Annotated in this window: 57 protein-coding genes and 1 tRNA gene (1 of these 58 running past the window's edge); 32 read left to right on the forward strand and 26 right to left on the reverse strand. The window is 44.0% G+C overall.

Features of this window, described 5'->3' with window-relative positions; translation table 11 throughout:
• Positions 1 to 1,172: hypothetical protein (locus CVU62_01715; GenBank protein PKN38941.1), on the forward strand; the 1,172-nt coding region annotated here is incomplete at its 5' end.
• A gap of 27 nt (positions 1,173 to 1,199) precedes the next feature.
• On the opposite strand, the gene lexA is transcribed toward CVU62_01715, so the two are convergent.
• On the reverse strand, positions 1,200 to 1,796 hold the full coding sequence (gene lexA, locus CVU62_01720; protein PKN38942.1) for a repressor LexA: 597 nt from the start codon (positions 1,794 to 1,796) through the stop codon (positions 1,200 to 1,202).
• 174 nt (positions 1,797 to 1,970) lie between these two features.
• Here lexA and CVU62_01725 point away from each other — a divergent pair, with 174 nt between their 5' ends.
• The 11 genes from CVU62_01725 to CVU62_01775 all read left to right on the forward strand — a co-directional run bounded on the left by CVU62_01725 (position 1,971) and on the right by CVU62_01775 (position 12,895).
• On the forward strand, positions 1,971 to 2,426 hold the full coding sequence (locus CVU62_01725) for a phosphatidylglycerophosphatase A (GenBank protein ID PKN38943.1): 456 nt from the start codon (positions 1,971 to 1,973) through the stop codon (positions 2,424 to 2,426).
• 69 nt (positions 2,427 to 2,495) lie between these two features.
• Complete coding sequence (locus CVU62_01730) at positions 2,496 to 3,746, forward strand: competence/damage-inducible protein A (GenBank protein PKN38944.1); 1,251 nt, start codon at positions 2,496 to 2,498, stop codon at positions 3,744 to 3,746.
• 183 nt (positions 3,747 to 3,929) lie between these two features.
• A complete protein-coding gene (locus CVU62_01735) occupies positions 3,930 to 4,514 on the forward strand; it encodes an RNA 2',3'-cyclic phosphodiesterase (GenBank protein ID PKN38945.1) in 585 nt (194 codons plus the stop codon).
• 174 nt (positions 4,515 to 4,688) lie between these two features.
• Positions 4,689 to 5,702, forward strand: coding sequence for a recombinase RecA (gene recA, locus CVU62_01740; protein PKN38946.1), 1,014 nt, complete (start codon positions 4,689 to 4,691; stop codon positions 5,700 to 5,702).
• 1 nt (position 5,703) lies between these two features.
• Complete coding sequence (locus CVU62_01745; protein ID PKN38947.1) at positions 5,704 to 6,201, forward strand: hypothetical protein; 498 nt, start codon at positions 5,704 to 5,706, stop codon at positions 6,199 to 6,201.
• A complete protein-coding gene (locus tag CVU62_01750; GenBank protein PKN38948.1) occupies positions 6,182 to 8,824 on the forward strand; it encodes an alanine--tRNA ligase in 2,643 nt (880 codons plus the stop codon). Before CVU62_01745 ends, CVU62_01750 begins: the two co-directional genes overlap by 20 nt.
• 102 nt (positions 8,825 to 8,926) lie before the next feature.
• Positions 8,927 to 9,523, forward strand: coding sequence for an NAD(P)H dehydrogenase (locus CVU62_01755; protein PKN38949.1), 597 nt, complete (start codon positions 8,927 to 8,929; stop codon positions 9,521 to 9,523).
• Positions 9,524 to 9,567: 44 nt separating this feature from the next.
• Complete coding sequence (locus CVU62_01760) at positions 9,568 to 9,969, forward strand: osmotically inducible protein C (protein ID PKN38950.1); 402 nt, start codon at positions 9,568 to 9,570, stop codon at positions 9,967 to 9,969.
• A gap of 137 nt (positions 9,970 to 10,106) precedes the next feature.
• Positions 10,107 to 10,892, forward strand: coding sequence for a short-chain dehydrogenase (locus tag CVU62_01765; GenBank protein ID PKN38951.1), 786 nt, complete (start codon positions 10,107 to 10,109; stop codon positions 10,890 to 10,892).
• A gap of 307 nt (positions 10,893 to 11,199) precedes the next feature.
• Positions 11,200 to 11,907 (forward strand): DNA alkylation repair protein, encoded by a 708-nt coding sequence (locus tag CVU62_01770; GenBank protein ID PKN38952.1) that lies wholly within the window; start codon positions 11,200 to 11,202, stop codon positions 11,905 to 11,907.
• A 223-nt stretch (positions 11,908 to 12,130) separates the two neighbouring features.
• Complete coding sequence (locus CVU62_01775; protein ID PKN38953.1) at positions 12,131 to 12,895, forward strand: enoyl-CoA hydratase; 765 nt, start codon at positions 12,131 to 12,133, stop codon at positions 12,893 to 12,895.
• Between the two features lie 184 nt (positions 12,896 to 13,079).
• Here CVU62_01775 and CVU62_01780 read toward each other — a convergent pair whose 3' ends face one another.
• Positions 13,080 to 13,289, reverse strand: a complete 210-nt coding sequence (locus CVU62_01780; GenBank protein PKN38954.1) for a transporter — start codon at positions 13,287 to 13,289, stop codon at positions 13,080 to 13,082.
• A gap of 466 nt (positions 13,290 to 13,755) precedes the next feature.
• Here CVU62_01780 and CVU62_01785 point away from each other — a divergent pair, with 466 nt between their 5' ends.
• From CVU62_01785 to CVU62_01815, 7 genes are all read left to right on the forward strand, one after another.
• Positions 13,756 to 14,757 carry a hypothetical protein gene (locus tag CVU62_01785; GenBank protein PKN38955.1) on the forward strand — a complete coding sequence of 334 codons (1,002 nt, stop codon included), beginning with the start codon at positions 13,756 to 13,758 and terminating at the stop codon, positions 14,755 to 14,757.
• 36 nt (positions 14,758 to 14,793) lie between these two features.
• Positions 14,794 to 16,149: an NADP-specific glutamate dehydrogenase gene (locus CVU62_01790; protein ID PKN38956.1), complete on the forward strand. Its 1,356-nt coding sequence runs from the start codon at positions 14,794 to 14,796 to the stop codon at positions 16,147 to 16,149.
• A 573-nt stretch (positions 16,150 to 16,722) separates the two neighbouring features.
• The gene (locus tag CVU62_01795; GenBank protein ID PKN39443.1) at positions 16,723 to 18,006 is read left to right on the forward strand and encodes a hypothetical protein; all 1,284 of its coding nucleotides are present in this window, start codon (positions 16,723 to 16,725) and stop codon (positions 18,004 to 18,006) included.
• Complete coding sequence (locus CVU62_01800) at positions 17,999 to 18,454, forward strand: hypothetical protein (GenBank protein PKN38957.1); 456 nt, start codon at positions 17,999 to 18,001, stop codon at positions 18,452 to 18,454. Before CVU62_01795 ends, CVU62_01800 begins: the two co-directional genes overlap by 8 nt.
• Positions 18,455 to 18,513: 59 nt before the next feature.
• Complete coding sequence (locus tag CVU62_01805; GenBank protein PKN38958.1) at positions 18,514 to 20,787, forward strand: enoate reductase; 2,274 nt, start codon at positions 18,514 to 18,516, stop codon at positions 20,785 to 20,787.
• Between the two features lie 80 nt (positions 20,788 to 20,867).
• The gene (locus CVU62_01810; GenBank protein ID PKN38959.1) at positions 20,868 to 21,368 is read left to right on the forward strand and encodes a hypothetical protein; all 501 of its coding nucleotides are present in this window, start codon (positions 20,868 to 20,870) and stop codon (positions 21,366 to 21,368) included.
• Positions 21,369 to 21,823: 455 nt separating this feature from the next.
• On the forward strand, positions 21,824 to 22,333 hold the full coding sequence (locus CVU62_01815; GenBank protein PKN38960.1) for an SET domain-containing protein-lysine N-methyltransferase: 510 nt from the start codon (positions 21,824 to 21,826) through the stop codon (positions 22,331 to 22,333).
• 77 nt (positions 22,334 to 22,410) lie between these two features.
• Here CVU62_01815 and CVU62_01820 read toward each other — a convergent pair whose 3' ends face one another.
• From CVU62_01820 to CVU62_01840, 5 genes are all read right to left on the reverse strand, one after another.
• Positions 22,411 to 24,225, reverse strand: a complete 1,815-nt coding sequence (locus CVU62_01820) for a long-chain fatty acid--CoA ligase (GenBank protein PKN38961.1) — start codon at positions 24,223 to 24,225, stop codon at positions 22,411 to 22,413.
• A 316-nt stretch (positions 24,226 to 24,541) separates the two neighbouring features.
• Positions 24,542 to 24,997, reverse strand: a complete 456-nt coding sequence (locus CVU62_01825) for a flavodoxin (protein ID PKN38962.1) — start codon at positions 24,995 to 24,997, stop codon at positions 24,542 to 24,544.
• 17 nt (positions 24,998 to 25,014) lie between these two features.
• Positions 25,015 to 25,572 (reverse strand): MerR family transcriptional regulator, encoded by a 558-nt coding sequence (locus CVU62_01830; GenBank protein PKN38963.1) that lies wholly within the window; start codon positions 25,570 to 25,572, stop codon positions 25,015 to 25,017.
• A 54-nt stretch (positions 25,573 to 25,626) separates the two neighbouring features.
• Positions 25,627 to 25,803, reverse strand: a complete 177-nt coding sequence (locus CVU62_01835) for a hypothetical protein (GenBank protein PKN38964.1) — start codon at positions 25,801 to 25,803, stop codon at positions 25,627 to 25,629.
• A gap of 236 nt (positions 25,804 to 26,039) precedes the next feature.
• The gene (locus CVU62_01840; protein ID PKN38965.1) at positions 26,040 to 26,879 is read right to left on the reverse strand and encodes a hypothetical protein; all 840 of its coding nucleotides are present in this window, start codon (positions 26,877 to 26,879) and stop codon (positions 26,040 to 26,042) included.
• A gap of 175 nt (positions 26,880 to 27,054) precedes the next feature.
• On the opposite strand from CVU62_01840, the gene CVU62_01845 reads away from it, so the two are divergent.
• From CVU62_01845 to CVU62_01880, 8 genes are read left to right on the forward strand one after another with little or no spacing between them, the layout of a single operon-like run.
• Positions 27,055 to 27,384 (forward strand): transcriptional regulator, encoded by a 330-nt coding sequence (locus CVU62_01845; GenBank protein ID PKN38966.1) that lies wholly within the window; start codon positions 27,055 to 27,057, stop codon positions 27,382 to 27,384.
• A 15-nt stretch (positions 27,385 to 27,399) separates the two neighbouring features.
• Positions 27,400 to 27,636 carry a thioredoxin family protein gene (locus tag CVU62_01850; GenBank protein ID PKN38967.1) on the forward strand — a complete coding sequence of 79 codons (237 nt, stop codon included), beginning with the start codon at positions 27,400 to 27,402 and terminating at the stop codon, positions 27,634 to 27,636.
• Between the two features lies 1 nt (position 27,637).
• Positions 27,638 to 28,687 carry a hypothetical protein gene (locus CVU62_01855; protein ID PKN38968.1) on the forward strand — a complete coding sequence of 350 codons (1,050 nt, stop codon included), beginning with the start codon at positions 27,638 to 27,640 and terminating at the stop codon, positions 28,685 to 28,687.
• A gap of 32 nt (positions 28,688 to 28,719) precedes the next feature.
• Positions 28,720 to 29,157 carry a thioredoxin gene (locus CVU62_01860; protein PKN38969.1) on the forward strand — a complete coding sequence of 146 codons (438 nt, stop codon included), beginning with the start codon at positions 28,720 to 28,722 and terminating at the stop codon, positions 29,155 to 29,157.
• Positions 29,157 to 29,867, forward strand: a complete 711-nt coding sequence (locus CVU62_01865; GenBank protein ID PKN38970.1) for a cytochrome C biogenesis protein — start codon at positions 29,157 to 29,159, stop codon at positions 29,865 to 29,867. The genes CVU62_01860 and CVU62_01865 overlap by 1 nt, the downstream gene beginning before the upstream one ends.
• 16 nt (positions 29,868 to 29,883) lie before the next feature.
• The gene (gene arsB / locus CVU62_01870) at positions 29,884 to 30,930 is read left to right on the forward strand and encodes an arsenical-resistance protein (GenBank protein ID PKN38971.1); all 1,047 of its coding nucleotides are present in this window, start codon (positions 29,884 to 29,886) and stop codon (positions 30,928 to 30,930) included.
• Positions 30,931 to 30,956: 26 nt separating this feature from the next.
• Positions 30,957 to 31,997 carry a hypothetical protein gene (locus CVU62_01875; protein PKN38972.1) on the forward strand — a complete coding sequence of 347 codons (1,041 nt, stop codon included), beginning with the start codon at positions 30,957 to 30,959 and terminating at the stop codon, positions 31,995 to 31,997.
• Positions 31,998 to 32,046: 49 nt separating this feature from the next.
• Positions 32,047 to 33,231, forward strand: coding sequence for a radical SAM protein (locus CVU62_01880; protein ID PKN38973.1), 1,185 nt, complete (start codon positions 32,047 to 32,049; stop codon positions 33,229 to 33,231).
• 110 nt (positions 33,232 to 33,341) lie between these two features.
• Here CVU62_01880 and CVU62_01885 read toward each other — a convergent pair whose 3' ends face one another.
• Complete coding sequence (locus CVU62_01885; GenBank protein ID PKN38974.1) at positions 33,342 to 33,710, reverse strand: Rho termination protein; 369 nt, start codon at positions 33,708 to 33,710, stop codon at positions 33,342 to 33,344.
• Between the two features lie 283 nt (positions 33,711 to 33,993).
• Here CVU62_01885 and CVU62_01890 point away from each other — a divergent pair, with 283 nt between their 5' ends.
• The gene (locus tag CVU62_01890) at positions 33,994 to 34,581 is read left to right on the forward strand and encodes a MarC family protein (protein PKN38975.1); all 588 of its coding nucleotides are present in this window, start codon (positions 33,994 to 33,996) and stop codon (positions 34,579 to 34,581) included.
• A 183-nt stretch (positions 34,582 to 34,764) separates the two neighbouring features.
• A tRNA-Glu gene (locus CVU62_01895) sits at positions 34,765 to 34,840 on the forward strand.
• Positions 34,841 to 34,916: 76 nt separating this feature from the next.
• Here CVU62_01895 and CVU62_01900 read toward each other — a convergent pair.
• Positions 34,917 to 35,345, reverse strand: a complete 429-nt coding sequence (locus CVU62_01900) for a hypothetical protein (protein ID PKN38976.1) — start codon at positions 35,343 to 35,345, stop codon at positions 34,917 to 34,919.
• Positions 35,346 to 35,463: 118 nt separating this feature from the next.
• Complete coding sequence (locus CVU62_01905) at positions 35,464 to 36,642, reverse strand: hypothetical protein (GenBank protein PKN38977.1); 1,179 nt, start codon at positions 36,640 to 36,642, stop codon at positions 35,464 to 35,466.
• A gap of 125 nt (positions 36,643 to 36,767) precedes the next feature.
• Between CVU62_01905 and CVU62_01910 the strand changes: the two genes are divergently transcribed.
• Positions 36,768 to 37,604: a rhomboid family intramembrane serine protease gene (locus CVU62_01910; GenBank protein ID PKN38978.1), complete on the forward strand. Its 837-nt coding sequence runs from the start codon at positions 36,768 to 36,770 to the stop codon at positions 37,602 to 37,604.
• Complete coding sequence (locus CVU62_01915; GenBank protein ID PKN38979.1) at positions 37,499 to 40,621, forward strand: hypothetical protein; 3,123 nt, start codon at positions 37,499 to 37,501, stop codon at positions 40,619 to 40,621. The genes CVU62_01910 and CVU62_01915 overlap by 106 nt, the downstream gene beginning before the upstream one ends.
• A 79-nt stretch (positions 40,622 to 40,700) precedes the next feature.
• On the opposite strand, the gene CVU62_01920 is transcribed toward CVU62_01915, so the two are convergent.
• From CVU62_01920 to CVU62_01995, 16 genes are all read right to left on the reverse strand, one after another.
• Positions 40,701 to 42,266, reverse strand: coding sequence for a hypothetical protein (locus tag CVU62_01920; GenBank protein PKN38980.1), 1,566 nt, complete (start codon positions 42,264 to 42,266; stop codon positions 40,701 to 40,703).
• Between the two features lie 291 nt (positions 42,267 to 42,557).
• Positions 42,558 to 43,256: a hypothetical protein gene (locus CVU62_01925; protein PKN38981.1), complete on the reverse strand. Its 699-nt coding sequence runs from the start codon at positions 43,254 to 43,256 to the stop codon at positions 42,558 to 42,560.
• 255 nt (positions 43,257 to 43,511) lie between these two features.
• Positions 43,512 to 44,078 (reverse strand): hypothetical protein, encoded by a 567-nt coding sequence (locus CVU62_01930; GenBank protein PKN38982.1) that lies wholly within the window; start codon positions 44,076 to 44,078, stop codon positions 43,512 to 43,514.
• 385 nt (positions 44,079 to 44,463) lie between these two features.
• Complete coding sequence (gene atpC, locus CVU62_01935; protein PKN38983.1) at positions 44,464 to 44,871, reverse strand: ATP synthase F1 subunit epsilon; 408 nt, start codon at positions 44,869 to 44,871, stop codon at positions 44,464 to 44,466.
• 20 nt (positions 44,872 to 44,891) lie between these two features.
• Positions 44,892 to 46,301, reverse strand: coding sequence for a F0F1 ATP synthase subunit beta (atpD, locus tag CVU62_01940; protein PKN38984.1), 1,410 nt, complete (start codon positions 46,299 to 46,301; stop codon positions 44,892 to 44,894).
• 63 nt (positions 46,302 to 46,364) lie between these two features.
• A complete protein-coding gene (atpG, locus tag CVU62_01945; GenBank protein PKN38985.1) occupies positions 46,365 to 47,240 on the reverse strand; it encodes an ATP synthase F1 subunit gamma in 876 nt (291 codons plus the stop codon).
• 76 nt (positions 47,241 to 47,316) lie between these two features.
• Entirely contained in the window at positions 47,317 to 48,831 is a 1,515-nt protein-coding gene (locus CVU62_01950; protein ID PKN38986.1) for a F0F1 ATP synthase subunit alpha, read from the reverse strand.
• A 3-nt stretch (positions 48,832 to 48,834) separates the two neighbouring features.
• A complete protein-coding gene (locus tag CVU62_01955) occupies positions 48,835 to 49,404 on the reverse strand; it encodes a F0F1 ATP synthase subunit delta (GenBank protein PKN38987.1) in 570 nt (189 codons plus the stop codon).
• Positions 49,374 to 49,952, reverse strand: coding sequence for a hypothetical protein (locus tag CVU62_01960; GenBank protein PKN38988.1), 579 nt, complete (start codon positions 49,950 to 49,952; stop codon positions 49,374 to 49,376). Before CVU62_01960 ends, CVU62_01955 begins: the two co-directional genes overlap by 31 nt.
• Positions 49,949 to 50,383 carry a hypothetical protein gene (locus CVU62_01965; protein ID PKN38989.1) on the reverse strand — a complete coding sequence of 145 codons (435 nt, stop codon included), beginning with the start codon at positions 50,381 to 50,383 and terminating at the stop codon, positions 49,949 to 49,951. The genes CVU62_01960 and CVU62_01965 overlap by 4 nt, the downstream gene beginning before the upstream one ends.
• Positions 50,384 to 50,728: 345 nt before the next feature.
• Positions 50,729 to 51,169, reverse strand: a complete 441-nt coding sequence (locus CVU62_01970; protein ID PKN38990.1) for a hypothetical protein — start codon at positions 51,167 to 51,169, stop codon at positions 50,729 to 50,731.
• Positions 51,170 to 51,317: 148 nt separating this feature from the next.
• On the reverse strand, positions 51,318 to 52,430 hold the full coding sequence (locus CVU62_01975) for a rod shape-determining protein RodA (protein PKN38991.1): 1,113 nt from the start codon (positions 52,428 to 52,430) through the stop codon (positions 51,318 to 51,320).
• A 225-nt stretch (positions 52,431 to 52,655) separates the two neighbouring features.
• Positions 52,656 to 54,515 carry a penicillin-binding protein 2 gene (gene mrdA / locus CVU62_01980; protein PKN38992.1) on the reverse strand — a complete coding sequence of 620 codons (1,860 nt, stop codon included), beginning with the start codon at positions 54,513 to 54,515 and terminating at the stop codon, positions 52,656 to 52,658.
• Entirely contained in the window at positions 54,499 to 54,993 is a 495-nt protein-coding gene (gene mreD, locus CVU62_01985) for a rod shape-determining protein MreD (GenBank protein ID PKN38993.1), read from the reverse strand. Before mreD ends, mrdA begins: the two co-directional genes overlap by 17 nt.
• Positions 54,990 to 55,823, reverse strand: a complete 834-nt coding sequence (locus CVU62_01990; GenBank protein ID PKN38994.1) for a rod shape-determining protein MreC — start codon at positions 55,821 to 55,823, stop codon at positions 54,990 to 54,992. The genes mreD and CVU62_01990 overlap by 4 nt, the downstream gene beginning before the upstream one ends.
• Positions 55,824 to 55,905: 82 nt before the next feature.
• A complete protein-coding gene (locus CVU62_01995; protein ID PKN38995.1) occupies positions 55,906 to 56,943 on the reverse strand; it encodes a rod shape-determining protein in 1,038 nt (345 codons plus the stop codon).
• A gap of 185 nt (positions 56,944 to 57,128) precedes the next feature.
• Between CVU62_01995 and CVU62_02000 the strand changes: the two genes are divergently transcribed.
• Positions 57,129 to 57,671 carry the 5' portion of a hypothetical protein gene (locus CVU62_02000; GenBank protein ID PKN38996.1) on the forward strand. 1,053 nt of this gene lie beyond the right edge of the window, so only the first 543 of its 1,596 coding nucleotides appear in the window; its start codon is at positions 57,129 to 57,131; its stop codon lies off the right edge, out of view.

Genomic DNA, 57,671 nt, shown 5'->3' on the forward strand with positions numbered 1-57,671 from the left:
AAAAAGAGAATATAGTATTATGGCAACTCAAAGAAAAAATCCCTTTCTTTGTTTTGTCGGCGGTTTTCACCATCATCACGCTTTATGCTCAATATAGACCAAATGTAATTCACTTTCCTTTGGGTTCCCGGATTGCCAACGCGCTTGTTTCTTTTGTGGTTTATATGGGAAAGACATTCTGGCCTCATGACTTGGCCGTTTTTTATCCTTTTGTGGATTCACTTCCCGCATGGCAGGTCTTGGGGGCTGTCTTGCTGATTATCTTTATCAGTCTCGCCGTCATTTTAATGGTGAGACGATCACCATATCTCTTTGTGGGATGGCTGTGGTATGCAATAATTCTTCTGCCGGTTATCGGAGTCATTCAGGTCAACTCCCAAGCTATGGCAGATCGTTATACATATCTGCCGCTAATTGGCATCGGCATCATGCTGGCCTGGGGCATTCCGCTTTTATTCCAAAGCACAGATATACGTAAAATTATTTTATTTCCGGCAGGAATAGCCGTCATTGTAGTATTAGCAGTCGTATCATGGCATCAATGTGGTTACTGGGAAAACGATGTTAAACTTTTTAATCACATTTTGCATTCAACAAAAGATAATTTTCTGGCACACAACAATCTAGGCGCTGCCCTGTTTAAAAAAGGTAAATTCGAAGCGGCAATTAATCATTATAACAAAGCCATCAGAATAAAACCGGATATTGCTGTAATTTACCACAACAGAGCACGTGCTTATGCTAAACTCGGCCAGTATCAGCGCGCCGTTGAGGATTTCAGCGAAGCAATCCGCCAGAAACCGGATTACGCCGAAGCATACTACAATAGAGGAACTATTTACAGTATATTACATCAATATTCGTTAGCTATCATTGACTATAATCAGGCCGTCCGTATAAAACCGGATTACGCTGAGGTATACTATAACAGGGGTAATTCTTATGCTTACCTCGGTCAATATTCTCTGGCTATTGCAGATTATGGCAGCGCTATCGGCCTGAATCCCAATGACGCTCAGGCCCACTACAACAGAGGGACTATTTATGCTGCACTGGGCCAGTATCAGCCGGCTATTAAGGATTTTCAGAAAGCCATCTTCCTGAAACCTGATTATGAACAAGCCCACCAGTCATTGCGGTTGGCCCTGACAAAGCAACAGCAAAAACGTTAAATTATAGACTCTTTTTTTTCAGTATGCTTATTTGTAATATTTTCTGACAACGGCAGTAATCACACCGGCAATGCGTAGATCCGCGCGCGGGATGATTGTCGGATATTTGGAATTGGCTGCCTCAAGGGTTACAATTTTCCCGTTTTTGCAGAAATACTTCATCGTCCAGTTGCCGTCCACTTCGGCCAGAACTATATCGCCGTTTTTCGGATCTCTGTTGCTTTCCACAACAACCATATCTTTTTCTCTGATTCCCGCGTCAATCATGGAATCACCGGTAACAGAAAGTAAAAATGACGTTTCCGGATTTCTGACCAGATATTCATCAAAAGACACAATGCCCCGCAATTCTTCCTCCGCAGATGTGGGAATACCCGCGCAAACTTCTCCGGCAAGTTTTAACGCCCGCGGGTTGCGCGTCAAAGTTAAAAATCCTTTGGCATCTTTCTGCAAAATTCCGGCATCCACTAATTTAGCTACCCAGAAATGCACTACGCTCTTGGAACGCACCCCAATAATTTCAGCTATTTCCGAATACGTGGGCATTCTTCCGCGATCAAGGAAAAAAGCGGTGATTTTTTTCTCTACATCCTGTAAAGTTCTCTTGACTTTCATGAAATACATGATATAGAACGATCGTTCTATTGTCAAGCTTTAATTATTAATGAGACTCGCGGAAAACGAATCCCGACGAGTCGGGATGAAGCTTGAGGCGTTAGTCGAATTATCCCTGAGCGAAGCGAATGGGATTTGAAGCCAATCTTAATAAAAAGTTAACTTAATCGATTCGGAGAAATTTTGAACGAAAAGCTGATAACATTTTTGGCAACGGGATTTTACTCCGGACTTTCCCCTATCGCTCCCGGAACGGCGGGCACATTGGTAGGAGTTGTGATCTGCCTGCTTTGCCTGCCTATTCCCTGGATTCTGCGCTTAATTATTGTTTTTGCATTGTTTGCACTTTCCATTTACGTCGCAGGGCAGGCAGAAAATATTTATCAGAAAAAAGACGATCAGCGAATTGTCATTGACGAAATTATTGGTCTTCAAATAACGATGCTGCCGGTTGCGATAAACGGCCTTAATCTTTGCGCCGGTTTTGTGCTTTTCAGAATTTTTGATATTTTAAAACCCTTTCCCATCAGAAATTTGCAGGCATTACCAGGCGGATGGGGAGTTGTAATTGATGATGTCGCCGCCGGAATTTACGCCGCCGCAGCCTTGTGGCTATTGGGATATTTGTTCAAATTTTGATAATTTATTTTTCAGCATATGCGTAGACCGGCGGATGCCGGTGACATTATACAAAGCTGAAGGAGTGATATGAAAATCGGCATTCTCACAATCGGTAATGAACTTATGAACGGACGCATAAGCGATACAAACGCTTCCTTCATCGCTCGCGAAGCAAATCAGCAGGGCTGGAGTGTGGAAGCGATAATGTCCGTGGGTGATGATTTTGCTTTAATCAAAAACCGTCTGGTTTATTTGCTTTCCATGACCGACGCAGTAATCTGCTCCGGCGGTCTGGGACCAACTTCCGACGACATTACTACCGAGGCAATAGCCAAAGCTTTCGACCTTCCTTTATATACTGATGAAAATGTCCTGAATTTTATCAAAGAAATTTTCACCCAGTTCAATCTGCGCTGGGTAGATAACAACGCCAAGCAGGCCATGTTCCCGCAGGGAGCCGAAATTTTGCCCAACGCCAGAGGCACGGCGCCGGGTTTTTGCCTGCCCGTTAACGGAAAACTGATTTTTGTCATTCCCGGCGTTCCCGCCGAAGCGAAATTAATGGTGGTGAACGGTGTCATTCCGGCCCTGCGCAAACATTTTCCGCAGGATGAAAAATATATAGTCAAACAAACCATCAGGACCTTCGGGCTTTCCGAAGCCGCCGTGGATAACCAGGTTAAGGATATTGACTTCCAATCGCTGGGCGTGAACATCGGCTTTTATCCGGTGTTTCCCGAAAACCATATCGTCCTGATCGCGCAAAGTAAAAATCAGGACGAAGCTCGAAAAAATCTGCAAAAAGCACAGGACGAAGTATCGGCTCATGTGCAGGATTATATTTTCGCCTACGGCGAACAAATGCTTGAAGAAGTAATTGCCGGACTTTTAATTGACAAGAAACTGACCATCGCGGTGGCGGAATCCTGCACCGGCGGATTGATTACAAGCCGTCTCACCGATGTTTCCGGCAGTTCGGATTATCTGGAACGCGGGCTGGTGACTTACAGCAACGCCGCTAAAATCAGCATGTTGAGTGTTCCCGCCGAAGTCATCGAAAAGCACGGTGCGGTAAGCGAAGAAACCGCACGATTGATGGCCGAAGGCGTGCGCAAGCTTGCCGGAACGGACTTGGGGCTTTCCTCTACTGGCATTGCCGGACCGACTGGTGGCAGCAAGGAAAAACCTGTGGGTACTGTTTATATTGCGCTGGCTGATTCCCAAAAAACGATTTGCCGCCACTACTCATACCGCTGGGACCGGAAAAGGAATAAGGACATATTTTCCGAAACGGCGCTGTTTTTACTGAAAAATTATTTGCAGGGAAAACATTCATGACGATAAAAATGTAGTGTGTACCTCGCGTGACCTTCAGGTTATTAGGTACACTTATTCTTAAGTGTGGTGTTTTAGTAAAAGATTTACAATATGTCATTTCGAAGCGAAGCGAGAAATCTTAATGATTGTTAAAGTATAAAAGATATCTCCCGTTGGTCGATATGACAAAGGAAAGCTTAGTTTATGGCCGATAACGAAAAAAATATCCGCGCCTTTTTGGCCATTGAGCCGCCGGAAAATATTTTGCAGGAAATCTCCCGCATGCAGGATAAATTAAAACGCGAAATCAACGGCCGACTAAGCTGGACACGGCCGCAGGGTCAGCATCTGACTTTAAAATTTTTCGGCGACATTTCCAAAGAGGATATCAATAACGTTAGTGCCGCTGTGCAGAAGCGGATCGTTGCGGAGCAAAAACTGAATTTGAAAATTGAAAAGCTGGGTGTTTTTCCTGATGCCCGAAGACCAAGAGTTCTATGGTGCGGCGTTACAAGCGATGTGGAAAAGCTTATCATTCTTCAGAAAAAATTAGATGCTGATTTTGTGGCTCTTGGATTTCCCGCGGAAGATAGGTCTTTCAAGGCGCATCTGACTCTGGCGAGAATTAAAGACCCTCGCGACATCACAGGCATGAACGAAGCTCTAAAAAAACACGACAAGTTTACAGCCGGAGATTTTATTGTCGATAAATTGTTTTTGTTTCAGAGCAAGCTTTCTTCGCAGGGCGCTGTTTACACAAAACTAGCGGAATTTGCTTTGGGTGGATGATGGAGAAGAAACGGGTCAAGGGTCAAGTAGCAAGGGGAAAACTGTTCAGAGATCAGAGACAATAATTAGATTGCCACGTTTACTGTCGTGAACTCGCAATGACAAATGAAAATCGAAGTTGAAAATTGTAAATAATAAATTATAAAATAACAGGGTGAAGGAGGTTATTGTATTATGGCAGATATTGATAGATCAAAAGCCGTTGATTTGGCAATTACGCAGATAGAAAGACAGTTCGGCAAGGGTTCCATTATGAAGCTGGGCGGCGCGGAGGCGGTTGCCGATGTTCCGGCAATTTCCACAGGATCGCTTAGCCTCGATATAGCACTGGGAACGTTCGGCGTTCCGCGCGGCCGTGTCATCGAAATATACGGGCCGGAATCCGGCGGCAAAACAACGTTGGCTTTGCATATCGTCGCCGAGGCGCAAAAGAAAAACGGCATCGCCGCTTACATTGATGCTGAGCATGCTCTTGATGTCGGCTATGCCAAAAAAATAGGCGTAAATACCGATGACCTTCTTATTTCCCAGCCGGACACGGGCGAACAGGCGCTCGAAATCGCCGAAACTCTGGTTAGGAGCGGCGCGTTGGACGTTCTGGTGGTTGACTCAGTCGCCGCTCTGGTACCCAAGGCGGAACTCGAGGGCGAGATGGGCGACGCGCAGATGGGATTGCAGGCGCGTCTGATGTCGCAGGCTTTGCGCAAGCTCACCGGAAGCATCAGCAAATCCAAAACAACAGTAATTTTTATCAATCAATTGCGTATGAAAATAGGTGTATTCTTCGGCAATCCCGAAACAACCACCGGCGGTAACGCATTGAAATTCTATTCATCCCAGCGCTTGGACATCCGCAAGATGACTTCCATCAAAAACGGCCAGGAAGTGATCGGCTTTAGAACCAAAGTTAAAGTTGTAAAAAATAAGCTCGCCCCACCTTTCCGGGAAGCGGAATTTGATATAATCTTTGGCGAAGGAATTTCGCGCGAAGGCGATGTGCTGGATCTGGCGGCGGATAACGGCATCATCGAAAAAAGCGGTTCCTGGTATTCCTACAAAGGCGACCGCATAGGCCAGGGACGGGATAATTCTAGGATATTCTTAAAAGAAAATCCCGATTTGATGGCGCAGGTGGAAGCCGATGTCCGTGCCAAACTGGGTATAGTGCCGAAAGAACAGGAAGAATAATGTGAAAATTTTGGATTTGGCGGCAGCAAAGCAAAAGGCATATCGGCTTTTGTCCCTGCGGCCGCATTCAGAAAAAGAGCTGGAAAAGAAACTGCGGGAAAAAGGATTTCCCGCAGTTGTCATTAAAGAAACACTGGAAAAACTCCACGATTTGAAGTATCTCAATGACGCGTCTTTTGCCGCGGGATGGGCGCGCAATCTTGTTGTAAATAAACTTTGGGGAAACAAAAAGATCGTCCTGAGCCTGCGGGAAAAAGGCCTTGCGGCGGAATTGATAAATGTATCCATAGAGAAGGCGCGCGAGGAGTTGTCGGAAGAAGACGCGGTTGAAATTTTAATCAAAAAGAAAGCGGCGAAAAAGAAGCTTGCCACTTTTGATGTCAAAGAAAAACAAAGAATTTTTCAGAGCCTGATGGGACGGGGTTTTCCGCCGGGCCTGATTTTAAATAAACTGGGAAGGACAAAAAAGGAAGATATTGATGGCGAAGACTGGGAATGAAATCAGGGAAAGTTTTCTAAAATATTTCGAAAGCAAGGGGCATACAAAGGTAGCGAGTTCGTCGCTGATTCCCAAGGATGACCCCACACTGCTTTTCACCAACGCGGGAATGGTGCAGTTTAAAAATGCTTTCCTGGGACTGGAAAACAAAGGCTACACCAGAGCGGCATCCTGCCAGAAATGCGCGCGCGCGGGCGGCAAGCACAACGATCTGGAAAATGTCGGCGTTACCGCCCGCCATCATACCTTTTTCGAAATGCTCGGCAATTTTTCCTTCGGCGATTATTTCAAGGAAGAAGCTATCGCCTGGGCGTGGGAATATTTAATTGACGTGGTCAAGCTCCCCAAAGAAAAACTTTGGATAACAATTTATGAGGATGACAACGAGGCTTTTGAAATCTGGAATAAAAAAATGAAGGTGCCTGAAGACCGCATTGTCCGCATGGGAGAAAAAAGCAATTTCTGGATGATGGGAGAAACCGGCCCCTGCGGCCCCTGCTCCGAAATCCTTTACGATCAGGGGAAAGACACCGGCTGTGGCCGTCCCGAATGCGATGTCCATTGCGACTGCGACCGCCATCTGGAAATATGGAATCTTGTGTTCACCCAGTATGACCGCGATGAAGGTGGCAAATTAAATCCATTAGCCAAACCCAGCATCGATACCGGCATGGGACTGGAACGACTAACCGCTGTTATTCAAGGTTTCAAAAGCAATTACGACACAGACCTGTTCACCCCGATTATCCGCTTTATGGAGAAAATCTCCGGAAAGACTTACGGTAAGAACGCCGAAAATGATGTTTCCATCAGGGTTATTGCCGATCACAGCCGCGCGTTAACTTTCCTTATTGGCGACGGAATTACGCCCAGCAATGAAGGCCGCGGTTACGTGCTGAGGAGAATTCTGCGCCGCGCCGCTCGTCACGGGAAAATGCTCGGCATCAACAAACCATTTTTAAACGAAAGTGCTCAGGTCGTAATCGACATGATGAAGGGCGTTTATCCCGATCTGGTGGAGAAAGCCTCCTTCATTACCAAAATGATTTTAAATGAAGAACAGCGTTTTATGGAAACACTCGACGCGGGCCTGCGCATTCTCAACGACGAAACAGCCGCGTTGAAAAAAGAAGGTAAATCGGTCCTCCCCGGCACACTGGTTTTCAAACTTTACGATACTTACGGTTTCCCTACGGACTTGACCGCGGATATCGTCAAACGCGACGGTTTTACTCTGGACAATGATGGATTCGAAGCCGAAATGGAACAGCAGCGTGAACGCGCTCGCAGCGCCTGGAAAGGAAGCGGCGAAGAAGCAATCGCCGAATGCTATCTCAAAGCTTCGAGTTCGGGAATTGCCTCTGAATTCTGCGGCTATGAAACGACCAACAAAGAAAACGCCAAAGTACTGGCGATATTCGTCGACGGCAAACCGGCAGACTTAGCGCGCGAGGGCCAGAGAGCTGAAATCGTTTTGGATACTACCCCTTTTTATGGAGAATCGGGTGGACAGGCAGGTGACACAGGTTTTCTTGATGGTGCCGGATTTAACTTTAAGGTTAATGACACTAAGAAACCCGTGGAAAATTTTATCGTCCACAAAGGTATTGTACTAAAAGGTGAGATTAAAATCGGCGCAAAAGCAAAGTTGATCGTTGACGAAGAGAGACGAAAAGCCATTGCCGCCAATCATTCCGGCACGCACATTTTGCAGGCGGCGCTCAAAGCCGTGCTGGGCGATCACATCAAACAATCCGGTTCACAGGTTAACGCGGAAGGATTGAGGTTTGACTTCACCCATTTTTCCAAAATCAGCGATGAGGAAATGCTGAGGATTGAAGAAATCGCCAATGACATGATTCGCAAAAATGTAGAAGTGAATACGGAAGTCTGCGCGTTGGAAGACGCGCTCAAAACCGGCGCTACAGCCGTGTTTGATGAAAAATACGGCGCGACCGTGCGCATCGTGAAAATGGGCGAAATGAGCATGGAACTTTGCGGCGGCACACATGTAAAACGCACCGGTGACATCGGCTTTTTAAAAGTTGTCCATGAATCGGCAATTGCCGCGGGCGTGCGCAGAATCGAAGCCGTCACCGGCAGGGAAGCTCTCACGCGCATTCAAAAAGCGGAAGAAGAATTGAAACGCACGGCAGGATTGTTTAAATCCGGTCAACTGGAAGTCTATGACCGCACCGAAAAAATACTCAAGCATACAAAGGAACTGGAAAAAGAAATCGAGGCGCTGAAAGGAAAACTCGCCGCCAAGGACTCCGGCGACCTGATGAATCAGATAAAGGAAATCAATGGCGTCAAAGTGCTGGCGGTGGAAGTAAGCATTGCCGATACCAAAACATTGCGCGACTTCGGCGATAAATTGCGTGACAAGCTGGCATCCGGTGTTATTCTTCTGGGCAGCAAAGCCGGTGAAAAAGCAATGCTGTTATGTATGGTGACGAAGGATTTAGCCGGAAAATATCACGCCGGAAATATTATCAAGGAACTGGCTCCATTGGTCGGCGGCAGCGGTGGCGGACGTCCCGATATGGCTCAAGCCGGCGGAACCCAACCGGAAAATTTAGAAAAAGTATTTCCAGCGTTGGAGAAGCTGCTGGCTAAATAACCAAAATATTGTCATACCGGCGCAGGCCGGTATCCACTTTTATATTAATTCTGGATTCCCGCCTTCGCGGGAATGACAAGAAATACTTGTGATGAATATAATATGGTTGTCTCAGTAATACTTGCCCATCCTGACCCGAAAAGCTTCAACCACGCCATCGCTAAAACGGCGGTTGAGGCGCTGAAATCTAATGGGCACAAAGTTATTTTTCATGACCTCTATCAGGAAAAGTTCGATCCCCTGCTCCACGCCGCAGAAATAGCGATAGACGCCAAACTGCCTGCTAAAATAGAAAAGCATTGCGCAGAAATCGCGGCGGCAGATGGAATAGTTATTGTGCATCCGAACTGGTGGGGTCAGCCCCCGGCAATCCTCAAAGGCTGGGTTGATCGCGTAATTCGTCCCGGTGTGGCTTACGAGTTTCTGGAAGGCGACTCCGGCGAAGGCGTTCCCAAAGGATTGCTCAAAGCTAAAGCGGCACTGGTTTTTAACACCTCCAACACAAAAACCCACAGAGAAAAGAAAGCTTTCGGCGATCCGCTGGAGACTATATGGAAGAATTGCATCTTCGGCCTCTGCGGTGTCAACAATTTTCACCGCCGGATGTTCAATGTCATTGTCACCAGCACGGATAAACATCGCAAAAAATGGCTGGAATCAGTTACAAAGGATATTAATAAATTCTTTACCAAGATTTGATAAGCGGCTAAAGTTCTTTTGCAAATTTCAAGGAGGTATAAGTTATGGAATCAATATTCAACATCACCTTTGACGGCAATAAAAAAGTGTCGGCGCATTTTCGTGACTTTACGGTTTATACAGATCAGCCGGTGGCGGTCGGTGGAGAAAATACAGCGCCCTCGCCTCTTGAAATCTTTCTATCCACTATCGGAACTTGCGCCGGATTTTATGTCGCATCATTCTGCCAATCACGTTCTATCCCCATGGATAACATGAGTATCATGCAAACGGTTTTTCGCAATGACACCACGCACATGGTGGAAAAGATAACTTTGGATATAGTTCTACCGCCCGACTTTCCGGAAAAGTACAAGGCTGCCGTGATTAAAGCCGCTGATACCTGCTCGGTGAAAAAACATTTACTGAATCCGCCGGAAATACAGGTCAACACAAAAGTCCAGTAAACCCCGTTAGAAAGTCTTCGACTTTCCAACGGGTAGGCTCACACGGGGCATTAAATCCCGTGTTTACTAATAAAGGCAAAACTATCATCCCCGCTACAAACAGCGGGGCTTTCTAACGGGGTAAAAGGAGGCATGAAATGACAACAGGAAAAAAGAAGAAAGAAACTCTTAAACCTCTTTCCGGAAAAACAGCAATTGTCACCGGCGCCAGTTCCGGCATTGGATGTGCCACAGCGCTGACATTGGCAGAGGCGGGCGTGGCGGTAGTTATTCAGGCACGACGCAAAGACAGACTCGCTAAAGTTGTCTCGGATATTCAGGCAAAAGGCGGCAAAGCTCTGGCTTTGGCAGGTGATGCAAGCCTGACTTCCGATATAGACAGGTTGTTGGAACAGACGTTAGAATGGAAAGACGGAGGGCGCAAATGCGATATTGTTGTGGTCAACGCCGGACGCGGATTGGCGGGCGGCACACTGGCCAGCGATAACTACCAATGGGAAGAGGTTTATAATACCAATGTGCTTGGCGCTGCTTACCTGATGCGCTCCGCAGCCAAATATTTTATCGGACGTAAGAAAGGAGATATTGTTGCAATTGGTTCCGTGGTGGGACGAAACATTTCACCATTTAGCGCTTTTTATGGCTCCAGTAAATTCGCCGTCGGTGCTATCGCTGAAGGCCTGCGTCAGGAAGTTTGCGCACATGGCGTACGGGTGTCTCTGGTCATGCCTGGTATTGTTGTAAGCGAATTTCAGAAAGTGGCTGGTTACGATGAAAATAATTTTTATAAAGGAATCGCTCATATGGGCAAACTGCTCAAGCCGCAGGCAATAGCCGACGGCATCTGTTGGCTGCTGACCCAGCCCCCTAATGTGAATGTGAGCGAGATTATGATTAGACCGACAGGGCAGAACTATCCATGACGACTTTGAAAAAATGTCCCCGGCATACGCCGGGCTGCGCATATGTATCAAAGAATGTCATTGCATATCCGCCGCTGGCGGAGGTGTCACGCAGTGACGGAGGTGGATCAGACATTTAAAAAAGTCCACCCCCTACCCCCACCAGCGGGGGACACACAAAACGTATAATAACAGGAACGTTAATCGCAACAATTTCTTGCATTCAGGAATCGTCGCCTCGATATCATCTTTGATTTAAGTGGAACATATTAAGATTGCCACGTTCACTTGCGTGAACTCACAATGACAGATAAGGTAAGAAAACATAATGAATATCATGGCAAACGAAATCAGCAAACGCCTGCGGAAAATGGGAGATAAAGAAGACGCCAGATTCCTGCAGGGATTTTTCAAAACCGGCAAAGGTCAGTATGGCGAAGGAGATATTTTTCTAGGCATCCGCGTTCCAGCAGTGCGGAAGCTGGCCCAAGAATACAAAGACCTGCCGCACAAGGAAATATTATCGCTCATGCAATCTCCTTATCACGAAGTCAGACTCTTCGCGCTCATTTCGTTTGTCAATGCCTTCGCCAAAGGCGATGAAATAATTCAAAAGAAAGTCTACGACCTTTACCTGGCGAATACCAGATACATCAACAATTGGGATCTGGTGGATATTTCAGCACCCAAAATTGTGGGAGCTTATTTGTTCACGAAAAGCAGAAAGCCGCTCTATCAACTGGTAAAATCAAAAAGTCTTTGGGAACGACGCATCGCCGTGCTCTCAACTTTCTGCTTTATAAAAAACAACGAGTTCGCTGACGCGCTTAAGATTGCCGAAATCTTATTGAAAGATAAAGAAGATTTAATTCACAAGGCCACCGGCTGGATGTTGCGCGAAGTCGGCAAACGCGACACGCAATGCGCGGAAGAATTCTTAAAAAAACATTGCCGGACAATGCCTCGCACCATGCTGCGCTACGCGATAGAAAGATTTTCTCCATCAAAAAGATATAAATATTTAAATGGAGGATGAGGAATTCGAGCCACCGGTAATTCAACAAATCATTGACCGCAACCAACCTTTGATATAAACGCATTTAAAAGAAATCAGCAATCGATTTTAATAACATGTCGTATTCAAAGGATAACGCGGCGACGAGGAGGGGGCGACGAGGCGTATAAATAATACGTTGAGGAAGCCGACGACGCAGCCAACAAAGTTAGCCGAAGAAGACGACTTATTATAAGGAGATAACATGGACATTTTAACCAATAAAGCAAACGGCATTCTTACTATAACATTTAACAGGCCCGAAAAGAAAAATGCGATTACCGCGGCAATGTACCAGATCATTGCCGACGCGCTGAAGGACGCGGAAAGCAACGCAGAAGTGCGCGTGATTCTGATTACCGGCACGCAGGAAATATTCACGGCAGGCAATGACCTCGATGATTTTTTGCAAAACCCACCTCAAAGTACAGAAAGTCCCGTGTATCAATTTATTCAGAGTCTTATCCATACCACCAAACCGGTAATAGCAGCGGTTGCCGGTCCTGCAGTAGGTATCGGCACAACTCTATTGCTGCATTGCGATCTTGTCTATGCGGCGGAAAACGCCAGATTTTCAATGCCATTCGCCAAGCTGGGGCTTTGCCCGGAATTCGCTTCCAGTCTTGTGTTACCGCAAATCGCCGGTTACCAGCGTGCAGCAGAAAAGTTGATGCTGGGTGAGCCATTTTCAGCGCAGGAGGCATATGCGATGGGATTCGTAAACAAGGTGTTGCCGACTGCCGAATTGCTCGCGTTTGCACAGGCTCAGGCAGCTAAATTGGTGGCATTGCCGGCATCCTCACTAAGGGCAACTAAACATTTAATGAAGAGTAAGCATACAGCCGCCATCAATGCCCAAATAGAAGAAGAGAGCATCCTTTTCGGCGAAATGCTGGTAGCAAAGGAAGCGAAAGAAGCATTCATTGCATTCTTCGAGAAACGTAAGCCGGATTTTACCAAGTTTAAGTAATACCTTTTCGTTTTCACCGGTAAGCTTCGCCCAAGGGAAAGCGACTCGAAACGAATTAACGTATTTTATGATAATCAACAGAAGAGCATCTATCCCTAATAGTGACAGTACGATTACCGCCCCTATTAGGAGATAGATTAGGGCTGTAATGCTGTTTGAAAAAATCTGTGTACTTACAAATATTTTATTCAGGATTATATTTAAAAGATACTCTCAATTTTGCGCGATATTCGACAACCTTCCCTTTTTCGATTCTCATATCGAGCTCTTTAACTTCGGCAACTCTTATGTCCTTCAAACTTTTTGCCGTTACCTCAACAGCTTTTTTAGCAGCATCTTCCCACGATTTGTCGCTGCCTCCGATAATTTCGATTACCTTATAAACGCTACTCATAATTTTCCTCCTTTCTTTTTTGGTTTGGTTTGATAAAAAAAGACTACTTTAACATACCTTCTTCGAACCGAAACAAATAAGCATGGAAAACCCGAAGCAAGTTTTGGAAATAGATTCCGCGGCAGGATGCTTAGTATTATATCAGATTACCTGTAAAATGTTACAGAAGAAAAATTCCGGCAATTACGTTTACGCCATCAGCCAGAGGTAAATACGGCCATTGATTCCCCTGAATCCTGCCCGAAACTTGCGAACAAAGGTTATTATTGTTGTAATCCTGTCACTTAAGCCCCAAACAAATACATTACATAAGATATTAATAATATTATTTTTTATTCCAAGTCTCCTCCGGATATTTCCACTAAATAATACAAATTTGAACTAAAATTATTAAATTCGTACAATTTTTGTTTGACAATAATGTCATTTAAAAGTAGGAATACGGCAAACGATTGCCGATGGTCTTATGAAACAACTTTTTAAACCGGAAGACATAGAAAGAAAAGTTATCCTGATCTTAAAGATTCTGAACGAAAGTCCGGAGCCTATGGGCGCTCGTGTAATTGCCCGGCTGATGAAAGAACGCAATGTCCAGCTAAGCGAAAGGACTGTCCGCTACCATCTTGGACTTACGGATGAAAGAGGATTGACAAAACTTATCGGAAGGCGTGACGGAAGAATCATTACCAGCCTGGGGCAAGACGAAATCAACAACGCGCGTGTTCAGGACAAGATCGGACTCTCCATCTCCCGCATTGATGTCCTCTCTTTTAAAACAACTTTTGACCTCAAAAAGATGCACGGCCTGACGCCTGTTAATATTTCCTTCTTTCCGCAGGATCAATTCAAGAAAGCTATGGCAGCGATGAAACCTGTTTTCAAGAAGAATCTTGCGGTAAGTTCCCGCGTGGCAATTGCCCCGGCAGGAAAATCGCTGGGAGACATTATCGTTCCCGAAGGGAAAATAGGCCTGGCAACCGTTTGCAGTATTTTGATCAACGGTGTCCTTTTAAAACATGGAATTCCTATCGATTCCAAATTCGGCGGGATTCTCCAGGTAAAAAACAGTGAACCATTAAGATTTGTCGAACTGATTCATTATGCCGGTTCATCACTTGATCCGTCGGAAATATTTATCCGCGGCAAAATGACATCGGTGGGACAGGTAGTGGAAAAAGGCGAAGGAAAAATTCTGGCTAACTTCCGTGAAATACCGGCGCTGAGCCGCAATCTGGTTGAAGATATCAAAGGTCACCTGATCAGAGCCGGAATTAATGGTGTGCTTTCCATCGGCAGCACCGGAAATCCGATTGGACAAACGAATGTAGACTTAAACAAAGTGGGGATGATTCTTGTCGGCGGATTGAATCCGGTGGCCAAAGCTTACGAAGAAGGTTTTGACGTGGATAACAAGGCCATGTCCACCGTAATGGAATTTGAAGATCTGCAAAGTATTGAGGAAATTTAATTAATAATAAACAATTTTTTAAAGGAGGATTTAAACATGTCAGTAATTAAAGATGTTATTGCCAAAGTCAAACAAACCGATCCCAACCAGCCGGAGTTTCATCAGGCTGTTGAAGAAGTTATGGAGACATTGGAACCTACAGTAAAAAAACACCCGGAATACGTCAAGGCCAATATCTATGAACGACTTGTGGAACCGGAAAGAGCCATGCAATTCAGAGTTCCCTGGGTAGATGATAAAGGTAATGTTATCGTTAACAGAGGATTCCGCGTTCAGTTCAATAACGCCATAGGCCCTTTCAAAGGCGGTCTGCGCTTTCATCCTTCAGTCAATCTGGGAATCATCAAATTCCTGGGCTTTGAACAAATATTAAAAAATGCTCTGACCACACTGCCGATGGGCGGTGCAAAAGGCGGTTCCGATTTCGATCCCAAGGGAAAATCGGACGGAGAGGTAATGCGTTTCTGCCAGGCTTTCATGCGTGAATTATTCCGTCATATCGGCGCTGATGTTGACGTTCCCGCGGGCGATATTGGTGTCGGGGGCCGTGAAATCGGTTATCTGTATGGTTATTACAAAAAAATCCGCAATGAACACACCGGCGTTCTTACCGGCAAGGGAATGTCCTACGGCGGAAGTTTGATTCGTCCGGAAGCTACGGGATACGGCACAACCTATTTCGCCGCGGAAATGCTGGCCACCCGCAAGCTGAATTTTAAAGGTAAAACGGTCGCCATCAGCGGCGCCGGCAACGTTGCCCAGTATGCAGTGGAAAAAGTAACCCAACTGGGTGGAAAAGTCATTTCTCTTTGCGATTCATCAGCGACTATCATTGATGAATCCGGTATCGACAATAAGAAATGTAATTACGTGCTGGAATTGAAAAATGTCAGACGCGGCCGCATCAGTGAATACGCTGATAAGTATAAGGCCACTTGCTTCGAAGGCAAAAACGTTTGGGATGTCATCCGTGAACAGGGCATCAAAGTGGATATCGCTCTGCCCTGCGCGACACAAAATGAAATTAACGGAAAGAATGCCGCGGCTCTCGTGAAAAACGGATGTATCTGCGTAGCTGAAGGAGCCAATATGCCCTCCACTCCTGAAGCTATTAATATTTTCCAGGATAAGAAAATCCTTTATGGTCCCGGTAAGGCGGCCAACGCTGGCGGCGTGGCCACATCCGGCCTGGAAATGAGCCAGAACAGCATGAGATATTTATGGACGAGCGAAGAAGTTGACAACCGCCTGCTCCTGATCATGAAGAGCATTCACAAGAATTGCTATGACACGGCGGAAGCCTACGGAAAGAAAGGCGACTATGTAACCGGCGCTAACATTGCCGGATTCACAAAGGTTGCTGATGCGATGCTGGCCTACGGTATAGTGTAATACCATTCCGCCTGGAAGTTCCCGCCCAAAAGGCGGGAATTCCCGGCAAGGTTAGTTTTAATTTTATTATGCGCTCCCCTGCGGGATGCGCCCCCGGTCTTCGGCTAACTTTGTTGGCATCGTCGTCGGCTTCCTCAACGTATTATCATATACGCCTGCGGAGCCTCCTCCTTGCCGCCGCGTTAGCCTTTGAACGCGAAATGGCATAAAAAATTTAAGGCCGCAGCATGACAAGTGCTGCGGCCTTCTTTTATGTTTTCCATTTACTATTCACTCTTCACTATTCACTATTCACGTCTTTTACTAAACCTCCAATCATCTAATCTTCTAATCATCTGATTTTCTCCCCCTTTACATTTACTCCAAGGAAAAATGATTTGACCCACTTGTCTTCCTATGCCATAATACATCTAACATTAAGATTAGTTAGCCCAAACAAGTGATAACTGATTTTTTTGTATTCTGATTTTCCTGAACTCTCTTTAGCCTTTGATTTGCGACCAAGTATAATCTTTTAAGCAGCGAGGTGCCGTTAATCAAAAGGAGGATTCTTCCATGCGAAAAGAGTATTCCATGCAGTTAACCGACGAAGAGAAGGCAATTCTGGAAGGCAAACAGGGCAATACAATGCGCAAAGCACTCGAATCAGTAGTGCTTTATGGTCAGATTTTTGGCGCGCAAAAGCTTGCCCCCATTGAGGAAAGTGTTCACCTGGTGACATCTTTCGGCATACCGCTTCTCAAACCGGTATTTTCCCTTATGGATGAATTAATTGCCGCGGGATTAAAAACAGCCCAACCGTTCACCGTTGATCCCCGCCCCATGGATTTCAAAAATGTTCCTGCAAATATCCTCGAAAAATTCATATTCAAAAAAATAATGTACGAAAAACAGGCGCAATACGAAGAACAATTGCGCAAGGTGGGACTCAAAGACAACAAGTCTTTTACCTGCACCTGCTACATGGAAGAAGTCGGCAACATTCCTCGTAAAGGTAAGATTCTGGCATGGGCCGAATCTTCAGCTGTTGTATATGCCAATTCCGTTTTGGGCGCCCGCTCCAACCGCAACTCCGGAGTACTCGAACTGCTTTGCGGCATTACGGGACGCGCTCCCGTGTTCGGGTTACTGACCGATGAAGGCCGTCAGGCCGGCTGGTTGGTTGAAGTAAAAACAAAATCCCTGCCGGAGGCTCAGATACTGGGCAGCGCAATCGGCATGAAGGTAATGGAAGAAGTTCCTTTTATCAGCGGTTTAAATACTTTTCTGGGGAATGATCTCAATCAGCGCGTCAAAGATTATCTAAAGGATATGGGCGCTGCCTCGGCCAGCAATGGTGCGGTTGGCCTTTATCATGTTGAAGGGCTTACTCCCGAAGCCGTGTCTTTGTCACGCAGCTTATTGAAGCAGGAATACCGATCCTATGTGATAGATGATGCCGAATTAAAGAGAGTATATGATGGATACCCTTTAATGTGGAAAAATCCGTCGGCAAAGCCGAAGCTTTGTTTTATCGGCTGTCCTCATCTGAGCCTCAAGCAGATATACGAATGGCTGGAACGTTTCGAAGAGGAACTTAAATCAACAGGGGAAAAGAAGATCGTGGTTGCCACAATCATGACTGCCGCTCCCGCTGTTGTTGATGCCTTCAAAAAAGATGAAAAGGCTTATTCGCGATTAACAGGCATCGGCGCGCACCTTACGTCAATCTGTCCGCTCATGTACATGAACAATCCTCTGTGCAGTAAAAAAGCTGTGATTACCAATTCGAACAAATTACGGACATATACAACGGCGCGTTATTTTACCGATGCCGAAATTACGAACATCGCGACGAAAGGAGTAATCCATGACTGAGAAAAGCAGAGAATTCAAAGGCAGAGTTATCATGGCCGGCAGCTTATCCGGCGAGGCGGTTGTATCCAGAAAAGGATTCAACACACTGGCCTCTTTTCAGAAAGACGCGATGGCCAAGAAAAAAATCATGAAATGTTCCGATCAAAACAATACCGATATATTCGGCAAAATACTGACAGGTAAGATTCTGTGTCTGCCTAAAACAATCGGTTCCACCACCGGCGGTATGATCCTGCAAACCGTTGCTTCCATGGGCTCGGCTCCAGCGGCGATGCTCTTTTCCGAAGCAATAGATTCTCTGGCGGCGGCGGGAGTCGTCCTGGCCGATGTATGGAACGACAACCGTATTGTTACCATTGATAATCTTGGTACAGAATTTCTCGCCTGTGTTGAGCAGGGCCAGAAGGTAGATATCTTTGAAGACGGCAGAGTCATTGTTCATGAATGACAAAAAATATCCGGCAAATATCCCCCCCATCAGATTAATTAAACTATGTGAGGTTGATTATGGCAAATAAATACAGCGAACGCATGAAGGCAGTCATAGAAAAATTCGGCACATGGTATGAAGACAAAGCGCGTCTTAATGACGGCATAATAACCTCCAAACTTTATCCCTACACATCGATATTCAGTCCTTTGCAGGTCAACGGCGTGAAGATTAAAAACCGTCTGGTAATGGGGCCAATGGGCAACATCAGCATGGCGGAAGAAACAGGCCGTCCCAATACCAAAATGATACAGTACTTTACGGAAAGGGCAAAAGGCGGTGTCGGCCTGATTACTTCCGGGCTGATACCGATCAGCCACGGCATCGATCCCAGCGTCACGGAAATGGGTGGTCTTTCGTACTTTCCGCGCATTGACGCTTCACGCACGCGCTTTGCCGGCTGGCGGGACATTGCCGAGCGCTGTCACGGCTACGGTGCAAAGTTCTTCATTCAGCTTACCCCCGGCTTGGGACGTGTCGGGTCTCCGGAATGTCTGGTCAACAAATTTAAGCTGCCCGTGTCGGCATCGTGGAATCCCAATTTTTATCTGCCTTCGATACCGTGCCGTCCTCTTTCCGGACGGATGGCGTGGAAAATAATCAAGAATGCCGGGCAGGCATCGTCAGACGCCAAAGCTGCTTTGATTGACGGAGTTTACCTGCACGGACATGAAGGATACCTGCTGGAACAGATGACCAATTCCGCTTTCAACAGAAGGTCGTTCGGCGCTTTTGCCGACTGGCAGAGATTCGGAGTTGAGATAGTCAAAGAAATACGCAAACGCGTCGGCAAATCTTATCCCATCATGTACCGCATTGATCTTTCTCTGGCACTCAACGAAACTTACGGCGCAAGAATGAGCACAGTTAAGTCCCTGCGCAAATTCAAAAACGAGCGCACGGTTGAGCAGTCGCTGGAATATATGGCGGCGCTTGTGCGCGCAGGAGTGGACATGTTCGATGTTGATCTCGGCTGCTATGATAACTGGTGGCTGCCGCATCCTCCCGGATTCATGCCGCCCGGCTGTTTTCTGGAAATATCAAAAATCGTCAAAGATTATTTTGCCCAAAACAATGTACGCTCCAACGCGGGAATGGAAGTGCCGGTGGTGGCGGTGGGCAAGCTCGGTTATCCCGATCTTGCCGAACAGGCGCTACGCGACAAAAAATGCGACATGATTATGCTGGCGCGTCCGCTGCTGGCCGATCCACAGTGGCCGAACAAAGTCTATGCCGGAAAAGTCGATAAGATTTGTCCCTGCATCGGTGATCAGGAAGGCTGCATCAATGAATTTGTTGACGGCGGCCATCCCCAGTGCACAGTAAATCCCCGTACCGGACATGAAGATATCTATAACGGAAGCGAATTGCATCCGTCTAAAAGAATCAAAACCATCGCTGTCGTCGGCGGCGGCCCGGCAGGAGCAAACACTGCGATGATTGCCGCACTCCGCGGACATAAAGTGACGCTTTTTGAAAAAAGAGAGGAAATCGGCGGCATGCTGATTCCGGGCTCTCGTCCGGCAATCAAATTCGATATTCTCAATTATCGGGCATATTTAAAAACAATGCTTGCGGAAACAATGAAAAACCACGATCTCAAAACAGAATATGGACGGGAAGTAAATCTTGATTTTCTGCGCGCCGGCAACTACGACACCATAATCTGCGCTACAGGCACGGTACAGAAACGCCCTCCGGCTAAAAATATAGATGCGCCTCATGTCGTCCTGGCGGTTGATCTTCTTCGCGATCCTTCTATTGCTGAAAGTGCAAAAGATATCGTCATCGTCGGAGGAGGATCTGTCGGCTGTGAAACAGCTTATTTTCTTGTTCATGAAAAAAAGAAGAACGTTAAAATAATTGAAATGCTCCCCGAAATAATGAAAGGTGTTTGCACCTCTAATCGCGGTTTCCTCATTCATTATCTGGAAAAAATGGGAGTGGAATTATTGAACTGCTCGATGCTTAAGGAAGTCGGCAACAAAGAAGTTCTTGTAGAACAAAACGTATCGAAAACAGTGCCCGATCCTTACATCACATGGACACCGATCGTACCGGAAAATATCGAAAATCCCTTTGCCAAGAAGATTAAAGATGAACTTCAGTCGCGGACACTCAAAGCCGATCTTGTCGTCTTATCGGCCGGAGCGCGCCCCGGCGACGAACTGTATTACGCGTGTTTGGCGGCCAACATCACACCCGAGCTGTATAACATCGGCGATTCATTTGCCTGCGGAAGATTACTGGAAGCCGTAAGGGCGGCATATCAGCTTGCCATCGTTGTGTAGGAAAGGTTTTTTTCACTATTCACCTTTCACTTTTCACTTTTAACCTTGCACCATGACTATTGAAAAAAGTGAGGTGAGCTATGAAGAAGAAAGATTATCTCCGGCTGGTTTTGATTTTTGCCATCTTTTTTTTAGCCTTGGGTGGCTGGCTGCTTCATCTACGGATACATCCGATTGCCAAAGACGCAGAAAATTACATACCCCTTGTGGCCGGGTTTATCAGCGTTTTAGTCATTCCCTTCTTATTTATTTTTCGATCAACAATTTCTTTTGCTTATCTTCTCAATGGTATGACGGTAATTATCGGTACAATTACCATGACTCATTTTACTATCGAAAATCCCCCGCAAGAATGGACATTGCAGACAATCTTCTTGGGAACGCTTCTGGCCGATGTAATACTGCTTTGGGGGAAATTTGCCGTGGGTAAAGCCCTTTATGATCTTGACGCTGTAATAAACCGGCCCGACGCGGAGAGAAACCGCGGCAGATTTTTCCGCTTTCCGAATATGGGCTTTTGGTTTGTGCACCTTGTCACATTAACCATCGTTTATATGATCGGTAGTTATTTTTGGAAATAAAAGGAGGTTGTTATGAAATATTTTATGTTATTCCAGCCGGGCTGGTGGGTATTACATGTTCTGGCTATTTTGCTGCTGCTTTTGATAGGTCATCTATAAACCGTTAAGTCGCGTAACCTGTGAGAAGTGAAGATGAAGGGTAAATAGTAAGAAAAGTTACAAGTGAAGTTCGATATCCAGCCGCCCTTGTCATTCCCCGGCTCTCTTCCGGGCAGATGCCTGGTGACCTGGGAATCCAGAGCTTTCCTTTTCATGTCTAACCACAGGGAGACATTTTTTGTCCTTTCTCTCTTCACCATTCACTATTCACTATTCACCTTTCACCCTTCACTTTGTCCCTCCGAGTGTAATGATTACAGAAATAGTCTGAAGTTAATAATTTTCATCTTGACCATTAAGTTCATTTTTTGTATACACGCCCACCAAATCACCCATGAGGTAGGACTTATCGATTAATGCAAGAAGAAAATAAATTTAAGCAAGCCACCAGGACGGCCAATCCCAGGTCAAAGACATCTAACAGAGGTCGCCGCATCCAGATACGCAAATCAGGCATCCACGGCAAGGGCGTCTATGCCATACGTCCCATCAAGGCCGGCGACAAGGTCTTGGAGTATAAGGGAGAGATCATAACTTGGAAGAAAGCCCTGGACCGTCATCCCCACGACGAAAGCCAGCCCAATCACACTTTCTATTTCCACCTGGATGACGGCCACGTCATCGACGCCAAGCACACTGGCAACTCCGCCAAATGGATTAATCACTCCTGCGAACCAAATCTGGAAGCCGAACAGGATGGCTACCGCATCGTCCTTAAAGCCCTGCGCGACATCAATGCCGGCGAGGAACTATCTTACGATTACGGTCTGGTGATCGACGCTCGCCGGACATCCAAGCTAAAGAAAGAATACGCCTGCTTGTGCCGCGCCAACAATTGTCGCGGCACCATGCTGAACTGTAAATAATAATAAGTTTTAAGATTTAAGGGTTAAGGGTTAAGGGTTTAATCTTTAAACTTAATTATTTAAATCTTCACTATGAACTATTTATAAAGCGCTTCGATTTTATCCTTTAATTTTGTAAGAACAACATTACGTTTAAGTTTCATTGTCGGTGTCAGTGTGCCATTATCCAGACTGAATGGTTCCGGAATAAGCAGAAATTTTTTGGGTATTTCATAACCGCCGAACTTTCCTTTCAGATGATTCATAATATCCTCGCTGATCATATCGATAATATCCTGACGCGCAACCAGTGTTTGAATATCACCCGGCAATCCTTTTTCTTTGGCGTAATTCAGCAGAACTTCAGGATCAGGAACGACAATGCAAATGTTGAAAGGCCGGTTCAAGCCGTAAATGACTGCCTGCTGAACAAAATGAACTAGACAGATTTCTTCTTCTAAAGCAACGGGGAAGCAGAATTTTCCATTTTCCAGTTTGTACTGTTCTTTGATGCGGCCGGTGATATAGAGAAATCCATCCTTATCCAGTCGGCCGCGATCTCCGGTGCGAAAGCCACCGTCTGGTGTCATGGCAGCTTTCGTGTCTTCAGGTCTGTTGTGATAGCCCTTCATGACATTGGGGCCGTAAATAATAATTTCACCGTCCGTCGCGCCTTCTTCAACTACGGACTGGTCGATAACGATTTTGACTTTCTCAATAGCCTTGCCGACACTGCCTAATCGGTAATCAAGGGAGCCATTCATTGCGGCTGCCGGCGATGTTTCCGTCAGACCGTAGCAATCGTAGATGGGAATGCCTATATCGAAGAAGAACTGAGCAATTTCTGGGTTCATGGCCGCACTGCCGCTCATTGAACCCATTAGTCTGCCACCGAGACGCTCTCTTATTTTTTTGAAAACAATCTTATCCGACAGTTGGAATTTAAGGTTAGTCATGAGATCGGATTTCCCTTTTGCCGCCAGTTCCCGTTTTTTCCTCGCAGCTTCAACACCCATCACAAAGAGAGTTTTTGCCAATCCTCCTTCCTTGTTCATCTTAGTCCAAAGACCATCGTAAATCCTGTTGAAGACGCGAGGCACAGCAACCATAAATGTGGGTCTTACTTGAAGGATGTCATTGACAATTGTTGATGGACTTTCCGCCAAACCCATAGCTCCGCCAAGATACGTAAGCGCAAATAATTCAGCAGTTTGACCGAATGAATGGGCCCAGGGCAGAATAACCAGATTCACAACTTCATTCTCTTGAAGTTCAGGATACAACTTCATACCTGCCAATGCATTGCTGGTAAAATTGCCGTGGGATAGCAAAACGCCTTTGGGATTGCCGGTTGTGCCGGATGTGTAGATGAGCTCCGCAATGTCGTCAGATTGAGGACGTTGGGAAGGAACCGCTTTTGCCGCACCCATTTTTTCAACCGCGGCCATTGAGTGTTCTCCTTCGGCATCAATGACGAATATATGCTTAAGGGTAGCGATATCTTTAGGGAAATCCTTTATTTTTTCATAAATTTCCGGCTTTGAAACAAAGAGGACGTTTATCTGACTGTCGGTAATGATGTATTTCCATACCTGAAGCAGCTCCGCTTCATACATAGGAACAAAACGTGCAACTCGTCCCCATGTGGCAAAAGCGGCAACAGCCCATTCCACACGGTTGTTGGCGATTATTCCGACGGCGTCGCCGTTGCCAATTCCAAGTTGGGCAAGCCCTGCACGGAGATTGTTAATCCGTGTGTCGACCTCTTTAAATGTTACCCACTCGTAAACACCGTTTTTGTTTTTCGTCCCGAAAAGTCTTCGATCGGCAAATTTGGCAGCGCTCTCTTCCCACCAATCAATCAAATTGTCCGGCTTGTCTAATGTCCAGGTATGCATTTGAAATTCCTCCATTATTTTACTTACACGCGGGGAATTTCATCCCCTGCGGGTTTTTACGACAATACTCCACCCCCCACAGGTTTAATTACTATAAGGCATTTTTCTAAAAAATTCAATCAAAACGTGAAACATATTAAACAATTAATAAACCAGTCGGTAAACATGGTTCCTAATAAATTAAGGAAAAGAGGTGCAAGAAGAAAATAACTGCATTACTGGACATAAAATTGTGCTGTAATTATTATTCTTGTCATGGTGTCGAAAACACTAACTGATATAATAACAAAGACTTATATTTCAGATTTCGCTGTAGAATTAATAATATCTGTTAATAGATGCCCATCTGGCAACCACCGGCGATGGTTGCGCCCAGTTCAACACATTGAGCAAGAATTTCTTTTGTAATCTCACCCTTGGCTATAACCGGCTGAAAAACAGTTTTAAATTTATAGCCCAGCGCGATGCGATCGATAGCTCTTAGTGCTCCTGTGCCGTCGTTTCCCGCACTGATGAACACAACAAAAGGTTTACGAAAGACCTTTTCATGCGCGCTGTAATAAGTGCGGTCAAAAAAATCCTTCACCATCCCGGACATGTAACCAAAGTTCTCCGGCGTGCCGATAGCCAGACCGTCGGCTGTCAAAAGATCTTCCAGCGTGGCGTCTGCGGCCTTCTTCAAGATCACTTCCACGCCTTCGATAGACTTTGCACCTTCAGCAACAGCCTGCGCCATCTTTTGAGTTTTCCCTGTCTGCGAATGATAAACGATTAATATTTTAGCCATATTTTATCTGCCATCTCTCACTTTTTCCTTTGATGTATCTGTTTTATTTTTTGGCATCTTTTCCTGATCAGAAGAATTTCTTCGCCGAGGAGACCCAGGGATTCCAGAAAATCCTGATGTGCTTCAGGCGATGACGTTTCGAACTCCGTATGCCAGCGTTCCATACCGTTCTCATCCAAACCGGCCTTGCGCAAGTATTTGATCCATTTTTCTTTCGTTAAAACGCGTGTCGAACGGATCAGCGTTTTATCATCCAGCAGACTGAGAATAAATTTTTGCTGCTGGCGTAGACGGCTGATTTCATCATTAATGTCCTTGAGCCTCCGGTGTAATATTTCCGTGCGATGTGATGAGCCGCCGCTGACAAGTTTTCTAATCACTCTTAATGGAATGCCGGCATTCCGCAACCGGGAAATTTCTTCCATCAGCAGATAGTCCTGTTCGGAATAAATACGATAATCCGCCCCGCTTCTTTCCCGCGGCGACAGAAGTCCGATTTTGTCATAATAAAGAAGCGTGCTTCTCGACAATCCAAATTTTTTGGCAATCTCCGAAATAGTATAGGTCACAGACATCCCTGAAATATGCCCAGACCGACACCTCTGCAATACCGGAACGGGGCTCATTGTTTATAGACTTCTTACTTCTTTGATCCTCTTCGCATCCAGACCAAGCCATTCAAGAAAGTTCTGATGACCCTGAGGGTTTTTCTCTTCAAAAAGGCAATGCCACTTTTTCATGTCGGCATCTTTCAGTCCGATCTCACGAAATAATTCAACCCACTGTTCAACAGTTACTTTGCCCATTTTTCTCATCCTTTCACTTTTATTTTTTTCATGGCCAATGGTAACGCGAATCTTAAACTATGAAGTTATAGACGGGTCAAGAAGTATTTTAATGAAACTTAGTGGCACTCGCTGAGAGCGAACGAGATGAAGCGCGAAGCGTAAGAGGGACTATACCAAGCGCTTTGGGATAATAAGCATAAAAAGTAAAATCCCCTTTAATCCCCCTTTAAAAAAGGAAAATAAAAATAAATGGTTCAAAACGGATCGGGTACAAAATCGAAATCAAACGTAATTATCCCAACTTTAGTTCTGATTTTTATGGGAATCTTTTTTTCATCTGCCGTTACCCAAATTTTAAGCTGCGGATTGTCGCTCTTTTTTACCACTTTATCTTTTTCCAGTTTATCCAGCATATTCATATTAGGCGTGATTTCAATGGTGTCGTAAGTTTTTTCTCCGATTTCAACTTTACTTCTTTTGCCAACAATCGCTCGGACTTCAATGTTGAGATTGCCATCTGTCATCGGTATAATAATCTCTGAGTTTTCTTTAAGACTCTGATAGCGAAGAACGTAAAAAAGACCCAGCGGATCGACGGTTCCCGGCGAAATATTAATCGGCCGTCTTGTCTCGCCGAAATTAGTGTAAGTAGCTTTGAGATTTTCCCAGTCAAATTTTATGTTTTCATCACGCGGATGTTCACTTTCTGTTTTCTTTTTATAGAAAACGCTGTGAGTCATTCCGCTATCAACATAGGAATCCTGCCTTTCCCGTATTTTATAAACGAGATCTACTACTTTGCTGGTTTTTGTGGTCATAACAAAGTGGTAGGATTCAACGCCATTGAATATTTCTTTAGGAAGGACCTCCAGCGTGAGCTCTCCGGCGGGAATTATCCCCCATCTCCCATTATACTTCAGTTTTTCTCCTACATGAAAAGGGATTACCTTGTCCGGTTCTTTGGCGGCAGTGTTGATGATGGCAAAATTCAGAAATATTATGCATAATAAAACAAAAAGAATGTATTTGGCAAATCCTCTATGAACACTTTTCTTTATCAAAAGAATTACAGCATTTCTGTCCTGTAAAATCATTCTATTAACCTTTCTACCTTTATGATGCTTTTATATCATATATTAAGCCGGATTTCAGTTATTATTAGAATATGCCGAAATGGCCGGTTTACGATAACGATACGTACCGAATAGCTATTGACACGGCATGGCTATTTGGCTATATTGCCAAATACATATACGAGGGGGATCGAAAATGAAAAGTAATATAAAAACCCGGCATGAAGCGCGGGCGAAAATTATTAAGGCAATGGCGCACCCAAGCCGCCTGTTCATTATCGAGGAATTAAACAAGCGTAAATGTTGCGTCCATGAACTGACAGAAATGATCGAGGTCGACACATCCACAGTCTCCAAGCATTTGAGTGTTTTGAAAAATGCCGGGCTGGTTACCGATGAAAAACGGGGGAATTCCATCTTCTACAGTCTGCGTTGCCCCTGCATCATGGATTTTGTCAGTTGTGTAGAAGATGTACTTTCTTCCAACGCCAAAGAACACGTAAATATTCTGAAGTGCTGTAAATAGCGAAAGGATTAAATTATGAAAATAGCAATACTGGGTATGGGTTGCGCGACCTGCAACAAACTGGAAGATACGGTTCGTCTTGCTGTCAAAGAAACGGGTATTGACGCGCAGATAGATCATGTCAAAGACATTAAGCAAATTATGGCCTACGGTGTAATGACAACTCCCGCTTTGGTGATTGACGGAAAAGTTGTAACGGCAGGTAAACTTCCAACTCTGGCGGATATTAAAAAGATGATCGGCGGTAAATAAAATGGCTGAGTGCTGTAACACGGATAATGGCAACAAGAAAAAAATAAATTATTATATTCCGTTTGTGCTGATTCCTTTAGCGGTTGTGATTTATATTTTTCTGGAAAGAGGCGTTGATTATTTCGTCTATGAAATACTCAATCTGGACAAATCATCTCACTTGACCGAAGCAATCCGATTTTTTCTCTACGACACGCCCAAGGTTTTTATCCTGCTTACTGTCATTGTTTTTGTTGTGGGTATTATCCGCTCATACTTCTCGCCGGAAAAAACCAGAAAAGCGCTGGAAGGGAAACCCTTGTTCGCCGGTAATGTCATGGCCGCGGGGCTCGGCGTTTTAACGCCTTTTTGTACCTGTTCGGCCATACCGCTTTTTATCGGCTTTGTGGAAAGCGGTATTCCGCTGGGCGTTACCTTTTCTTTTCTTGTGGCCGCACCGATGATTAATGAAGTCGCGCTGGTTCTGCTCTTCGGCCTCTTCGGCTGGAAAACTGCTCTGCTCTATGCTACCACCGGATTGCTTATCGCTATCGTTTCCGGCTGGGTGATCGGCAAACTAAAAGTAGAGCGCTTTGTCGAAGAATGGGTTTATGAAATCAAAGCCGGTGATTTACAGATGGAAGAACAAAAGATTTCTTTCATCGATAGAATTCAGGCTGGCTATACCGCTGTTGTCGATATAGTTTCCAAGGTCTGGATTTACATTGTGGCGGGCATTGCCGTCGGCGCGGCCGTTCACGGCTATGTGCCGGAAAACTTTATGGCCTCGATTATGGGCAAGGACGCGTGGTGGTCGGTTCCTTTAGCAGTGCTAATCGGCGTTCCGCTTTATTCCAACGCGGCAGGCATCATCCCGATTCTGCAGGCACTGCTCGAAAAGGGCGCGTCCCTCGGCACTGCGCTGGCGTTTATGATGTCGGTAATCGGACTATCGCTTCCGGAAATGATCATTTTAAGAAAAATTATCAAATTGCCGCTGATTGTAATATTTATAAGTGTCGTTGCCACAGGCATTATGATTGTAGGCTTCCTGTTTAATATAATCTATTAAAATTGACTTCAACATTAAGGAGATTATGACACATGAAATTGCGTTCAAAATTATCTATTGTAACTGCGATACTACTGACTGTTTTTACCTTCTTCATGCTTTCAATGGATTACCGTGATGCATCCGCTCAAGTTACTTCCGATAAACCGGCGGCAACAAAAGCACCTGACAAAGCGAAATCCGATGGCATATTGGTCACATTTGTTGAAATCGGTGCGGCCAGGTGCATTCCCTGCAAGGCCATGCAGCCGATCATGAAAGCTGTGGCAGAAGAATATAAGGGGCAGGTCATGGTTGTCTTTCACGATGTCTGGACGCCACAAGGTAAAGTCGATGGGATGAAATACAATATCCGGGTAATCCCGACACAGGTATTTCTGGATAAAAACGGCAAGGAATATTACCGCCATGAAGGTTACTTTCCAAAAGATGAGCTTGTCAAAGTAATCAAGATGCAAGGTGTCAAATAATGATCGTTGAGTTGTTTACCTGGCTTACGAATGCCCTGACCCAATCGCCGGATATTGCCATTGGCGCCGCGTTTATCTGGGGGGTGCTTTCAGTCATTCTGTCGCCTTGTCATATCGCGTGTATTCCCCTGATAGTTGGTTTCATTGACGGGCAGGGAAACATCTCCACAGGGCGGGCATTCGGCCTTTCGCTGCTTTTCGGATTAGGTATTCTGATTACCATTGGCATTATTGGACTCATCACGGGACTTGCGGGAAGAATGATCGGCGATATAGGCGGCTATGGCAGCTACTTTGTGGCTGTTGTTTTCTTTGCTGTCGGTCTTAATTTGCTGGGAATATTGCCGCTTCCTTTTATGGAAGGCGGAGCCGCGAATCCTAATTATAAAAGAAAAGGGTTCCTCGCAGCTTTCATTTTGGGACTTTTGTTCGGCATTGCTTTAGGACCCTGCACCTTTGCATATATGGCCACAATGTTGGGAGTTGTTTTCAGCATAGCTTCCACTAAAATCGTTTTTGCGCTTTCCCTGCTTCTGGCTTATGGTATCGGACACTGCACGGTTCTTGTTTTAGCGGGCACATTCACAGAAGTCGTTGAGCACTATCTCCATTGGAGCGAAAAATCAAAAGGCGCGGTTATTCTCAAGAAGGCTTGCGGCATTCTTGTGATTATAGGCGGCGTCTATTTAATACTTTTAAACATATTATAATCGGGAGGATATAATTATGTCGGAACACGTTGCCAGTCGATTATCTTTTTTGGATCGCTTCCTCACTTTGTGGATTTTCGCCGCCATGCTTTTAGGAGTAGGCCTTGGCTATTTTATTCCCGGAGTGGAAAGTTTTATTAATAAATTTCAGGTGGGCACAACGAATATTCCCATCGCCGCCGGACTTATTCTGATGATGTATCCTCCTTTTGCCAAAGTGAAATACGAAGACTTACCGGAAGTTTTCCATAACGGAAAAGTTCTTGGATTATCACTTGTGCAAAACTGGTTTATCGGACCGGTCTTAATGTTTATCCTGGCGATTGTGTTTCTGCCGGACAAGCCTGAATACATGGTGGGTTTAATCATGATTGGGCTCGCACGCTGTATCGCGATGGTTATTGTCTGGAATGAACTGGCCAAAGGTAACACGGAGTACGCAGCCGGTCTCGTTGCTTTCAATAGTATTTTTCAGGTTCTTTTTTACAGCGCTTTTGCCTGGTTTTTTATTACCGTCCTGCCGCCCTATTTCGGATTTTCCGGCAGTATTGTAGAGGTAAGTATCGGACAGATTGCCAAAAGCGTTTTCATCTACCTGGGCATTCCCTGCATTGCCGGTGCTCTGACCAGACTAATCGGTGTGAAGCTCGTGGGGAAAGAAAAATATCATGCGCGATTTGTTCCGCTGATCTCTCCGCTGACACTTATTGCTTTGCTTTTCACCATTGTGGTGATGTTCAGTCTGAAAGGCAACCTGATTATTACACTCCCACTGGACGTTGTAAGAATTGCTATTCCACTGCTTATTTATTTTGTGGTTATGTTTTTAGTATCGTTCTATCTGGGAAAAAAAATGGGAGCAGACTATTCCAAAACAACTACGCTGGCCTTTACGGCGGCAAGCAACAATTTTGAATTAGCGATTGCCGTGGCCATTGCCGTCTTCGGTATAAATTCCGGAGCGGCTTTCGCGGCTGTCATCGGCCCACTGGTGGAGGTTCCGGTGATGATCGCTTTAGTAAATGTTGCCTTGACGTTTCAGCAGAAATATTTCCGGCAATAGACACATTTTGAAGGAGACCCGATATTGTGAAGATAACGGAAGGCGTTAAAAAATATCGCAACATTATCACAATCGTTTTGGCGCTGATCGGCATCGGGATCATGGCGTATTACGACTACTGCGATACGACTTGCAGTTATTTGAAAGGTGATATTTTTGGAATTGACCTCAAATTTGTCGGCATCGCTTATATGGCAGTGATTATCGCTTTTACCGCCTTCAAGCAAATGAATTATGTCAGGGCGCTGCTGGCGGCTGGTCTGGGTGTGGAAGTTCATCTTTATGCTTTTCAGGTGCAAAATGACGTGTATTGTCCTTTTTGTCTGGCTTTTTCAATCATGTTGATTTTATCGTTCATCATTAACTATGAGATTCCCTCCGCCTGGCGCGGAAACCACAGCAGGATGTGGCTATATTTTCTTGGAGAGGTTGATTTTCCTATGTTTAAAATAAATAAACTGCCGTTGTTGATCTTCAGTTTGTTAGGATATTTAACTGTTTTATTGACTTTTTCCGGTTCCGTCACACCCGTCTATGGACAAACAACTGGCGGAGTGGTCCCTACTCTGGGCAAAGGGGAATATGAAATTGTAATATTTGCCGACTATTTCTGTCCGCCCTGCCGGCGCATTGATACAAAGGCAGAACCACTATTGAAGGAATTGCTGAATTCCGGCAAGGTAAAAATAGAATTTGTTGATGTTCCCTTTCATAGCGCCACGCCTATTTACGCCAAATATTACCTCTATGCGGTAAATGCCAATGCTGACGCGAGCAACGTTATGAATGTCCGAAAAATACTTTTTGACGCGGCACAGGACAGACACATCCAGACAGAAGAAGCTCTGATCGCTTATCTGAAAGAACAAAATATTTCATGGAAAACAATGGATGAAAAATCCACTTTTCCGATCTTGAGCACCATAATTAAAAAAAATAAAATTGATCGGACTCCCTCCTGTGTCATTCGATATTCTGTAAAGGATGTCAAAAAATTCATCGGTGATGATGAAATTTGGAATGGACTGGTTAAATTGAAAGAGCATATATCAGTCGGGAAAAAGTAATCTCTGGAACTGCACCGGTTGTGTAGATCGAAAAAATATTAATTGAGAAATGAACGTCAAACGAAAAGCAAACAACAAGGGCCAGCCGTTAAAAGATCCTCTCAGAAGGTTTTCTCTTTTTTCAACAAAGCCTCCTCTTTCGAAGCTCTACATTGAACCCACCACTCAGTGTAATCTTCAGTGCCGTACCTGTATCCGAAACTCATGGGATGAGCCTATCGGCTCCATGGATATGACCATCTACCGAAAGCTGCTCTCTGATCTTAAGGATTTTAAAACGCTGAATACCATAGCCTTCTGGGGCTACGGTGAACCGCTTGCACATCCGGAAATTGTTAATATGGTCGCTGAGTCTCATGAAATTGGTCTGAAAACAGAGGTCATCACCAACGGCCATCTTATTGATAAGGATACGGCAAAGGGCTTTATTCAGGCTGGTCTGGATACACTTGTTGTCTCTGTTGACGGAACCAACCAGGCATCATACGAAGATGTTCGCATTGGTGGAGACCTATCCAGAGTGGAAGAAAATATCAGAGGACTGAACTTGCTGCGCGCAAAGATGTCCGGGAAGAAGCTCGATCTCGGCCTGGAGTTTGTCATTATGAAGAGCAATATTCACCAACTTCCTGATCTTGCGCATAAGGCACACTCCATGAAAGCAGACTTTATCATGTTGACTAATCTTCTTCCGTGCACGGAAGATATGAAGGATGAAATCCTCTATTGGATCAGTGCCACAATAAATGAAAACGAGGAGCGTCCCAAATGGTCTCAGGAACTAATGCTGCCCCGAATGGATTTTCGTACCGAATACCTAACCCCGCTTATGGAATTTTTGAAAAGGCTGGATAGGCCTATGCCGGAGATTAGAGATATTCCTCAAGAATATTGTTGCCCTTTTGTTCAGAGGGGTTCCGCGGCAATTACCTGGTCAGGGGATGTAAGTCCATGCATCGCGCTTATGCATTCTTACCGTTGTTACATTCTGGGCAGAGAAAAATTCATTAAGAGATATTCTGTTGGAAATATCGCCCAGGAAAAGATTGGTGATATCTGGAATAAAAATAACTATCAGAACTTTCGAGATCGGGTGCTTACTTTTGATTTTTCACCTTGCGTCCAATGCAGCGGTTGTAGCTATTCCGAGACGAACGAAGAAGATTGTTTCGGAAATGCTCACCCCGTGTGCGGTGATTGTCTCTGGGCAAGAAGTGTTCTGTTGTGCCCATAAATTTTACATCAAGCCAGATATAATTAAGCCACGCTTTTGCGCGGCTTAATTATATCAGCGGTGCAAATACTCGAAGACTAATCCTGTTATTTTCTAACTTATTAAACTTTTCAGACAGCAGCAAGGCGTCTTGATTTTTTCTTCAGTTGGCTTATCTGGTGCCTCAATCGGGATGATTTCTCGTTTTCTTTAGATTCCAGTGCCTGCCATCTCAGAGTTTTCAACTCACGAATTTTCGCCTTCAGCTCAGATTTGGTCATCTTGATTTTGCCTATATGTTTCTTTTTCCTGGCTGGTGCTTCGTCCTTGATACCCCGCGCTTCTTTGATGAAAGCAACGAGTTCCTCCTTCTTCATATCGTGGATTGCTCTTTCATGAGGGATATCCTCGGCAATCTCCCGTAATTCTTTAATGGTCAACTTCTCCAGGTGTTTTTCATCATGTTCTTTATGTTCTTTCTTATGGGTTTCTTCGGACATCGCGCATAAACCTCCTTATTTTTTTAATATTTTGGGAAATCAACATGCAATGCATAAAATAAATTAGAGAATTTTTATACCACAACCGTTGATCTGATTCAACCCCAGCGGAATTACATAAAAAGGATGTGACAAATTCATTAGAGAAAAAGCCGTTAAGGATCAGCCTGATTGATTTGGCTTCAAAATCTCAGAAGAAATATTTTCAGATACATGCTTGATAATAGGATAGATTATAGTTATATTGCTGATAAATCTATTATTTCGGGGAGCTTAAAAGAAGATGAAATCATTCGGACTGTGCTTTATTCCTCTTTTTGTAGCTGTCGATGCCATTGGCGTATTACCTTTATTTATGAATCTCACAGAAGACATCGAGCAGAGCAAAATCAAAAAAATTATTATTCAGTCAATGATTACGGCATTAATTGTCGCTCTTGCTTTTATCGCCGTGGGCACGGCAACGTTAAAGTTGCTGGGCATCAGCGTTGCCGACTTCATGATCGCAGGGGGAACACTTCTTTTTGTAATTTCCATCCGGGATCTCCTTTCCACCGAGAAAAAAAATTATGCGATTGACCTGGAAAGCATGGGCGCAGTACCCATCGGCGTACCGCTAATCACAGGGCCAGCCGTGTTGACTACATCCATGCTTTTGATTAACGAGCATAGTTTGTTTATTACGTCTTTGGCTATTATTACCAATATTTTGATTGCCGGCGCCGTATTTTTCATGGCCCCACTTATCAACCGGATTATTGGAAAAACAGGTTCCAAGACGATATCTAAAATTACCAGCCTGCTTCTGGCTGCGATCGGTGTAATGATCATCCGCCGAGGTATTGCCATATTTATTGCTCATGGTATCTGATTCTACGTGTCATTCGACACTATTTAGCACTTTGGCAATCAATATTGCAGTAACCTATATATTTCGATACCTTATTCGACCTGTATATTCCTTTAAATTTCTTGATAAATATTTTTTGAGCCAATACTTGACATTATGACTTTAACAATATATAAGGCGCAACCTGTATAAAAAGGCCAGGATGTCCCCATCGTCTAGAGGCCTAGGACACGGGCCTTTCACGCCTGTAACCGGAGTTCGAATCTCCGTGGGGACGCCAAATATACATTTAAAAAGGGCAACTTGGGAAAAGTTGCCCTTTTTGTTTATCTAAAATCTAAATTTAAATTTGAATCTTATTCTTCTTTTTTCTTACTTGACTTCTTTTTTGTTGCTTCTTCATCTGCGTCAGCTGACTGTTTTTTAGGTTTTTTCGGTGCTTCTCCATCCGAAGCAGCCGGTTGCTTCTTTGGTTCTTTATCAGCCTTCTTTTGTTTCGGCTGGGCCTGTTTTGGTTCCGCTTTTTCCTCTTTTTTCGCCGCTAGTTCAGCCTGTTTTTGCACTTTAGCTTGCGCTAACACTTCGGTAAGTTTAACAAATTTCTCAAACGCCGCAATCCTTACATTAGTCTCTTTTATTTTTGATTTCAGGCTTTTAACAAGAGGATCTTTTTGAACTTTATCTTCACCAATCCCTTTTTGAGCCAGTTGCTGCAAACGCAAATCAAGTTTTTTTTGAAATATCTTGAGCTGTTCAATTCTCACATCCTTGCTTTTTGATGCCATTTTTCCCTCTCCTTGTGTTTATTAAATAGTTTATATCTGATAGCAATATTTTCGCCTGAAAGCTATAAATTTATTACCATTTATAAGATTAATTTTCTATTAAAATCACCGCCATTTTTTATCTTCTTTCCATAAGCCCTATGACTTCAATATGCTCCGTTTGCGGAAACATATCCACAGGTAACAGACTCCGTAAATAATAACCACTTTCATTTAAATATTTAACATCCCGCGCCTGCGTAGCCGGATTGCAGGAAACATAAATGATCTTAAGCGATTGCAAATCTACAATTGTTTTCAACAACTCTTTTTCACAACCACTCCGGGGAGGGTCAAGGATAATCAAATTAATTTTATCTTCTGGCGGTAAAATGTTCTTTCGTAATACGTCTTCGACATCTCCGCAAATAAATTTTACGTTTTTTACACCGGCGCTTTCAGCGTTTATTTGCGCATATTTTACTGATTTTTCATTTATTTCAATCCCTATAACATTTTTAGCATAGGACGAAAGAAAAATAGAAAATAGTCCGCTACCGCAATAGGCATCAACTAAGGTATTTATTTCACTATTTGCGACCAGTCGGCAAACCTCATCCACCAATTGATCCGTTAAATATAAATTGGCCTGAAAAAATCCATCGCATGGCACCAGAAAATTTTCCCCTTTTACGACCCTGAAAATTGATTCTTTTTTGCCCGGTTGCTTGATAGGAAAATCTGACCAAATTGTTAGCTGCTCGTCCTTAATACTTTCTAATTTTTCATTTTCTCGCAGAACACGCATTTTTTTATTAATTGTCTCTTCCATAATTTCACAATGTACGATGTCTACAAGATTGCCGCCGGAAACATCCAAAAAACCAATTTGCCGGCTACTTAACACGTTTTGGGCATGATACTGGGCTTTCCCCCGATAATGATAAACCTTTGGCGAAGCTATTGGCTCTAAAACAGGCGGAGATACAATTTTACCGATTTTCCAAAAAGCCTCCTGTACCTGCTTTTTTTTGATCTGCAACTGATGTTCATAATTTACGTGCTGGTAGCAACAACCACCGCATTTTTCATAATAGCGGCATAAAGGCTTTGCCCTGAATGGAGATGGTTTGATCACTTTTAATATCCTGCCGCGGAGAAATTTCTTTTTCAGCTGAGTAATTTCAATTTCCAGTTCATCGCCGGGAGCTGAAAAGGGAACAAAAGCCACAAAATTATCAATACGACCTACCCCCGCCCCGCCGAAAGCAACTGACTCAATTTTGATTATCGCACGATCTTTTATCTGCAAAATCACCCTCCTTTATGTAGATACCATATTGATAAAGTAACCGTCAACTTCAGGCAGTATTTTTCTTTACAACTCGGGCTAATCTTGTTAATTAGTTTCTCTTTAAAATGTTTTTTTTACGAGGCCGTTAAATGTCAGAAAGAAAATCAATACTTTGTCCCAATTGCCGCAAATTAATCAGTATGGACGAACCTTCCTGTCCCTACTGCGGACTTACGCGTCCCGGTTTACACAATACTGCCGGAGCTATTCGAAAAATATTTTTCGGCACCAATCCGGTCATGGCAATTATTTATATTAATATCGCTTATTATTTTCTGTCACTGATTTTTGGAGGAATTTCGAACGACGGTTCCTTCAACTTTCTTTCACCGTCAAATCAGAGTCTTTTTTTACTGGGAGCAAGCGGCACCTATCCTGTCATCGTAGAACATCGCTTTTGGACCTTAATTTCCGCTTCGTTCCTACACGGTGGACTTATGCATATTCTCTTCAACATGATGGCGCTATATCAATTGGGCCCTTTTGTTTTGCAGGAATTCGGCTTCCATCGTTTTATTAATCTATATATTATTACCGGAGCTTGTGGTTTCGCGGCTTCCGTTATATTCGGCGTTCCTTTTACCATCGGAGCTTCCGCCAGCGTCTGCGGATTAATCGGAGCTATTATATACTATGGCAAAAGCCGCGGCGGCTCTTACGGAGAAGCCATATATAAACAGGCCATGGGCTGGGTCATAGGGCTAATATTCTTCGGATTAATATTTCCCGGTATAAATAATTGGGCGCATGGTGGCGGGCTGTTATCAGGAATCGCTTTGTCCTTTTTGATGGGTTACAACGATAATAAACCGGAAAGCGCATGGAGCAAACTTTTGGCTTTTGCCTGCATATTACTTACGGCGGCAATTTTAATCTGGGCGGTCATCTCTTCGCTACTTCCCGGCTCAGGAATCGTAACGCTATAAAATTACATAAGAGTATAAGAGGAGCATTTTTTAGAATGTCCGATCAATCAAAGTCACCACAACCGACGTTGCAAGACGGTGATGAACTACATGGATTCAAAGTTTTGCGCGTGGAAGCATTTCCCGCAATACGAGTTACCGCATACGAAATCGAACACAAAAAGACCGGCGCCAAGGTTCTGCACCTGCACTCATTCGATCGTGAAAATTTATACGCGATTGGTTTTCGCACTCCGCCGGCTGATTCGACGGGACTGCCGCACATTCTGGAACATTCCGTTCTGGCGGGCTCCGAGAAGTATCCGCTGAAAGACGTTTTTAAAGAGTTGATGCGTTCGACGCTGCAAACTTTTATCAACGCTTTCACCTACCCTGATAAAACAGTTTATCCGGTAGCCAGTCAAATAAAAACTGATTATTTCAATCTGGCCCGTGTTTACACCGATTTGGTACTGCATCCGCGGCTGCTTAAGGAAACTTTCTTTCAAGAAGGTCATCACCTCGAACTTTCCGTGCCGGATGATTTAGAAAGCGATCTGGTTATTTCCGGCATAGTTTACAACGAAATGAAAGGCGCATACTCATCTCCTGATTCGCTGATGTATAAAGTTATCCAGGAAAATATCTATCCCGATAGCGTTTACGCTTTTGATTCCGGCGGTGATCCCGACGTGATTCCCACGCTCACTTATGAACAGTTTTGTGAATTTCATCGCACTTATTATTCGCCAACCAATGCACGGTTTTTAATTTACGGTGATATTACCACCTCCGAGCATCTTGCATTTCTTTCCGAAATGCTCTCTGGTTTTGATCGCGTGGAAATAGATTCTTCCATCAAAAGTCAGAAACGTTTGACGGCACCCCGCACTATCCGGAGCTTCTACCCCACAGGAAAAGATGAACCCCTCGAACATAAAACGATGGTAAATATCGCCTGGATGATGTCCGATAACACCGACCATGAAACTTCGCTTATTCTGGAAATAATCTCCGCCCTTCTTGTGGGCAGCGCGGCCAGTCCTTTGCGCAAAGCCTTAATTGATTCCGGCTTGGGTGAAGACCTCACACCGATAAGCGGTATTGAAGCTGATTTGAAGCACTTAATGTTTTGCGCCGGTTTGAGGAACACGCAAAGTGCGGATGCGCAAAAGATTGAGCAGCTGATTTTTGATACAATAAAAAATGTTGTAGACAATGGTTTTGATAAGGAACTGATAGAAGGTGTCCTGCATCAAGTCGAATTTCATGGCAAAGAAATAGTTCGCGGCTCTTATCCTTACGGCATTGCGTTGATGGGCGGCATCTTTCAAACATGGCTCTATGACGGAGATCCTTTAATCGGATTGGACTTCCCCCGGATAATTGAGAATATCCGCCAACTTTGGGCGGCAGATCCTCAAATATTCCAAAAAATGACCAAGCTTTGGTTTTTGGATAATCCTCATCGCATCCTGGCGATTATGGAACCGGATTCCGATTTCAACGAAAAAAAAGAAAAAGCCCTTCAGGATAAGATGGCCGAACTGAAATCATCGCTGACAAAAAGTGATTTGGCGCAAATAAACACTCAGGCGGCCCAGTTAAAGAAATTTCAAGCGGAGCCGGATTCGCCGGAAAACGCGGCTACAATACCAAAATTAAAGCTCGATGATATTCAGCAATCAATAGAAATCATTCCCTCGCAAAATTCTCTAATCGGAGGAGTACCCGCTCTGGAACATGATCTCTTTACCAACGGCATCGCTTATGTTGATTTGGCCTTTGATATAGCGCATGTGCCGGAAGAGCTTCAGCCTTATCTTCCACTTATGGGTAAAATCATTACCGGAATGGGCGCTGCCGGTTTTACTTATGAGGAGATGGCCAAACGCATCGCCCTCACGATGGGCGGTTTTGGCTATGATCTGGCCACGGGCTTTTCCGCGGATGCCAGTACAAACTGGCAAAAAATGGTTTTCTCCTTTAGCGCGCTTTACCGCAATCTACCGGAAGCAATAAATATTGTGATCGATACTATTTGCGCCGGAGATTTGAGCGCTTATGCGCGGATGCGGGATTTGATCTCAGAGAGAAAAAATAATCTGCAATCGGCTATTGTACCTTCAGGACACATTTTTGCTAAAATGGCGGCAGGCGCCGCGCTTAGCCTTCCCGCTTATCGGGATGAACAATGGCATGGCCGCACGCAACTGAAATTCGTGCAAAACCAGGCCAATAATTTCGAATCGACCAAACAAGATTTGCGCGAAAAACTGGAAGCATTACGAAAAATTTTATTTAACAAGGAAAACCTGATCATCAATGTAACTGCCGAAACTAACGGACTGAAGATCGTAGAAGAAAATATTGTACGACTTCTGGATAAAATTCCGAAAGCAGCGCCGATGCAAACAACAACAAAACCAAGTTTGCCTCCCGTGTTTGCCGGCATTTCCATACCCGCGCAGGTATCTTATGTCGCCTATGTTTTGCAGGCTCCTGCTTATATTGACCCGGCTTCCGCCCTGTTGATGATTTCTGCTAAAGAACTATCCAACAGTTATCTTTACAAACATATTCGTGTGCAGGGTGGAGCTTATGGCGGAATGTCTTCTTTTGATTCAACGCTGGGCTTGTTTTCTTTTCTTTCTTATCGCGACCCGCATATTGTGGAAACACTGCAAGTATTCAAAGACGCGCAAGCATTCTATTCTCAAAATGAAATTTCATTAGAAGAAATGGAAAAGGCAATCATCAGTACAATTGGTATGCTGGATAGACCATTAGATCCGGCAGGTCGCGGTCATGCCGCTTTAATACGCAGTTTTGCCGGAATTAACGACGATATGCGCCAGAAATTCAGAACCGATATTTTGTCCGCTACTCCGGGGAAGTTAAAAGATACTTTGGTTGATTATTTTTCCCGGACTGCAAAATCAGCGGCGGTAGCCGTGTATTCCGCTCCGGAGAAATTAAATGATGCCAACACAAGGATGGAAGAAAAACTTCGTATTGAAAATATTTTTGAAACTTAAATCAGGTGAAACCTTTTCGCTTTCATTGAGATAAAGCCCTGCCCCCGTGGGAGCAGGGCTTTATACCTGTCTGGTTTTTCTAATGCGTTATTACATTAAGTGAATAGACGTCAGTGTCGGTCGTCTGTGTGCCAACCAGGAACTTTCCATCGTACGACAACTGCCCATGAAAAGTAGTCTGATATAAAGCGGACCCGGCTAAGGTTGCAGTGCCTGACGAACCAATCGAGATAGTTTCGGTTCCGGAGGGACCACTACCCGAACCACTGGTCACATAGTCGGGGTTAAATGTCATTACGCCACCGCTGGTAATGGACATGGATTGATGTGACCAGAAATCATCAGCGCCGGTGGCGAGCGTATGAATAAACGACGTTCCGGCTATTTGACTGGTAGAGCTGGACTGCCCGTCGGTAATCTGGATGATCATCATATGATATTCAGTTCCTCCCGATTCTGTGATTGTCCCCACAATCGTCTTCTTATCGGCCGATAGGAATCCCTCGAAAGAATCATCCATGCCACTCATCTCGACAATCCCACTGCCATTCACTGACATTGTCGCTCCGACAGCTCCCGGCGTTTCCGTGCCGGACGGGTCGGTCTGACTGCTTAAGGTTACTGCACCGGTACCGTCTGTGCTTCCCGCCCCATACTGCCACTTGTTACTTGAGCCTACATTAAGTTGATGGAAAACGAAATTCTTGCTCTGTACGTCGGCGTTCGCATACGAAGTCCCTGAAACCACTTTCTGAATGACAAACAATTGGTTACCGACGCTGCCCGGTCCCGTTCCGGCAATGAAGTTCTTGTTCGATGTCATAGTATAATGAGAATCGGTTGGAATGGCGTTGTCAGTTTCGGATATCTCGCCGGTTGTTTCATCAATCTCCCACACTATCGGGCCTGTTGGACCGGCTGAGCCTCCTTCAGAATCAAGGATACTGACAAAGGTTAGTGTCCCCGCGGAATTGACAGTTACGGTGCCACGCATCCATCCGCCGCCTGTATTCAGCATTTGCACGTTCCATGTTCCCTCAAGATCGGCCTGCGTAAAATTAGCTGCTGCTGACGCGAAATCATTTCCCGTAGAATCGGAGCCGCTCAATGTTAGATCAAGATAATCAGGCGTGAATGCGTAGCCCGAATGGTATGGCGTCACGGTATAGTCGCCGTCAGGAAGATTGGGGAAACTGTAGGTTCCGTTTGTGCCTGTGGTAACCGATCCTGTTCCGTCACCGCTCAGTGTGATTGTTGCACCCGACACCCCAACGCCGGTTACCGTACCGGAAAGGGCGTGACCGGTACCGGCTGTTGCCACAAAGTCGACGCCAGCCATGTTTGATCCGTTGACAACGACTACCGCACTGGTCGGTTCAAACGTATAACCCGCCAGGACGGGTGTCACAGTATAGGTTCCGTTCGCCCGGCCCGTAAAGCTGTAAGCTCCGCTTGTAGTAGTAGTAGCGGTTGCCGCACCAGTTAGATTAATCACTACATTGGCCGCACCGGTTACCGTGCCTGCAATGCTGTAGGTAGTAGCAGGTGGCGCATCGTCTTTGCTACTGCAACCAACAGTAACCATCAGCAACATCAGCATGAAAAAATACAACAAAACATGAGTAGAAACTCTTCCTCTGTTCATACTTAATCCCCTTTAAAATGAATTTTTAATAATCGTATGTGTTTTAATGTAGGTTAACTCGTATAATTACCCGGTTTTTTAATTATACGCCAATATTTACGAACATCAAGAATTATTAACCGGAATTGCTAATTTCTCAATAAGAAACGGCGGTTAGAAAAACTCTAACCGCCGTAAACATTAAACTCATCTGAACAAATAGTCAGCGAGTGTCAATCCCACTCCACTCCGCTTCGGGGATAATTCGACTTACACTTCAGACTTCACTTCAGTCGTCTTCAGTGAGTCTCATTAAAACGTAAAGGTCAAACCTGCTGTAAAGATGCTTGCCCTGTAGTCAGCATCGATGTACATCCCATCGCTATATCTGTCACCAATAGTCGGCTTGGTTGCGAAGTATTTGTATCCAATACCCACGCTCAGATTTGGAGTTACGTCAAAATCCACACCGGCCAGAAACTGCCAGCAGAAAGCACCGCCTGATTCACTGGGCCAGATTTCTATACCCGATCCTCCGACTTGTCTTTCGGTTATGTCTCCAAAACTGGAATACGCATAACCCAGGCCAAATCCGGCATAAGGATGAATTGGCCCTTGCGGATAACGCGCCTTGAGGTTAAAGAGGACGGCATGTATGGTCATGGTCCCATCTAACGTAGCAGGAATACCACCGTGATCCGGTGAAGCAATCACTTTACTGTTATCTATATTATTATTAATATAATTGTATTCCATTTCCATAGCCATAATTCCTCTGGTAAAGGAAGTGTTCCAGCCGGATTTGACCCCAATAATATAACCATTGTTTAAAGTCATATCAAAATAGCTGTATCCATCATCCGGGTCCGAAATGGTCATCTTCTGTGGAATAACATACCCGCCGGAAATGCCGACATAAACACCCATATTTTCAGCTGCAAAAACAGATCCAACTGACAAAAACATAATCACCATGGCGACTGCCATAAAACTCAAAAATCTTTTTTTCATGCTAACCTCCTCTTCATTTCCTTAGTTATTTTGAATTTTTAAAAATTCAAACTTTGTATTTCACAAAAATAACACACGTACGACATTAAACATTTTACGTTTCATAATAACGTAATGAACTTACATAGAAATGTCAATAGAAGTTTCCATCTGCAAGATGAGACAACATGATTCTACATCAAAAATAATTGTCCCCTGATTGCTCACTAAAGACAACCAGGGGACTCTCTTTTATTTTTTACAAATCAACAATTTTTAAAAATAGTAGTGAACTCCAAATGTGGCGTTTATGCCGTGGAGTTTGATGTCGACATTGTCATTATCGTATATAATTCCAGAATAACCAACATCAAAATTGAACCCTACTTCAGGAAGCTGCGGGAAACTCCATTCTGCACCGATAAATACACCGGGGGTCCAGAAACCTTTGTTATCAATCATTTCATTGCCGTAAGCAGTGGCATCTATCTGACCGTAGCCAATTTTAGCTCCGGCATAGAATTTACTGTAGCTTCTGACAATAATGGCGTACATTGCCTTGGCTTCAATAGTCCACAAATCGGCTTCTAACAGCTTAAAGTCATCTACTTTAACGTCCGCTTTACCATAAAATCCACTGCCTTCCAGACCGATACGATCGCCTATCCAGCCGCGCACTGAGATACCGTTCAGAAAGCTACCGACAACCATTCCCTGATAACCGACACCAACTTTGTTGGAGATGAAATTCTTTGCCGCATCGTCCGCAGCAAAAACAGACCCGACGGACAAAAACATCATCACCATGGCGACTGCCACAAAACTCAAAAATCTTTTTTTCATAAAACCTCCTCTTCATTTCCTTGAATTATTTTTTGAATCTTAAACAACATTCAAAACTGGCATATTAAAAAAATGACATCTTGACGCTGCCACTTATTGACGGAGAAAATAATTCAATTATGTATAAATGTCAATATTTTTTTACATTTCAGTCAATCTATCTGCTTGATAATACAACATTTAATTTTTTTGTTTTCTTATTATTAAGAAATATTTTTTAGATTAATTTGATTATATGTCTTCATTTAAATGGAAATAAAAAACAAGGTGATCGTGATTAACAATCCGTATAAGAGGTGGAAAAAATAAACAGCCGCTTATAAACAAAAAGCCGGCAAATAAATTGCCGGCTTTTTGTTTCAGGACCAGAGTCTTAAAAAATATCTTATTGTTTTTCAGCGACACTTATACGCGCTATTGCCCTCGCCAGTGCACCGCGCATTATTTCGTATTCGGCATCTTCCTTGGTCATCTGACCTAAACGGCTTTCAGCGTTATCCTTTGCTTTTAAAGCCCTTTCTTTATCAATATGGTCGGATCTTTCGGCTGTTTCAACCAGAACTGTAACTTTATCAGAGGTAACTTCCGCATAACCGGTATTAACCGCGTAATACGTCTTTTTGCCTTCCTTAAGAAAATTCAACTCACCAATATCAACAGAACTTAAAAAAGCCTCATGCCCGCGCAATACACCAAATTCACCTTCCGTGCCCGGGATGGTCACTTCCTCAATTTTGCCTGAAAAAACCATTTTTTCCGGCGATACAATTTCCAGCATTAATTCATCTGCCATTTACTTTCTCCAGCACTATATTATTCACCAGCAATTTTCTTAGCTTTTTCCACAGCCTCTTCAATGCCACCAACCATGTAAAAAGCCTGCTCGGGCAGATCATCGTGTTTGCCTTCCAATATTTCTTTGAAGCCTCTTATTGTATCCGGAACGGAAACGAATTTACCTTCCGTACCTGTAAACTGAGCAGCAACGAAGAACGGCTGAGACAGGAATCTCTGAATCTTTCTGGCGCGGCTAACCGTCAGTTTATCTTCTTCGGAAAGTTCATCCATACCCAGAATGGCGATGATGTCCTGTAAGTCTTTATATTTCTGCAGAGTAACCTGTACCTGACGGGCAACTGCGTAATGTTCCTGACCCAAAACATTGGGATCAAGAATACGGGATGTTGAATCCAGAGGATCCACTGCGGGATAAATACCCAGTTCGGCGATAGGACGGGACAAAACGACGGTTCCGTCAAGATGCGCGAAAGTCGTCGCGGGAGCGGGGTCAGTCAAGTCGTCCGCGGGAACGTAAACGCACTGAACGGCTGTAATCGAACCTTTGGTCGTGGACGTAATGCGCTCCTGAAGTTCACCAAGGTCAGTAGCCAGTGTCGGCTGATAACCGACCGCGGAAGGCATACGTCCCAGCAAAGCGGAAACTTCGGAACCAGCCTGAGTGAAACGGAAAATATTATCAACAAAGAAGAGCACGTCCTGACCTTCAACATCGCGGAAGTATTCCGCAGCAGCCAGACCCGTTAAAGCAACTCGCGCTCTTGCTCCGGGGGGTTCTGTCATCTGTCCGTAAATCAAAGCGGCCTGCTTGATAACGCCGGATTCCAGCATTTCACGATAAAGGTCGTTTCCTTCACGTGTTCTTTCACCAACACCGGCAAAAACAGAAATTCCACCGTGGTGCATAGCGATGTTGTGAATCATTTCCATCATAACGACTGTCTTACCGACGCCTGCGCCCCCGAACATACCCATCTTACCACCACGAGGAAACGGTACCAAAAGGTCAATAACTTTAACGCCTGTTTCCAGAACGTGAACAGATGTATCCTGCTCCAAAAAACTGGGTGATTCACGATGAATCGGCATTTTAGTTTGCGCGTTAATTGGGCCAAGACCATCCACAGGACGACCGACGACGTTCTGAATCCGCCCCAGACATTCTTTGCCAACCGGAACCATGATCGGAGCGCCGGTATCTTTTGCTTTCATTCCGCGAACCAGACCGTCGGTAATATCCATAGCGATGCAGCGAACAACATTATCTCCCAGATGCAGCGCTACTTCAATGATCAAATTATCTTCCTGATCATTGATGGCCGGATTAGTAATTGAGATGGCATTTAATATACTGGGCAGTTTTCCCTCTTCGAAAGACACGTCAACAACCGGTCCAATAACCTGAACAATTTTTCCGATATTCATAACTATCTCCTTACAAATAGTCGTATTATTTTATTTTACATGCGGTAAAGCACCGCAGAAAAATTAGCCTTTGGCCAGAGCTTCCGTTCCGCCGACGATATCCATCAACTCTGCCGTAATCGCCGCCTGTCTGGCTTTATTCATTTTCAACGTCAATGAGCTAATCAACTCTTCGCAGTTGCTGGTCGCGTTATCCATCGCTGCCATCCTCGCTCCGTTTTCGCCTGCCGATGTTTCCAGCAGAGCACGGTAAACCAGAACGTGCACATACATCGGCAAAAGTTTCTGCAACAGAGCTTCTTCCGATGGTTCGTAAGCATAATCAAGGAATCTGTCCGGATCAACGTCAGCGTCTTGTCCGATAGAAGGCAGGGGAAATAATCGGACAACAGTTGGTTTCTGAACAGAGACATTCATGAACTGATTGTAAATCAGATAAAGTTCATCGTATTCTTCCTTGACAAAAGGCACGATAACCTCATCAGCTATGGATACTGCCAAAGTCATGTCAAACTTGCTTAAAACATCCACCTTTTGCGCCAAGACGTTGGCTTTTTTACGGAAATAATCTCTTCCTTTGCGTCCGACATTAATAAGAGCAACTTCTTTTCCGTCTTTGACTTTTTCTTTCATAAACCTTTCAGTCGCCTTGATCAGATTGGTATTAAAACCACCACACAGGCCACGATCGGATGTCATACAAATAACACGAAGTCTTCTGGGATCGCGCACGGCAAGAAGAGGATGCGACATGGTCTCCACGCGCAAGGCAAGACTGTTGAGCACATCCATGAATTTACCGGCGTAAGGCCGGAAATTATCCATTTTCATCTGCGCTGATTTAAATTTTGAAGCAGCAACCATATTCATGGCGCGGGTAATCTGCTTCGTCTTTTGAACAGCGGTTACTTTTCTTTTTATATCTTTTAGCGAGGCCACCTGGATTTCTCCTCAACTTTTTATATTGAACTTCAGTGAATTTTATTTACCAATGAAATCAAATTCAATTTCACACTTATTCCGCTACAAAAACGGAATCAAAAGATGTCATAACTTCCTTCATCTTCTTTTCCAGATCGGGAGATATTATCTTCTTGTCTTCTATCTCCTTCATAATATCGGGATGTTTGCTTTCCACGAAACTTAGAAGTTGTTCCTCATATACACGAACCTTATCCACCTCGTATTTATCAATGAATCCTTTGGTTCCGGCAAAGAGTACTACAATCTCCTGAGAAAGAGACATCGGCTTGAACTGCGGCTGTTTGAGTAATTCAACCAGACGAACACCGCGATCCAACTGTGCCTGCGTTGATTTGTCCAGATCGGACCCGAACTGGGCAAAAGCCGCCAGTTCGCGATACTGAGCCAGATCGAGTTTCAGCGTTCCGGCAACCTGTTTCATAGCCTTAACCTGAGCCGCACCACCGACGCGGGAAACCGAAAGACCAACGTTAATCGCCGGACGAATACCGGAGAAGAACAAACTCGGTTCCAGATAAACCTGGCCATCTGTAATGGAGATAACGTTCGTAGGAATATATGCGGAAACGTCACCGGCCTGTGTTTCAATAACCGGAAGAGCTGTAAGAGAACCGCCACCGAGTTCAGGGCTGACACGCGCCGCACGCTCGAGTAGTCGGGAGTGATTGTAGAAAATATCGCCGGGGAAAGCTTCACGTCCCGGCGGACGGCGCAGCAGCAGAGAAATCTGGCGATAGGCAACGGCCTGCTTGGACAAGTCATCGTAGATAATCAAGGCGTCCTGGCCGTTATCTCTGAAATATTCACCGATACTGCAACCGGCATAAGCGGCAACATATTGCAGCGTCGCGGGATCCGAAGCGCAACCGGCGACAACGCAGGTATAAGACAGAGCGTCATATTGTTTCAGTCTTTCCACAACCTGAGCCACTGTAGATTTTTTCTGGCCGATAGCAACATAGATACATTTCACACCGGTATCTTTCTGACGGATGATAGCATCAACTCCGATTGCTGTTTTACCTATCTGACGGTCTCCAATGATAAGCTCACGCTGACCACGTCCGATCGGCGTCATAGCGTCAATAGATTTGAGACCTGTATACATCGGCTGATTAACCGGCTGGCGTTGAATAACACCGGGAGCGACCATTTCAATTCGGCGAAACTCTTTGGTTTCAATCGGTCCTTTTCCATCTAGCGGTTTCCCTGTAGCGTCAATAACGCGGCCCAGCAGAGCTTCACCGACGGGAACCTGAGCGATTTTACCGGTTCTCTTTACTATGTCACCTTCTTTGATGTGAGTAACTTCACCCAGAACGGCAACACCGACATTATCCGCTTCCAGATTGAGAACCATGCCTAAGATTCCGCCGGGAAATTCCAGAAGTTCCATCGCCATTGCATTCTGCACGCCGTATACTCGGGCAATACCGTCACCAACGGACAAGACTGTTCCGGTTTCGCTTATATCCAGCTTTTTCTCATAGCTTTTGATTTGCTCAGAAATAATTTGACTAATTTCTTCAGCTTTAATTGTTTCCATGCCCTATCTTGCCTCCCCTAAGAGATTCCTCATATTGTTCAATTGATTTTTGATGCTGCCATCATAAAGTGTATCGCCAACTCCAATTACTACTCCACCCAAAAGAGAACGATCTTCTTCCACAGTCATCTCAACTTTCTTACCCATTGTTTTTTCCAGACTGGAGCTTATGAAAGATCGCAACTCGTCAGAAAGGGCATATGCCGTTTTTACATTGACCCTTACTTTTTTCAGAGCTTCGTCCATTAATTGGCGATAGCAAATTACTATATCATTCAAGATATCGATTCTTTTCTTATCCACCAGCAACCTTAAAAAGCTGATCGTCATGCCGGACAATTTAAGTTTGGCGATTACATTTTCCACAACGCCTTTCTTGCTTGCCTGCTCAAAGACGGGATTAGCCAAAAAATCGCTTAAAGATTTATTTTGGGAAACAATTGACGCAAACTGACTAAGTTCATTATAATACTGCTCTATTTGTTTTTGCTCATTCGCTATATCAAAAAAAGCACGCGCATAACGTTTGGAAATATTGCTGATCAATGTTTGATTACCACCTTTTCCATATATTCTTTAACCATTGTTTCGTGATCTTGTGCCGTAATACTTCGTTTAAGAATTTCTTCAGCCATTTGCACGGACACTTGAACTGATTGCGCTTTTAGCTGATCTGCTGCTTTTTTCAGCTCCTGCTCAATACGCGCACGAGCATCTTCTTTCATCTTTTGGGCGGTTTTTTCGGCATCTTCGATGATCTTTTGTTTTTCAGTTACACCCTGAGCTTTAATCATCTCAAAAATACCGTCTATTTCCGTTGATGCTTTATCGAGTTTTTCCGAATATTCGCGGTATTTTTTTTCGGCCTCCGCCTTTTTCTCTACCGATTTTTCAAGAGTTTCTTTAATTTCTACACGACGGCCGGCAAAAAACTCTTTCATCTTGGCGGCTAAAAGCCAATAAAGCAACCCCACTAAAAGAACAAAGTCAAAAGCCTTTTTGCCTAAATCAATCCACTTATTGCCCTCGTGACCGCCCTCGGCTTCACCTGAAGCAAAAGCAACACCGGCCACAATCAGCAGAACGACTATCGTAAGAAAGGAAGAAAGTGTTTTTTTCATTGCACCGACCTCCCCAATACTTTCTGAGCAATCTGCACAGATAATTCTTGAGAATGGCCATCCAAAATCAATTTGGCCTTCTCAACTTCCTTATCCATCTTCTGTTGAAACTCGCGCGCGATAACAGGTATTTCATTGCGAACAACATCAACAATGTTTTTAGCCTGATTTGCGCCCTCCTGAATTATTTCTTTTTTCGCTTCTGTTGCTTTAATTTTGGCTTGTTTTAGTTTTTCCTCATATTCAGCAACTCTTTTTTCCACAGATTCATTAAAAAGTCTGATTTCGTTTTCCGACTCTTCCAATTGTTTTTTGCGTCGGTCGATTATGGACAGGATTGGTTTATACAGCAGAATGTTAAGGACAAAAACTAAAGCCAGGAAAATAACCATTTGGATCAACATCGTGTAATCAGGAATAACTGTAACCATTTTTTACCTCTGTTTATCTGTTGCAAGTTCTATAAACATCACATGCAAACATTTGGCAGTTTTTATCAGTATGCATAGCTTCAAAAGTGCATGAAGTTTTATACTCACGTGTGTTTTGAATATTTTAAATCGAAGAACCAGAAATTTTACTTTTGATACTCCTGATACTCAAAACCGTGAGGTTACTAATCACAACATTATTTGCTTGTCAAGTATTTTCTGACCAGCAGTCTACTTTTTTATAAATGATTATTATAACAACGAAAACAGGCAAAAAGAGATTAATACTGATGTAAACAAATGTTTTTTTATAAAAAAGGTCTTGAGTGCAGGTTGCATTCCTGATCAATCCGCCTGATGAACATCCTTTTTTTTCTCAATTGCTTCAGCCATATGCGCCCGACCATCAAAAAGGGCGCCTTCTTCCATGATAAATACCGGAGCATTAACATCGCCCAGAAATTTGCCTGTGGAGTGGATATTAATTTTTTCTTTTACCTCAATATTGCCCTGCACGTCACCACTTATAAAAATACTTTTAACCGCAATGTCAGCTTTAACCAGCGCGCCTTCTCCAACGACTAATGATCCTTGTCCGTGAATTTCTCCCTGGAAATTGCCGTCAATGCGAACAGATCCGTTAAAGATAAGTTTGCCGATAAACTCCGCTCCCTGACCTAGAAAAGCCTTAATCTCTTCAACTTCTTTCTTTTTCTCCCACACATCATTCTCCTTGTAGTTTTGGTACCAAATCACGTTAATTAATTTAGTTTTACAAAGACCAATTACTAGCCCCGATAAACGGGATAAGTCCCGCCCTTACGGGGTAAGCGCGTTAATGAATTTGCTGTTAATTAGCAAGCAAACTCAAACTTGCTAATGCTTTAACGAAATTATTTTCTGCCAGATAACGCAGAAAATAATTTTTAACTTACTAACGCTGCAGAATAAATCTGCGTGCACTTACATTCATTAATAACCCTATGGCCGCCAGTAAAGAAAACATTGCCGATCCCCCGTAACTGAAAAAAGGAAGCGGTATACCAACAACCGGTAAGATTCCTAAAACCATTCCTATATTAATAAAAACTTCCCATGAGATAAGAGCGGTTATTCCAAACGCTATAATTGTGCCTAATAAATCTCTGGCTTGCAAGGCAATTTTTAATCCCCAAAAGATTATAGACATAAACATTATAATCAACACCAGTCCGCCTATAAAACCCCATTCCTCAGCAAAAACGGAAAAGATAAAATCAGTTTGCTGTTCAGGTAAAAATTTCAGCTGAGTTTGCGAACCTTTTAAAAAACCTTTGCCCAAAATTTCTCCGGAACCAACAGCAATCATTGATTGGATGATATGATAACCAGTGCCCAAAGGATCGTTTTCGGGATTAAGAAATGTAATCAATCGTTCTTTTTGATAATCTTTTAAAAAATGCCAGCCAATGGGAATTGATATCAGAACACCTGCTGAAACAATTAGCAGAGATTTCCATTCTATTCCCATGAAAAAAACTATAGAAACAAAAATAATAAACAGGATCAAAGCCGTACCTAAATCCGGCTGTTTTAAAATCAACAAAAACGGCGCTACAACGATTAAAAAAGGAACAAAGAGTTCCTCCAATTTGTATGGCTCATTGGATTTGTGATCTTCAAAATAACGCGCCAGAGTAATTATTATCACCAGTTTCATCAGTTCCGAAGGTTGAAGGGCAAAGCCGCCCGCCCCCAGCCACCGTTGCGACCCGTGTGCCGAATAACCAAAAAGAAAGACACAAATCAGAAGCGCTATAGAGATACCGTAAATCACGTAAGCTGCCTGAATGATTACCCGGTAATCAACGAAAAAAATTATTATCATAAAAATTAATCCCAAGGCGATCCACTGAATTTGTTTCAGGTAAAAAGAAGATTGCCCTTCGGCGCTGAAGCCTGTGGAATATATATTTAAGGTGCCGATCGCACAAACGGAAAGCACCAGACCTAAAAGCGTCCAATCAAAATGCTGAAAAATACGACGATCAAATTTTAAGAAAATCATTAATATGCCTCAAACATTTAATTCAAACCGTATGCGCTTCGCCTAAAACTTAATTACTTAAAACATTCTTCCTGGATTTCCGATCAACCAGCATTCGCCGGTCTTCAAGTCGGGAATGACAGAGGAGATTTTTCCATTCACCATTCACCTTGCGTCGCTGCGCTCCTGGGATAATTCGACTTGCAAATTTCACTACACTACGCTTGTGAAATTTGAGTCTCATTACTATTCACTGTTCACGACTTTTTTATCTTTTTTCTTTCCTTCAAAATACGCGCTCAAAATTTTACGGGCAACCGGAGCAGCAACCGCGCCGCCACCACCGGCATTCTCCAAAATAACCGCAACTGCTATTTCCGGATTCTTCAATGGAGCATAGCAAGCAAACAAAGCATGATCTTTCTGAAAAGCGGCAAGCCTTTTCGCCCGGCGGGCTATTTCATTTTGCGGCAAACCAAGAACCTGTGAAGTTCCCGTCTTGCCGCAGACATCAATACCTGATAATTTTGCGTTTTTACCGGTGCCGCCGGGTTCATTAACCACGCCCCACAAAGCACTGTTCAGAATCTCAATTGTTTTTGGGTTTAAATTTAATTCACCTTCTTTTTCCGGTGAAAATTCCTTATATATTTTCCCATCCGTAGATTCGATGTATTTGACTAAACGCGGCCGCCACAAAGTACCTCCATTGGCAAAAGCGCCGAAAGCGTTGGCCAATTGCAACGGAGTAACCAAATTAAATCCTTGCCCGATGGATACGGATATTGTTTCTCCCATCTGCCATGGACTTTTCTTCCGTTTTAATTTCCATTCCTTAGTGGGCACCAGACCGCCTTTTTCATTAGGTAAATCAATACCGGCTATCCCCCCCAGGCCGAAACGTTTTGCGTACTCGGCTATTTTGTCCACTCCCAGCATTTTCCCCACCGTATAGAAATATACATCACACGATTCAACAATTGCTTTGTGAAGATTTACATAGCCATGGCCATGTTTGTTCCAACAACGATAAGTTCGGTTGCCCAGAGTAAAAGAACCATTACAAAATATTTTAGTATCAGGAGTAATAACACCTTCTTCCAAAGCGGCGGCGGCAACAATAAGTTTGTAGGTTGAACCGGGAGGATATTGCCCGGAAATCGCCTTATTGGATAAAGGAGCCAATGGATTGTTTTGCAGTTTTTCCCATTGTTCATAAGAAATCCCGCTGTTGAATAAATTAGGGTCAAAAGAAGGCGCACTGAACATAGCCAGAACCGAACCATCGCGCACATCCAGAACAACAGCAGCTCCGGATCTGCCCACGAGAGCCTCTCCTGTCGCTTTCTGCAACTCAGCATCAAGGTTCAACACTATATTGTAACCGGAGACGGGATCAATCCGTCCCAGATTTTTTATTTCTTTTCCGTAAACATTTACCTCTACCAGTTCCGCTCCACGGCGGCCACGTATGTAAGAATCGAATTTTTTTTCCACGCCATGTTTTCCCAAAACATCGCCGTAAGCGTATCTGCCTTCGCTTTTTTCCAGATCTTCTCTGCTGATTTCTCCCGTGTAGCCGATAACCGGAGCCAGCATTTCTCCATCCAGATACAAGCGAATCGGCGATACATCAACATATATGCCCGGCAAATCCAATGCATTGGTTTCGACAAGAGCAACTTTTTCCATGCTCACATTTTTTTCTAATTTGATCGGCGAATATGGTTTTGCGTTTTTAGAAATAGACTGATCGTATAAAAACTCCAGCGATTTATTTCGATAGAGGTTTTTAAGTTTCTCAATTGATAACTCGTTGCCTTTTTTTTTGTTGGGTATGTAAATAACGTCAAAGGAAGGCATGTTATCGACAAGAACAACGCCGTTACGGTCCATGATCAGACCGCGCAGAGGCTTGAGATTCCGAAAACGAACAGAATTATTTTCCGATTTCTGCCTGTATTCCGCTCCTTTGACAATTTGTAAATATCCCAGCCTGGCAAGCAGAATGGAAAGGGCAATCAACAAAAAAGATCCGGCTATTCTAAATTTCTGTCTGAACTCGGGTGGCTCCTGCCCGTTTAACAGGTTAGGCTGTTTTTTCATAAAAAAACACCTCCACCCGATGCATCATATAAAAAAATACGGGAGCAAACAGACCGACAATCAGAGACTTCGGCAAAAGAACAAAATATATGTTCATCAATACATCATATTTAAACGCTAAATAATAAAATAAAATAACAATGAGATCTTCCAGAAAAGCGCAGGAAAAACTAAACAAGGCAATAATGTATTTTTTTTCAGCAGCCAGCCGACTCGAAGCAAAAAATGAAAATAAAAAAATGACGACATAAATAAAAGTGAATAATCCCAGCATCGAACCGGCAACACAATCAAATACAAATCCGACAATGAATGCCAGGACTGCGCCCCTGGCTAAATCAAGACGAAATCCGGCATAAATGACAACTATTAACGACAGCTCAAAAACCAACCGGCCGGAAAAAATTACATCAGTAATAGTTGATTGCAGTATTACTAATATTATCGATAAAAATGGCAGTAATAAATAATAAATCATTGTTGTTTAGTCTTATTTCCCGAGGAAGCCAAAATCAGTACTTCTTCCAATTTGGAAAAATCAACGAACGGAGCAACATTAATTTTCAAAAAAAGGCTGGCCTCCAGCCGGTCAACATGACTGACTTGACCAATCAGCAAACCCTTGGGAAATACTCCACCCATGCCGGAAGAAATAATTACGTCTCCTTCCTGAACATCCTGAGTTTTAGAAATATATTTTAATATGAGACCTCGGGAACCCGCGCCACTGATAATTCCCTGCATTCGCGTCCGTTGCACAATCGCGTCAATATTGCTGTTTTCATCGATAAACAACAGCACTTTGGAGGCGTGCCAGGAAACATCAACCAGACGGCCGATTAAACCCGGAGGCACGACGACCGGCATGCCGGTTTTCAGTCCTTGAACTGTGCCTTTATTAATCAATATCGTCTTGGAAAGCGCAGCCTGTTCCCGGCCAATGACTCGCGCGGGAATAAAGTTGTAATTATAATCATCTGTAAGAGATAGAAGCTTTTTTAGTCTTTGTGCTTCCAGGTAGCTCTCTTGATATGAAATTATGACCGATTTGAGTTCGTTGATTTTCTTCTTTAAGTTTTTATTTTCTTCTTCAATGCCAACCAGAAAAATGTAGTGCAGCCAGGCATCTCTTATACTTTTGATGGAAGCGTTCAAGCCTTTTTGTACGGGCGCAACTGCCTGTAATACGATTTTGCTGAAAAAACCTCCTTCCGCCCCATACTTTAAGTTAAATGAAAGCATCATCAGGGCAATGACAAGAAGAGCAATGATCAAGATAGCTGTTTTGTATTTCCTTAAAAAAAACATTTTTTACCCAACAGGAAAATAATTATAACGCTGCATCGAACGCTATCTGCCACAATAAATTGTATTATGTCCCGGACGTTTTTTACACTTGAAGAGCAATATCTTTGAGCACATTGAGTTGATCTAACGCTATGCCTGCACCTCTGGCCACAGCGGACAGTGGGTCATCAGTAATAGTTATAGGCAATCCTGTTTCTTCCCGGATAAGGATATCAATATTTTGTAACAGGGCTCCACCACCTGTAAGAACGATGCCACGATCAACGATATCACCGGCAAGTTCCGGTGGAGAGTTTTCCAGAGTATCTTTAACCGCATCAACTATAAAAGTTACCTGTTCGTTGATGGCCTCTCTAATTTCTTCCGAATTGGTTTCGGTAATTTTGGGAATTCCCGAAATCAAATCGCGTCCCTTTATGGAACCAATTTTAATTTCTTCAAAAGGATAGGCACAGCCAATCTCGATTTTGATTATTTCCGCCGTTCTTTCTCCGATAAGCAGATTGTGCTTCCGCTTCATGTACTGAACGATTGCCTCATCTATCTTATCACCGGCAACTCTCACAGATTTGGAATACACTATCCCGGAAAGGGAAATAACGGCAACCTCCGTCGTTCCTCCTCCAATATCCACTATCATTGAGCTTGTCGGCTCTGAAACCGGCAAGCCGGCTCCGATGGCTGCAGCCATCGGTTCTTCAATAAGGTAGATTTCCCTGGCGCCGGCCGATTCTACTGCTTCACGCACGGCGCGTCTTTCCACTTGCGTTATTCCCGACGGCACGGCGACGATAATTCGTGGCCGCACCAAAGACTTGCGATTATGGACACACAAAATGAAATGTTTCAGCATTGCTTCAGTCATATCAAAATCGGCAATAACACCATCCTGCATTGGTCTGATAGCAACAATATTACCGGGAGTACGCCCCAGCATGTTTTTAGCTTCACTGCCTACGGCCAGCACCTTTTTCATTCCTCTTGAATCTTGATGCACAGCTACAACAGAGGGCTCATTTAATACTATCCCCTTATCTTTGACATAGACAATTGTATTGGCAGTACCAAGATCAATAGCAAGATCGTTGGAAAATTTCCCTAAAACATAATCGAATAGCATTTATCCTCCTGTTTTTTCACAAATTAATATAATAACTTTCCCCACAGAGTGATTTTCTATACCGTATTTCATTATCCTAATCAACGCCTTTTTAAATTATGTTTGCATTTTGCAAATGACTATAATAATAAGGCAAAAGTTTCATTTGCTATAATACAAATTCATTATCCTTTCGAGGTGATTTTATGCTGAAATTTTTCCGCGAACATGCCCGTGGTTGGTTTATGATTGCAGTTATAGGAATCATTATTATTGTTTTTGTTCTTTACTTCGGTTCCAACAGAGGCAGTCGCATGACAGACGCAATTGCCATAGTCGATAAAAAAATAATCAGTCAAGGTGAATTTCGCAACGAATATGAAAAATTGATGGATATGGCACGACTTCGCTTAGGCGCAAAGCTTACTCCGGAGATACTCAAGAAAATGGATCTTAAGCGAAAAGCTTATAATGATTTGTTGAACCGGTATATTATCGCTGCCAAGGCCACTGATTTAAAGATTGAAGTTTCCGATGAGGAATTAAGAAACATAATCATGTCAATGCCGGTATTGCAGACAAATGGTGTATTTGATGAAAGCAAATACCGGCAGATACTTCGTTACAATAGACTCTCCGCCGAAGATTTTGAAAATCTCCAAAGATCCGATATAACGGCAAGTAAAATTGATTTGATTGTGCGCGAAGGCATAAAAATCTCGGATCAGGAAGTTTATGACTTATACGCT

The sequence above is a fragment of the Deltaproteobacteria bacterium HGW-Deltaproteobacteria-2 genome (assembly GCA_002840505.1).
In the GTDB taxonomy this organism is placed as follows: domain Bacteria; phylum Desulfobacterota; class Syntrophia; order Syntrophales; family Smithellaceae; genus Smithella.

Coding starts and splice junctions, on each gene's coding strand:
- lexA (PKN38942.1), bottom strand. CDS start 1,796: ATGTATTTCATGAAAGTCAAGAGAACTTTACAGGATGTAGAGAAAAAA.
- CVU62_01730 (PKN38944.1), top strand. CDS start 2,496: ATGAAAATCGGCATTCTCACAATCGGTAATGAACTTATGAACGGACGC.
- CVU62_01735 (PKN38945.1), top strand. CDS start 3,930: ATGGCCGATAACGAAAAAAATATCCGCGCCTTTTTGGCCATTGAGCCG.
- recA (PKN38946.1), top strand. CDS start 4,689: ATGGCAGATATTGATAGATCAAAAGCCGTTGATTTGGCAATTACGCAG.
- CVU62_01750 (PKN38948.1), top strand. CDS start 6,182: ATGGCGAAGACTGGGAATGAAATCAGGGAAAGTTTTCTAAAATATTTC.
- CVU62_01755 (PKN38949.1), top strand. CDS start 8,927: ATGGTTGTCTCAGTAATACTTGCCCATCCTGACCCGAAAAGCTTCAAC.
- CVU62_01760 (PKN38950.1), top strand. CDS start 9,568: ATGGAATCAATATTCAACATCACCTTTGACGGCAATAAAAAAGTGTCG.
- CVU62_01765 (PKN38951.1), top strand. CDS start 10,107: ATGACAACAGGAAAAAAGAAGAAAGAAACTCTTAAACCTCTTTCCGGA.
- CVU62_01770 (PKN38952.1), top strand. CDS start 11,200: ATGAATATCATGGCAAACGAAATCAGCAAACGCCTGCGGAAAATGGGA.
- CVU62_01775 (PKN38953.1), top strand. CDS start 12,131: ATGGACATTTTAACCAATAAAGCAAACGGCATTCTTACTATAACATTT.
- CVU62_01780 (PKN38954.1), bottom strand. CDS start 13,289: ATGAGTAGCGTTTATAAGGTAATCGAAATTATCGGAGGCAGCGACAAA.
- CVU62_01785 (PKN38955.1), top strand. CDS start 13,756: ATGAAACAACTTTTTAAACCGGAAGACATAGAAAGAAAAGTTATCCTG.
- CVU62_01790 (PKN38956.1), top strand. CDS start 14,794: ATGTCAGTAATTAAAGATGTTATTGCCAAAGTCAAACAAACCGATCCC.
- CVU62_01795 (PKN39443.1), top strand. CDS start 16,723: ATGCAGTTAACCGACGAAGAGAAGGCAATTCTGGAAGGCAAACAGGGC.
- CVU62_01800 (PKN38957.1), top strand. CDS start 17,999: ATGACTGAGAAAAGCAGAGAATTCAAAGGCAGAGTTATCATGGCCGGC.
- CVU62_01805 (PKN38958.1), top strand. CDS start 18,514: ATGGCAAATAAATACAGCGAACGCATGAAGGCAGTCATAGAAAAATTC.
- CVU62_01810 (PKN38959.1), top strand. CDS start 20,868: ATGAAGAAGAAAGATTATCTCCGGCTGGTTTTGATTTTTGCCATCTTT.
- CVU62_01815 (PKN38960.1), top strand. CDS start 21,824: ATGCAAGAAGAAAATAAATTTAAGCAAGCCACCAGGACGGCCAATCCC.
- CVU62_01820 (PKN38961.1), bottom strand. CDS start 24,225: ATGGAGGAATTTCAAATGCATACCTGGACATTAGACAAGCCGGACAAT.
- CVU62_01825 (PKN38962.1), bottom strand. CDS start 24,997: ATGGCTAAAATATTAATCGTTTATCATTCGCAGACAGGGAAAACTCAA.
- CVU62_01830 (PKN38963.1), bottom strand. CDS start 25,572: ATGTCTGTGACCTATACTATTTCGGAGATTGCCAAAAAATTTGGATTG.
- CVU62_01835 (PKN38964.1), bottom strand. CDS start 25,803: ATGGGCAAAGTAACTGTTGAACAGTGGGTTGAATTATTTCGTGAGATC.
- CVU62_01840 (PKN38965.1), bottom strand. CDS start 26,879: ATGATTTTACAGGACAGAAATGCTGTAATTCTTTTGATAAAGAAAAGT.
- CVU62_01845 (PKN38966.1), top strand. CDS start 27,055: ATGAAAAGTAATATAAAAACCCGGCATGAAGCGCGGGCGAAAATTATT.
- CVU62_01850 (PKN38967.1), top strand. CDS start 27,400: ATGAAAATAGCAATACTGGGTATGGGTTGCGCGACCTGCAACAAACTG.
- CVU62_01855 (PKN38968.1), top strand. CDS start 27,638: ATGGCTGAGTGCTGTAACACGGATAATGGCAACAAGAAAAAAATAAAT.
- CVU62_01860 (PKN38969.1), top strand. CDS start 28,720: ATGAAATTGCGTTCAAAATTATCTATTGTAACTGCGATACTACTGACT.
- CVU62_01865 (PKN38970.1), top strand. CDS start 29,157: ATGATCGTTGAGTTGTTTACCTGGCTTACGAATGCCCTGACCCAATCG.
- arsB (PKN38971.1), top strand. CDS start 29,884: ATGTCGGAACACGTTGCCAGTCGATTATCTTTTTTGGATCGCTTCCTC.
- CVU62_01880 (PKN38973.1), top strand. CDS start 32,047: ATGAACGTCAAACGAAAAGCAAACAACAAGGGCCAGCCGTTAAAAGAT.
- CVU62_01885 (PKN38974.1), bottom strand. CDS start 33,710: ATGTCCGAAGAAACCCATAAGAAAGAACATAAAGAACATGATGAAAAA.
- CVU62_01890 (PKN38975.1), top strand. CDS start 33,994: ATGAAATCATTCGGACTGTGCTTTATTCCTCTTTTTGTAGCTGTCGAT.
- CVU62_01900 (PKN38976.1), bottom strand. CDS start 35,345: ATGGCATCAAAAAGCAAGGATGTGAGAATTGAACAGCTCAAGATATTT.
- CVU62_01910 (PKN38978.1), top strand. CDS start 36,768: ATGTCAGAAAGAAAATCAATACTTTGTCCCAATTGCCGCAAATTAATC.
- CVU62_01915 (PKN38979.1), top strand. CDS start 37,499: ATGGAGCAAACTTTTGGCTTTTGCCTGCATATTACTTACGGCGGCAAT.
- CVU62_01920 (PKN38980.1), bottom strand. CDS start 42,266: ATGAACAGAGGAAGAGTTTCTACTCATGTTTTGTTGTATTTTTTCATG.
- CVU62_01925 (PKN38981.1), bottom strand. CDS start 43,256: ATGAAAAAAAGATTTTTGAGTTTTATGGCAGTCGCCATGGTGATTATG.
- CVU62_01930 (PKN38982.1), bottom strand. CDS start 44,078: ATGAAAAAAAGATTTTTGAGTTTTGTGGCAGTCGCCATGGTGATGATG.
- atpC (PKN38983.1), bottom strand. CDS start 44,871: ATGGCAGATGAATTAATGCTGGAAATTGTATCGCCGGAAAAAATGGTT.
- atpD (PKN38984.1), bottom strand. CDS start 46,301: ATGAATATCGGAAAAATTGTTCAGGTTATTGGACCGGTTGTTGACGTG.
- CVU62_01950 (PKN38986.1), bottom strand. CDS start 48,831: ATGGAAACAATTAAAGCTGAAGAAATTAGTCAAATTATTTCTGAGCAA.
- CVU62_01960 (PKN38988.1), bottom strand. CDS start 49,952: ATGAAAAAAACACTTTCTTCCTTTCTTACGATAGTCGTTCTGCTGATT.
- CVU62_01965 (PKN38989.1), bottom strand. CDS start 50,383: ATGGTTACAGTTATTCCTGATTACACGATGTTGATCCAAATGGTTATT.
- CVU62_01975 (PKN38991.1), bottom strand. CDS start 52,430: ATGATTTTCTTAAAATTTGATCGTCGTATTTTTCAGCATTTTGATTGG.
- mrdA (PKN38992.1), bottom strand. CDS start 54,515: ATGAAAAAACAGCCTAACCTGTTAAACGGGCAGGAGCCACCCGAGTTC.
- mreD (PKN38993.1), bottom strand. CDS start 54,993: ATGATTTATTATTTATTACTGCCATTTTTATCGATAATATTAGTAATA.
- CVU62_01990 (PKN38994.1), bottom strand. CDS start 55,823: ATGTTTTTTTTAAGGAAATACAAAACAGCTATCTTGATCATTGCTCTT.
- CVU62_01995 (PKN38995.1), bottom strand. CDS start 56,943: ATGCTATTCGATTATGTTTTAGGGAAATTTTCCAACGATCTTGCTATT.